This is a genomic window from Micromonospora sp. NPDC000316 (assembly GCF_042898885.1).
In the GTDB taxonomy this organism is placed as follows: Bacteria; Actinomycetota; Actinomycetes; order Mycobacteriales; family Micromonosporaceae; genus Micromonospora.
The window spans coordinates 390,915-446,512 of record NZ_JBIAZG010000001.1 but is presented as its reverse complement, the minus strand read 5'-3'; the positions used below and the strand labels follow the sequence as shown (position 1 = coordinate 446,512).

Annotated in this window: 52 protein-coding genes and 1 tRNA gene (1 of these 53 only partly in view); 27 read left to right on the top strand and 26 right to left on the bottom strand. The window is 69.9% G+C overall.

The features are described from left to right. A protein-coding gene (locus tag ACFY2Q_RS02075) for a glycoside hydrolase family 65 protein (protein WP_387127561.1) crosses the window boundary here: on the top strand, window positions 1–659 show its final stretch. Its footprint begins 1,672 nt before the window's first position; only the last 659 of its 2,331 coding nucleotides appear in the window; the start codon falls outside the window, past its left edge; its stop codon occupies window positions 657–659. 38 nt (window positions 660–697) lie between these two features. Here the strand turns inward: ACFY2Q_RS02075 and ACFY2Q_RS02070 are convergent, their stop codons facing one another. After that, window positions 698–1,162 (bottom strand): hypothetical protein, encoded by a 465-nt coding sequence (locus ACFY2Q_RS02070; RefSeq protein ID WP_387126664.1) that lies wholly within the window; start codon window positions 1,160–1,162, stop codon window positions 698–700. Window positions 1,163–1,304: 142 nt separating this feature from the next. Between ACFY2Q_RS02070 and ACFY2Q_RS02065 the strand changes: the two genes are divergently transcribed. Further along, window positions 1,305–2,102 (top strand): SAM-dependent methyltransferase, encoded by a 798-nt coding sequence (locus tag ACFY2Q_RS02065; protein ID WP_387126661.1) that lies wholly within the window; start codon window positions 1,305–1,307, stop codon window positions 2,100–2,102. A 73-nt stretch (window positions 2,103–2,175) separates the two neighbouring features. Further along, window positions 2,176–3,333 (top strand): low temperature requirement protein A, encoded by a 1,158-nt coding sequence (locus ACFY2Q_RS02060; RefSeq protein ID WP_387126659.1) that lies wholly within the window; start codon window positions 2,176–2,178, stop codon window positions 3,331–3,333. An 18-nt stretch (window positions 3,334–3,351) separates the two neighbouring features. Here the strand turns inward: ACFY2Q_RS02060 and ACFY2Q_RS02055 are convergent, their stop codons facing one another. From ACFY2Q_RS02055 to ACFY2Q_RS02030, 6 genes are all read right to left on the bottom strand, one after another. Further along, complete coding sequence (locus ACFY2Q_RS02055) at window positions 3,352–5,259, bottom strand: ABC transporter permease subunit (protein WP_387126657.1); 1,908 nt, start codon at window positions 5,257–5,259, stop codon at window positions 3,352–3,354. 125 nt (window positions 5,260–5,384) lie between these two features. Beyond that, window positions 5,385–6,815, bottom strand: a complete 1,431-nt coding sequence (locus tag ACFY2Q_RS02050; protein ID WP_387126655.1) for an extracellular solute-binding protein — start codon at window positions 6,813–6,815, stop codon at window positions 5,385–5,387. Between the two features lie 501 nt (window positions 6,816–7,316). Next, the gene (locus ACFY2Q_RS02045) at window positions 7,317–8,087 is read right to left on the bottom strand and encodes an IclR family transcriptional regulator (RefSeq protein WP_387126652.1); all 771 of its coding nucleotides are present in this window, start codon (window positions 8,085–8,087) and stop codon (window positions 7,317–7,319) included. Window positions 8,088–8,331: 244 nt separating this feature from the next. Continuing rightward, window positions 8,332–8,721 (bottom strand): hypothetical protein, encoded by a 390-nt coding sequence (locus tag ACFY2Q_RS02040; RefSeq protein WP_387126650.1) that lies wholly within the window; start codon window positions 8,719–8,721, stop codon window positions 8,332–8,334. After that, window positions 8,718–9,641: a class I SAM-dependent methyltransferase gene (locus ACFY2Q_RS02035; RefSeq protein WP_387126648.1), complete on the bottom strand. Its 924-nt coding sequence runs from the start codon at window positions 9,639–9,641 to the stop codon at window positions 8,718–8,720. Before ACFY2Q_RS02035 ends, ACFY2Q_RS02040 begins: the two co-directional genes overlap by 4 nt. Beyond that, window positions 9,641–9,934, bottom strand: coding sequence for a hypothetical protein (locus ACFY2Q_RS02030; protein WP_387126645.1), 294 nt, complete (start codon window positions 9,932–9,934; stop codon window positions 9,641–9,643). The genes ACFY2Q_RS02035 and ACFY2Q_RS02030 overlap by 1 nt, the downstream gene beginning before the upstream one ends. A gap of 56 nt (window positions 9,935–9,990) precedes the next feature. On the opposite strand from ACFY2Q_RS02030, the gene ACFY2Q_RS02025 reads away from it, so the two are divergent. Continuing rightward, a complete protein-coding gene (locus tag ACFY2Q_RS02025; protein WP_387126643.1) occupies window positions 9,991–10,647 on the top strand; it encodes a TetR/AcrR family transcriptional regulator in 657 nt (218 codons plus the stop codon). A 201-nt stretch (window positions 10,648–10,848) separates the two neighbouring features. Here the strand turns inward: ACFY2Q_RS02025 and ACFY2Q_RS02020 are convergent, their stop codons facing one another. Further along, entirely contained in the window at window positions 10,849–13,707 is a 2,859-nt protein-coding gene (locus ACFY2Q_RS02020; protein ID WP_387126641.1) for a hypothetical protein, read from the bottom strand. A gap of 491 nt (window positions 13,708–14,198) precedes the next feature. Here ACFY2Q_RS02020 and ACFY2Q_RS02015 point away from each other — a divergent pair, with 491 nt between their 5' ends. Then, window positions 14,199–14,693, top strand: a complete 495-nt coding sequence (locus tag ACFY2Q_RS02015; protein ID WP_387126639.1) for a hypothetical protein — start codon at window positions 14,199–14,201, stop codon at window positions 14,691–14,693. Between the two features lie 123 nt (window positions 14,694–14,816). On the opposite strand, the gene ACFY2Q_RS02010 is transcribed toward ACFY2Q_RS02015, so the two are convergent. Both ACFY2Q_RS02010 and ACFY2Q_RS02005 read right to left on the bottom strand, forming a co-directional pair. Continuing rightward, complete coding sequence (locus ACFY2Q_RS02010; RefSeq protein ID WP_332904324.1) at window positions 14,817–14,990, bottom strand: hypothetical protein; 174 nt, start codon at window positions 14,988–14,990, stop codon at window positions 14,817–14,819. Then, a complete protein-coding gene (locus tag ACFY2Q_RS02005) occupies window positions 14,987–15,205 on the bottom strand; it encodes a flavin reductase (RefSeq protein ID WP_387126637.1) in 219 nt (72 codons plus the stop codon). The genes ACFY2Q_RS02010 and ACFY2Q_RS02005 overlap by 4 nt, the downstream gene beginning before the upstream one ends. 373 nt (window positions 15,206–15,578) lie before the next feature. On the opposite strand from ACFY2Q_RS02005, the gene ACFY2Q_RS02000 reads away from it, so the two are divergent. The 3 genes from ACFY2Q_RS02000 (at window position 15,579) to ACFY2Q_RS01990 (ending at window position 19,776) form a co-directional block, all read left to right on the top strand. Then, a complete protein-coding gene (locus tag ACFY2Q_RS02000; RefSeq protein ID WP_387126635.1) occupies window positions 15,579–15,980 on the top strand; it encodes a GntR family transcriptional regulator in 402 nt (133 codons plus the stop codon). A 664-nt stretch (window positions 15,981–16,644) separates the two neighbouring features. Next, on the top strand, window positions 16,645–17,823 hold the full coding sequence (locus ACFY2Q_RS01995; RefSeq protein ID WP_387126633.1) for a Fic family protein: 1,179 nt from the start codon (window positions 16,645–16,647) through the stop codon (window positions 17,821–17,823). A gap of 447 nt (window positions 17,824–18,270) precedes the next feature. After that, on the top strand, window positions 18,271–19,776 hold the full coding sequence (locus tag ACFY2Q_RS01990) for a restriction endonuclease (protein ID WP_387126631.1): 1,506 nt from the start codon (window positions 18,271–18,273) through the stop codon (window positions 19,774–19,776). Between the two features lie 261 nt (window positions 19,777–20,037). Here the strand turns inward: ACFY2Q_RS01990 and ACFY2Q_RS01985 are convergent, their stop codons facing one another. Together ACFY2Q_RS01985 and ACFY2Q_RS01980 are read right to left on the bottom strand one after the other, a co-directional pair. Continuing rightward, window positions 20,038–20,508 (bottom strand): hypothetical protein, encoded by a 471-nt coding sequence (locus tag ACFY2Q_RS01985; protein WP_387126630.1) that lies wholly within the window; start codon window positions 20,506–20,508, stop codon window positions 20,038–20,040. Window positions 20,509–20,686: 178 nt separating this feature from the next. After that, on the bottom strand, window positions 20,687–21,052 hold the full coding sequence (locus ACFY2Q_RS01980; protein WP_387126628.1) for a hypothetical protein: 366 nt from the start codon (window positions 21,050–21,052) through the stop codon (window positions 20,687–20,689). Between the two features lie 1,113 nt (window positions 21,053–22,165). Between ACFY2Q_RS01980 and ACFY2Q_RS01975 the strand changes: the two genes are divergently transcribed. Genes ACFY2Q_RS01975 through ACFY2Q_RS01965 form a run of 3 tightly spaced genes read left to right on the top strand, consistent with a single transcriptional unit; the run spans window position 22,166 to window position 25,148 of the window. Continuing rightward, complete coding sequence (locus tag ACFY2Q_RS01975; RefSeq protein ID WP_387126626.1) at window positions 22,166–23,734, top strand: replication initiator; 1,569 nt, start codon at window positions 22,166–22,168, stop codon at window positions 23,732–23,734. Next, window positions 23,731–23,928 carry an excisionase family DNA-binding protein gene (locus ACFY2Q_RS01970; protein ID WP_350815082.1) on the top strand — a complete coding sequence of 66 codons (198 nt, stop codon included), beginning with the start codon at window positions 23,731–23,733 and terminating at the stop codon, window positions 23,926–23,928. Before ACFY2Q_RS01975 ends, ACFY2Q_RS01970 begins: the two co-directional genes overlap by 4 nt. Continuing rightward, a complete protein-coding gene (locus ACFY2Q_RS01965) occupies window positions 23,928–25,148 on the top strand; it encodes a tyrosine-type recombinase/integrase (protein WP_387126624.1) in 1,221 nt (406 codons plus the stop codon). Before ACFY2Q_RS01970 ends, ACFY2Q_RS01965 begins: the two co-directional genes overlap by 1 nt. 85 nt (window positions 25,149–25,233) lie before the next feature. Here the strand turns inward: ACFY2Q_RS01965 and ACFY2Q_RS01960 are convergent. Beyond that, window positions 25,234–25,305 (bottom strand) — tRNA-Lys (locus ACFY2Q_RS01960). 666 nt (window positions 25,306–25,971) lie between these two features. Here ACFY2Q_RS01960 and ACFY2Q_RS01955 point away from each other — a divergent pair. Next, window positions 25,972–27,054, top strand: a complete 1,083-nt coding sequence (locus ACFY2Q_RS01955) for an NAD-dependent epimerase/dehydratase family protein (RefSeq protein ID WP_387126622.1) — start codon at window positions 25,972–25,974, stop codon at window positions 27,052–27,054. A 43-nt stretch (window positions 27,055–27,097) separates the two neighbouring features. Here ACFY2Q_RS01955 and ACFY2Q_RS01950 read toward each other — a convergent pair whose 3' ends face one another. The 3 genes from ACFY2Q_RS01950 to ACFY2Q_RS01940 all read right to left on the bottom strand — a co-directional run bounded on the left by ACFY2Q_RS01950 (window position 27,098) and on the right by ACFY2Q_RS01940 (window position 30,318). Then, window positions 27,098–28,294: a hypothetical protein gene (locus tag ACFY2Q_RS01950; protein WP_387126620.1), complete on the bottom strand. Its 1,197-nt coding sequence runs from the start codon at window positions 28,292–28,294 to the stop codon at window positions 27,098–27,100. A gap of 62 nt (window positions 28,295–28,356) precedes the next feature. Next, window positions 28,357–29,547 carry an enhanced intracellular survival protein Eis gene (gene eis, locus ACFY2Q_RS01945; protein ID WP_387126618.1) on the bottom strand — a complete coding sequence of 397 codons (1,191 nt, stop codon included), beginning with the start codon at window positions 29,545–29,547 and terminating at the stop codon, window positions 28,357–28,359. A 51-nt stretch (window positions 29,548–29,598) separates the two neighbouring features. Beyond that, window positions 29,599–30,318: a protein phosphatase 2C domain-containing protein gene (locus tag ACFY2Q_RS01940; RefSeq protein WP_357484454.1), complete on the bottom strand. Its 720-nt coding sequence runs from the start codon at window positions 30,316–30,318 to the stop codon at window positions 29,599–29,601. Between the two features lie 63 nt (window positions 30,319–30,381). Between ACFY2Q_RS01940 and ACFY2Q_RS01935 the strand changes: the two genes are divergently transcribed. Beyond that, window positions 30,382–31,458: a LuxR C-terminal-related transcriptional regulator gene (locus ACFY2Q_RS01935; RefSeq protein WP_387126616.1), complete on the top strand. Its 1,077-nt coding sequence runs from the start codon at window positions 30,382–30,384 to the stop codon at window positions 31,456–31,458. A 37-nt stretch (window positions 31,459–31,495) separates the two neighbouring features. Here ACFY2Q_RS01935 and ACFY2Q_RS01930 read toward each other — a convergent pair whose 3' ends face one another. Continuing rightward, the gene (locus ACFY2Q_RS01930) at window positions 31,496–32,056 is read right to left on the bottom strand and encodes a helix-turn-helix domain-containing protein (RefSeq protein WP_387126614.1); all 561 of its coding nucleotides are present in this window, start codon (window positions 32,054–32,056) and stop codon (window positions 31,496–31,498) included. A 52-nt stretch (window positions 32,057–32,108) separates the two neighbouring features. Here ACFY2Q_RS01930 and ACFY2Q_RS01925 point away from each other — a divergent pair, with 52 nt between their 5' ends. After that, a complete protein-coding gene (locus ACFY2Q_RS01925; protein WP_387126612.1) occupies window positions 32,109–33,470 on the top strand; it encodes a benzoate/H(+) symporter BenE family transporter in 1,362 nt (453 codons plus the stop codon). 134 nt (window positions 33,471–33,604) lie between these two features. Here ACFY2Q_RS01925 and ACFY2Q_RS01920 read toward each other — a convergent pair whose 3' ends face one another. The 4 genes from ACFY2Q_RS01920 to ACFY2Q_RS01905 all read right to left on the bottom strand — a co-directional run bounded on the left by ACFY2Q_RS01920 (window position 33,605) and on the right by ACFY2Q_RS01905 (window position 35,650). Beyond that, entirely contained in the window at window positions 33,605–34,012 is a 408-nt protein-coding gene (locus ACFY2Q_RS01920; RefSeq protein WP_387126610.1) for a hypothetical protein, read from the bottom strand. A 70-nt stretch (window positions 34,013–34,082) separates the two neighbouring features. Continuing rightward, complete coding sequence (locus ACFY2Q_RS01915) at window positions 34,083–34,334, bottom strand: hypothetical protein (protein WP_387126608.1); 252 nt, start codon at window positions 34,332–34,334, stop codon at window positions 34,083–34,085. Window positions 34,335–34,445: 111 nt separating this feature from the next. Then, on the bottom strand, window positions 34,446–34,919 hold the full coding sequence (gene mscL / locus ACFY2Q_RS01910; RefSeq protein ID WP_387126606.1) for a large conductance mechanosensitive channel protein MscL: 474 nt from the start codon (window positions 34,917–34,919) through the stop codon (window positions 34,446–34,448). A gap of 38 nt (window positions 34,920–34,957) precedes the next feature. After that, the gene (locus tag ACFY2Q_RS01905) at window positions 34,958–35,650 is read right to left on the bottom strand and encodes a FadR/GntR family transcriptional regulator (protein WP_387126604.1); all 693 of its coding nucleotides are present in this window, start codon (window positions 35,648–35,650) and stop codon (window positions 34,958–34,960) included. Between the two features lie 107 nt (window positions 35,651–35,757). Here ACFY2Q_RS01905 and ACFY2Q_RS01900 point away from each other — a divergent pair, with 107 nt between their 5' ends. Beyond that, window positions 35,758–36,975: a CynX/NimT family MFS transporter gene (locus ACFY2Q_RS01900; RefSeq protein ID WP_387127559.1), complete on the top strand. Its 1,218-nt coding sequence runs from the start codon at window positions 35,758–35,760 to the stop codon at window positions 36,973–36,975. Between the two features lie 13 nt (window positions 36,976–36,988). Here the strand turns inward: ACFY2Q_RS01900 and ACFY2Q_RS01895 are convergent, their stop codons facing one another. After that, on the bottom strand, window positions 36,989–37,345 hold the full coding sequence (locus ACFY2Q_RS01895) for an STAS domain-containing protein (RefSeq protein ID WP_053652127.1): 357 nt from the start codon (window positions 37,343–37,345) through the stop codon (window positions 36,989–36,991). Window positions 37,346–37,511: 166 nt separating this feature from the next. On the opposite strand from ACFY2Q_RS01895, the gene ACFY2Q_RS01890 reads away from it, so the two are divergent. Genes ACFY2Q_RS01890 through ACFY2Q_RS01865 form a run of 6 tightly spaced genes read left to right on the top strand, consistent with a single transcriptional unit; the run spans window position 37,512 to window position 43,107 of the window. Further along, window positions 37,512–38,372, top strand: coding sequence for an STAS domain-containing protein (locus tag ACFY2Q_RS01890; RefSeq protein ID WP_387126602.1), 861 nt, complete (start codon window positions 37,512–37,514; stop codon window positions 38,370–38,372). Further along, window positions 38,372–38,782: an STAS domain-containing protein gene (locus tag ACFY2Q_RS01885; protein WP_387126600.1), complete on the top strand. Its 411-nt coding sequence runs from the start codon at window positions 38,372–38,374 to the stop codon at window positions 38,780–38,782. Before ACFY2Q_RS01890 ends, ACFY2Q_RS01885 begins: the two co-directional genes overlap by 1 nt. Further along, entirely contained in the window at window positions 38,779–39,198 is a 420-nt protein-coding gene (locus ACFY2Q_RS01880; RefSeq protein ID WP_387126598.1) for an ATP-binding protein, read from the top strand. The genes ACFY2Q_RS01885 and ACFY2Q_RS01880 overlap by 4 nt, the downstream gene beginning before the upstream one ends. Beyond that, window positions 39,195–40,208 (top strand): SpoIIE family protein phosphatase, encoded by a 1,014-nt coding sequence (locus ACFY2Q_RS01875; RefSeq protein WP_387126597.1) that lies wholly within the window; start codon window positions 39,195–39,197, stop codon window positions 40,206–40,208. The genes ACFY2Q_RS01880 and ACFY2Q_RS01875 overlap by 4 nt, the downstream gene beginning before the upstream one ends. Continuing rightward, window positions 40,205–41,566 (top strand): sensor histidine kinase, encoded by a 1,362-nt coding sequence (locus ACFY2Q_RS01870; protein ID WP_387126595.1) that lies wholly within the window; start codon window positions 40,205–40,207, stop codon window positions 41,564–41,566. Before ACFY2Q_RS01875 ends, ACFY2Q_RS01870 begins: the two co-directional genes overlap by 4 nt. Window positions 41,567–41,568: 2 nt before the next feature. After that, window positions 41,569–43,107, top strand: coding sequence for a SpoIIE family protein phosphatase (locus ACFY2Q_RS01865; protein WP_387126593.1), 1,539 nt, complete (start codon window positions 41,569–41,571; stop codon window positions 43,105–43,107). 7 nt (window positions 43,108–43,114) lie between these two features. Here ACFY2Q_RS01865 and ACFY2Q_RS01860 read toward each other — a convergent pair whose 3' ends face one another. Continuing rightward, entirely contained in the window at window positions 43,115–43,975 is an 861-nt protein-coding gene (locus ACFY2Q_RS01860) for a DUF6597 domain-containing transcriptional factor (RefSeq protein ID WP_387126591.1), read from the bottom strand. Between the two features lie 31 nt (window positions 43,976–44,006). Here ACFY2Q_RS01860 and ACFY2Q_RS01855 point away from each other — a divergent pair, with 31 nt between their 5' ends. The 4 genes from ACFY2Q_RS01855 (at window position 44,007) to ACFY2Q_RS01840 (ending at window position 47,412) form a co-directional block, all read left to right on the top strand. Further along, the gene (locus ACFY2Q_RS01855) at window positions 44,007–44,585 is read left to right on the top strand and encodes a TIGR03086 family metal-binding protein (protein WP_387126589.1); all 579 of its coding nucleotides are present in this window, start codon (window positions 44,007–44,009) and stop codon (window positions 44,583–44,585) included. Window positions 44,586–44,756: 171 nt separating this feature from the next. Continuing rightward, window positions 44,757–45,293: a PadR family transcriptional regulator gene (locus ACFY2Q_RS01850; RefSeq protein ID WP_387126587.1), complete on the top strand. Its 537-nt coding sequence runs from the start codon at window positions 44,757–44,759 to the stop codon at window positions 45,291–45,293. Further along, window positions 45,290–45,991 (top strand): ABC transporter ATP-binding protein, encoded by a 702-nt coding sequence (locus ACFY2Q_RS01845; protein WP_387126585.1) that lies wholly within the window; start codon window positions 45,290–45,292, stop codon window positions 45,989–45,991. Before ACFY2Q_RS01850 ends, ACFY2Q_RS01845 begins: the two co-directional genes overlap by 4 nt. Further along, a complete protein-coding gene (locus tag ACFY2Q_RS01840; RefSeq protein ID WP_387126583.1) occupies window positions 45,988–47,412 on the top strand; it encodes an FtsX-like permease family protein in 1,425 nt (474 codons plus the stop codon). Before ACFY2Q_RS01845 ends, ACFY2Q_RS01840 begins: the two co-directional genes overlap by 4 nt. Window positions 47,413–47,430: 18 nt before the next feature. Here ACFY2Q_RS01840 and ACFY2Q_RS01835 read toward each other — a convergent pair whose 3' ends face one another. Beyond that, a complete protein-coding gene (locus ACFY2Q_RS01835; protein ID WP_387126581.1) occupies window positions 47,431–47,616 on the bottom strand; it encodes a hypothetical protein in 186 nt (61 codons plus the stop codon). Between the two features lie 123 nt (window positions 47,617–47,739). Further along, window positions 47,740–49,836, bottom strand: a complete 2,097-nt coding sequence (locus tag ACFY2Q_RS01830) for a S9 family peptidase (RefSeq protein WP_387126580.1) — start codon at window positions 49,834–49,836, stop codon at window positions 47,740–47,742. Window positions 49,837–49,932: 96 nt separating this feature from the next. Here ACFY2Q_RS01830 and ACFY2Q_RS01825 point away from each other — a divergent pair, with 96 nt between their 5' ends. Next, window positions 49,933–51,291: an FAD-binding oxidoreductase gene (locus ACFY2Q_RS01825; protein WP_387126578.1), complete on the top strand. Its 1,359-nt coding sequence runs from the start codon at window positions 49,933–49,935 to the stop codon at window positions 51,289–51,291. Between the two features lie 81 nt (window positions 51,292–51,372). Here ACFY2Q_RS01825 and ACFY2Q_RS01820 read toward each other — a convergent pair whose 3' ends face one another. Beyond that, window positions 51,373–53,436: a SpoIIE family protein phosphatase gene (locus ACFY2Q_RS01820; RefSeq protein WP_387126576.1), complete on the bottom strand. Its 2,064-nt coding sequence runs from the start codon at window positions 53,434–53,436 to the stop codon at window positions 51,373–51,375. Between the two features lie 290 nt (window positions 53,437–53,726). On the opposite strand from ACFY2Q_RS01820, the gene ACFY2Q_RS01815 reads away from it, so the two are divergent. Then, a partial coding sequence (locus ACFY2Q_RS01815; RefSeq protein WP_387127557.1) for a HAMP domain-containing protein occupies window positions 53,727–55,598 on the top strand: 1,872 nt, incomplete at its 3' end.

The window sequence follows — 55,598 nt, the reverse complement described above, 5'->3', positions numbered from 1 at the left end:
CCGACGAGGACGACTACCCGCTGCTGCTGCACTTCCCCTACCTGGAGCTGTACCGCAAGCAGGTGGTCAAGCAGGCCGACCTGGTGCTGGCCATGCAGCTCTTCCCGGGCGAGTTCACCGCCGAGGAGAAGGCCCGCAACCTGGCCTACTACGAGGCCCGCACGGTCCGCGACTCGTCCCTGTCGGCAGCCCCGCAGGCGGTGCTCGCCGCCGAGGTCGGGCACCTGGATCTGGCGTACGACCTGTTCGCCGAGTCCGTCACGCAGGACCTTGCGGATCTCGGTGACAAGACCGCCGACGGGCTGCACCTGGCCTCGCTGGCCGGGGCGTGGCTGGCGCTGGTGCAGGGCTTCGGCGGGCTGCGCGACGATCGCGGTGTGCTCTCCTTCGACCCCCGGCTGCCCCGGCGGATCGACCGGCTGGCGTTCAGCCTGCGTTGGCGCGGCGACCGGGTACGGGTCACGCTGACGCCCGCCGAGGCTCGCTACGAACTGCCCGACGCCACCCCCGACGCCACAGTCGAGCTGTGGCACCACGGCGAGCACGTTCGAGTCACCGGCGCCACGCCTGTCACCCGGCCGATGCCGCCGGTGCCCGATCCCGGGCCGGAGCCGCCGTCCCCGCCCGGTCGCCGTCCCACCCGCCGCTCGGCCGACTGACCGTCCAGCCCGCTCAGCCGGCCCGGGCTCGCGCCCGGTCAGGTCGGCAGCGGCCCGCCGGCCATTCGTTCGCGGACGGCCTCCAACGCCTCGAAGGCATACGCCCAGTTGTGGCACTTGAAGCTGCGCAGGCCGTCGATGGCTGTGTGGCAGTCGGAGCAGCGGACGCCGGCGATGGCATCCGGGACCTCGGTGTTCACGTACTTGTGCTCGCCGAGGATGACGGTGGCGATCATGGTTCTGTCGTGCAGGCCGGAGAGCGCCGACGAGACGATGTCGTACCAGGTGATCCGCCTGCCGCACTTCGGGCAGTCCGGCTCGTCGCCGCTGACCCAGAGCGGTGCGCCGATGCTGCGCGCCGGCATGCCGAGCAGCTTCTCCAACCGCCGGACGTCCGACTCGCCGGTGATCCACCGGTGCCGGCCGGGCAGCGCGGCGGGCGAGTCGTACACGGCGCGGAACAGGTCGTGGTCGACCCGTACGGTCTCCCGCTGACTTGTCATAGGCGTTCCTCCCCGGTGCGTCGGTGCCCCCACCGTGGTCGGCAGTGACCAGGGGTGCAGCCGGATCAACGACACGAGGGGTCAGCGGGTCGTCGCCTCGGGTGCTAGACATCGAGATCGGACCGCGTCGAAGGGACCCCTCGTGACCGACAAGCCGGCACCCGACATCACCGACGTCACCGCCCAACCAAACGTCGCCCGGATGTACGACTACTTCCTTGGCGGCAGCCACAACTTCGCCGCCGACCGGGCCGCCGCCGACCGGGTTTTGGAGATCTTTCCGGAGACCGGGGTCGCCGCCCAGACCAATCGACACTTCCTGCGCCGCGCCGTCCGGTACGCCGCCGAGCAGGGCATCCGCCAGTTCCTGGACATCGGTGCCGGGTTACCCACCCAGGGCACGGTGCACGAGGTGGTGCGGACCGTGGCACCCGACGCCCGGGTGGTCTACGTCGACTACGACGAGGTGGCTGTCTCGTACGCCCGGCGGTTGTTGACCGACGTGCCCGGCACGGCGGTCGTGCGGGGCGACCTGCGGCGGCCGGACGACCTGCTCGCCCACCCGGACGTCCGCGGCACGCTGGACCTGGACCGCCCGGTGGCCGTGCTGCTCCTCGCGGTGCTGCACTTCGTGTCGGACGACGACGACCCGTGGGGTGCCATCGCCCGGCTGCGCGACGCCACCGTGCCCGGCAGCCACCTGGCGTTGTCGCACCTGACGCTCGACGGCATCCCGCCCGAGCTGGCCGAGCGTGGAAAGGCGATCTACCGCAACAGCAGCGCCCCGCTTGTGCCCCGCACCCACGCCGAGACGCTGCGCTTCTTCGCCGGGTACGACCTGGTGGAGCCCGGCCTGGTCGAGACCACCCAGTGGCGGCCGGACGGCGAGTCGGACCTCGTGGACTCGCACGGCTACGCAGGGGTCGGCATCCGCCGCTGACCCGCTTTCGCTGCCGCCGGCGGCCCCCGGATGGTACGAACGGACGCAGGGCGTGCCACCGGGAGGAGCGCTGATGGTGAGCAGGCCCGAGCGGCTGCTGCGGAGACGTGAGACGCCGCTCAGCGCCACATTCCTGGAGCTCTTCTTCGACCTCGCGTTCGTCCTCGCCCTCAGCCAGTTGGCCCAGCACCTGCTGCACGACCTCACGCTGGTCGGCGTGCTCCGCACCGCATTGCTGCTGGCCGGAGTGTGGTGGATCTGGGTGACGACCACCTGGTTCGCCGACTGGTACGACCCGGAGTCTCCGGTCGTGCGGGCGGTGCTTGTCGCCGCCACGCTCGGCAGCCTTCTGGCGGGGGTGGCGATCCCGCAGGCGCTGGACGGGCGCGGCGTGCTCTTCGCCGGCGCGTACGTCGCGGTTCACCTCATCCGGGGCACTGTCACAGTCGTCGCCATGCGCGGCCACCCGCGCCAGACCCGGGCGCTGCGGATTCTCTGCTGGTTCAGCGTCTCGGCGGTGCCGTGGCTGGCCGGTGCGTTCCTCCCGGGGTGGCGGGTGCCGCTCTGGGTGCTCGCCCTGGCGATCGACCTCGCTGGGCCTCGAATCGGCTGGCCCACTCCGCGGTTGGGGTCGACCACCTGGCAGGAGCTGCACCTCGCGGGAGAGCACTTCGCCGAGCGGTACCAGCAAATCATGATCATCGCGCTGGGTGAGCTCGTGCTGGTCGCCGGCCTGACGTACGGCGACACCCGCCTCGACCTGCCGCAGACCGCCGCTTTCCTGCTGGTCTTCGTCACGGCGGTGCTGATCGGCCTGCTCTATGCGACACCCGCCGGCCAGCGGCTGGGCCCTGCCATCGAGCACGCCGGCCCGTCCCGGCTCGGCGTCCTCACCGGATACCTGCACCTGGTGATGGTCGCCGGAATCGTGGTCACGGCCGTCGGGTCCGAACTGAGCATCGCCCATCCCACCGAGGTCGGCGACCTGACGGCCGTCGTTGCCATCCTGGGCGGGCCGATGCTCTTCCTGGCCGGGCGGATCCTCTTCTCACTGGCGATCCACCGGCGGCTCTCCTGGCCGCGGGTGGTCGGCCTGTTGGTGCTGGCCGGCGCGGCGGCCGTTCTGCGGCTTCCGCTGCTGGCGGTCAGCGCGGTCGCCGCCGGGGTTCTGCTCGTGGTGACCGTCCTGGACCACGCCGGCATCGTCAGCTACCGGTCGCGGCCCAGGTGAACGGTGGTGCGGATCGGGTCAGCCCTTCACCGCCCCGGCGGTGAGGCCTTCGGTGAGGAAGCGCTGCCCGAGGGCGTACATGATCACCACGGGGATGCTGACGAGCAACGAGGCCGCGGCGAGTTGTCCCTGCGGTACGACGTCTCCGGCGATCATCGACTGCATTCCCACCGGGAGCGTCTTGTACTCGTCCTTCGTGATGAACACGAATGCGAAGAGGAATTCGTTCCAGGCGTTGGTAAGGGTGAAGAGCGCGACCGCCAGCAGACCTGGCTTGGCGAGGGGCAGCACGACCCGGCCGAACGCCTGGATACGGGTGCAGCCGTCGACGAGTGCGGCCTCCTCCAACTCGATGGGGATCGACGAGAAGTACCCCACCAGCAGCCAGGTCGCGAACGGAAGCGTGAAGGTCGGGTACGTCACCACGAGCGACCACAACGAGTCGGTGAGCCGCGCGCCGATGAGCATCTGGTAGAGCGGGATGAACAGCAGCGCGCCCGGCATCACGTAGGTGAGCAGCACCGTGACGGTGAAGCCCTGCGCCCCACGGAACCGCAGCCGTGCCAGCGCGTAGCCGGCCAGGGCGGCGCAGACAAGCGCCACAGCTGTGGACGCCGCGGACACCAGGATGGTGTTGAGGTACCAGCGGCCGAACGGCTGGTTGGCGAACAGGGCACCGAACTGCTCCAAAGTCCACGGCGTCGGCCACAGGTCGTCGGTGCGCATGACGACCTGACCCTCGGACTTGAAGGCCGTGACGGCGATCCAGTACAGCGGGCCCAGCGCGAAGAAGAGCAACCCGGCAAGCGTCACACCGGAGCCGACGCTCGACACCACCGACGACGCCCGGCGCCCGCCCCGGGACTGGAGGGCCGAGACCACCCGGCCGACAGCCACCGCGACCAGCAGAATCACCCCGAGGACCACCGCCGCCTTCCAGAAGATCTGCGGCGACGCCCAGAGCAGAAGGCCGGTGACCGCTGCGGCGACGATCCACGGCAGCGCCTTCCGTACCGACCCGGCCCACCGCCGTGCCCCGAGCCACCACGCTGCCTGGCGTCGCCGGGGCCGTTTGCTGCCGGTGTCCGGGCGCAACAACCGCACGAGCACGAACACCAGCCCGCCGATGATCGGCAACATGACGAGCGTGACAGCCGCGCCGGCGCCGTACTGCAACTGCAAAATCGCCTTCGAGTACGCGACGAGCACGTACGGCGCTGTCACGTCGCCCGGGCCGCCCTGCGTCAGCAACCAGACGAGATCGAAGTTGTTGAACGTCCAGATCGACGACAGGGTCACCGTCACGGTGATCACGTGACGCAGCCCGGGCAGCGTCACGTTGGCGAACCGCTGCCACGACGAGGCGCCGTCGATTGTCGCCGCCTCGTAGAGGTCCGCCGGGATGGCCTTCAACCCCGCCAGGAAACACACGGTGAAGAACGGCACGCCCTTCCAGACGTTGACGAGGATCACCGAGGGCATGGCCAGCGACGGGTCGGACAGCCAGCCGGCGGGCCAACTGTCGACCAGGTGCGCGCTTGCCAGCAGCGGCCCGATCCCGGTAGCGGTGAGCAGCGTGTTGACGCTGCCGAAGATCGGGTCGAGTAGGGCGCGCCAACTGAACGCCGTCACCACCGTCGGCACGACCCACGGCACGAGCAGCAGCCCGGCCAGCACGGCCCGCCCACGACGTCTGTGGTGCAGCAGCAGGGCCGCGGCCAGCCCCAGGACCACCTTGAAGATCTCGGCGTACGCCGTGAAGACGAACGAGTTCACCACGCCCGTGTGGAACTGCTCGTCACCGACCAGGGAGAGGTAGTTGCCCAGGCCGACGAAGACGGTGTCCTGCCCGTGCCGTTCCGTGGTGCTCGTGAATACCGACCTGCCGATCGGCACGAGGACGAGACTGCCGACCAGCACGGCCATGGGCGTCAGGAACAGCGCCGCCAGCCGCCAGTCACGACCCAGTCGTCGCTGGGTCGGCGTGAGTGAGCCAGGCCCCGGCGGCGGGGAGATCCTCGCCGCCGGGACCCGCGCAGGGCGAACTGACCTCACTGCCGCAGCCCCTGCTGGTTGAAGATCTGCACCATCTTCGCGTGGGCGGCCTTCACTGCCTGCGCCGGAGCCGTCCCCTGAACGATCTGCTGCATCATGTCGGTGAGGACGTACGCCGCGGCGACTGCCTGCTGACCCGCGCTTGCCTTCTGCGGGAAGGACAGACCGTTCTTCGTGTTCAGCGGCAGTTTCAGCTCTGTGATCTTGCGCAGCATGGGGAACGCCGGGTCGCCGCTGGTGAAGAACGGGTCGGCGTCCCAGACCTTCTCCCAGGCGGGCATCACCAGGCCGGGCGCCTCCTTCGCCACCCCGAGCAGCGCGGGCGCGCTCACCAGGTACTGCGCCAGGAGCTTGGCGAGGGCGGGGTTCTTGGCGCCCTTGAAGACGACGAAGCCCTGCGACTGGCCGAGCAGCAGCGGATTGTCGGTCGCCGGCCCGATGCAGTCGGAGAACACGTGGGTGTTCGCGTACACCGGGTTCTTCTTGGTCCTGGAGTCCGCGTAGACGCTGAACTGGTTGCGGGTGTAGCCGAGGACCCCCGCGAGCCAGTTCTCGTTGTTGCTGGTGTCGGTCCAGCTCGCGATGCCCGGCGGCAGCATCGGCTTGAACTTGGGATTTGTGTAGATGTCGCCGAGGAAGGTCGCCGCCTGCACCGTCTCGGGCGAGTCGAACGTGACCTTCCGGCCGTCGTTGGAGGCGATCGACCCGCCGTAGGCGTTGATCAGTGCCTCGATCATGCCGTTGCCGTCACCGGAACGGTTCACCGTCATGCCCCAGCCGAACCGGCGTTTGGTCGGATCGGAGATCTCCAGGCACAGATCCCGCAGCTCCTCCCAGCTGTAGATGTCCTTGGGTGTGATGCCCTTGTCCTGCATCCAGTCCTTGCGCAGGAACGACCCGATCCCGATGAAGTGGTACGGGATCGCGAACCACCTGCCGTCGAAGACGCAGAAGTTCTTGGCCTCGGCGCAGGGCTCGCCGTACTTGGCCGTCAGCGCCTGGACGACGTCCGTCACGTCCTCCAGGTCGCCCAGCGCCTGAAACTGCGCGACGAACCGTGAGTCGGTCATGAACGCCAGGTCCCGTGCCACCCCGCCCTTGACCTCGGCGTCGATCTTGGCCACCACGTCACCGGCATCGGCCTGGACCAGGCTGTTCTCGATCTTCGTCCCGGTGGTACTGGCGAACTTCTTGATCGAGCTGTCAAGGGCATCGTTCGCCGCCGTCGAATACAACTTCTGCGACAGCATCCCCATCGCGGAGCCCTTCATCGCCGCAGCGGCGTCGATGAGCTCCTGCGGGACCTCCGGCTGCACTTTGGTGGGTGATTCGGAGGTGTCCCCACACGCTGCCAGACCGGCCGCGCCGAGCACCCCCACCCCCATCCCCAGAAAGCCGCGTCGGGACCACACCGGGTTGTCCTGCATGGATATTCGCCTCCTTCGTCTGCCGGCACCGCTGCACGCCGATGGCGCTCCTGGCGAACACCGCGATGCTCCTGCTCCAGGTGTGTCTCGGTGTGGGTGACCATGGACAGATGACCCGCACCGGTCAGTTCGTTCGCGTGGACCCATCAGGTGCATCACGGCCCTGACCTCGACGAACAGCGTCGGCAGGTCGAGGCCCGGATGTCACGGCGGTGGGTATGCGAACCGCGCGATTGCGCTCGGCGCGCCCCAGGGATTCGAGCGAGCCTCGCGAGGGATCTCCCGTGCCGACTTCCGGGTGGCGCGACGAGCGTGAGCAGTCGGCGATTGTGCTGTGAAAACGGTGCTGACGTACCAGTTCGGTCCGGCCACGGAGGACCACCGCCGTTCGAGATTTCGAACTGAGTTCGAGATACCGTATCGAGTGGACGCGACGCTAGAGCAACCTCGCGAGGAATGTCAATGTTTCGATGGCGTTTCCGGCTGAAAACGCCAAGCCGGCTATCGAGACTGGGCCCGGAACCCCATGCGGGTCGACAGCGCGGCCGCGCCCTCGCGAATCAGCCTGACCCACTCCACGTGTGCCTGCGGGGTCCAGCGGATGATCGGCGCGGACAGGCTCATCGCGGCGATGGTCGCGCCGGAATGGTCGCGGATCGGCGCGGCGACGCAGCGCATGGCGCTGTCGGACTCGCCGACGTCGACAGCGACACTCTCCACCCGCACACGCTCCAGATGCGCGCGTAGGACGTCCGGGTCGGTGATGCTGTCCGGCGTCATGCCGAGCAGGGCGCCCTTCGTCAGGACGGCGTCCAACTCCGCTTGATCGAGGCTCGAGAGCAGGATCTTGCCGACCGCCGTGCAGTGGGCCGGCAGCCGCCGGCCGACCGCGGAAACCATCCGGACGGGGTGCGTGCTGTCGAACTTCACGAGGTAGATGACATCGGCGCCGTCGAGCACGGCCACGTGGACCGCCTCGTCAGACGCGGCGGCCACGTCCCGCACGACGCACTGCGCCTCGCGGACCAGGTCAAGCCGGCCGGCGAACGCCGCGCCGAGCTGGAACAGCGGCATGCCGAGCCGATACTGCACCGGCTGGCCCGGGACAGAGATCAAATACGACCGAGCTTCGAGGGTGACGAGCAGCTCGTGGACCGTGGTGCGGGGCAGGTCGAGCCGCTCCATCACCTGTCGGGCCGACAGTTGGGGGCAGTCCAGGAACAGTTCCAGGACGTCGAGTGCGCGGATGACTGCCGGTACCACACGGGGCATGTCGCTAGTCCCTTCGAAATGCTGGACTCGCGCGCAAGGATCTCCACGCGGCCCAGCACCTGAAGAGGATAGCTGCGGCGGCGCGCAGCGCCAGGCTGGCCGGCGCCTACCTGCGGCCCACCAGTCCTCCTTCTCGTTCGCGGCCCCGACGGATATCCGCTCGGCCGCTCGCGGGTGGCCTCCTGCGGGCAGCTTGGGCAGTCGTCGGATGCCGACATCACAATTGCCTGGCACCGAGGAGCGGCTACAGCCGCTCGAAGCTCTCCATGCCGGCGAGTTTCAGCACCTCGGTCCGGGTTGCCGGGCACTCCTGCCGGGTCTGGTCGTCGATCTGGCGACCGCTCGGCACGGGGCCTTGCTTCTCGTACCAGGAGTAGAGGTTCACGGTGAGGTTGGCCATCACGCCCGTCTCGGACCCGATCCCCTTCAGAGTCGGCAGTTGGCCTTCGAGGTAGGCGCACACCTCCTTCGCCGGCACCGCGGTGCCGGCGGCCGGAGCGGATCCGGCCGCGCTGGGCGCGGTTGCGGTGTCCGGAGCAGCGGTTCCGGAGGCCTCGGGTGCGTCGGCGTCGGTGCACGCGGTCAGGGCGAGCGCAAGGCAGAGGACCGGCGCGAGCATTCGGATCGTTCTCATCGGTGTTCGTCCTGACGTGGTCGTTGGTGGGTAGGGCCTGCTGTGGGTGTGTCGTAAGCGTCGGCGGCGATCGCGGTGACGAGCCAGAGCCCTGCGGGCAGCCGGTAGCCGACGCCAGGTTCACGGAACCGGTCGAGCAGTCGGATCACCCCCGCCCGGGCCGAGGCTTGCCCGGCCGGGGGAGCCGACCGGTAGGCGGCACCGGCCGGACCGATCTCGACAAGCCATTCGGCCACCAGGTCGGCGTCGTCTGGAGCGTCCAGGACGACATCGCACGGCGTGATCGTGACGGCGGTGAAGCCGGCCCTGTCGAGGACCTGGGCGAGCCGCGTCGGGTCGGCGAAGGAGAACGGACCAGGCTCGTCACCCACCGGTAGCGGCGGCAACGGCCCGAGGTGCGGTGCCGCCCCGAGCAGTGTCGCGGACAGCCAGGGGTTGACCCCGCCGTCGCGGAAGACGGTCGCGGCGAGGCGCCCTCCCGGTCGCAGTGATCGTCGGATCGTGGTGCAGCCGGCAACCGGATCCGCCAACAGCATCAGCGTCATTCGCGAGAACGCCGCGTCGAACGGCGCCCCCGGCGCGACGTCGAGGGTCTCGATGTCGGCCAGATGGAACTGGATGCCTGGGTACCGGTCGGTGGGGAACCGTCGCCGAGCGGCGGTCACCATCGCCTCGGCGATGTCGACGCCGACCGCCGTGCCGGCCTCGCCGACCGCCGCGGCGAGTTCGGCTGTGGTGCCGCCGCAGCCGCAGCCCACGTCGAGGATCCGCTCGGCGGGCCGCGCGGCCAGTAGATCCATGGCCGCCGCCCCCAGCGGTCGGCCCACCTCGTCCTGCCGATCGGCCTGTCGGACCCAGCCGGCGGCCGCTGCCGCCCAGAAAGCGGCGTTGCGGGCCCGCAATCCGGCGGTGTCGGCCATCAGAACGGCATCTCTGCGCCGTCGACGATCATCGATCGGAAGTGGGCCGCCTTCGTCGGGTCGAAGCCGTCCTCCTGCGCCGCCAGGCCCGCAGCCCGGACCAGCCGCTCCGACTGGAACCGACGGAATGCCGCCTCGTCCTGCCAGATGTTGATGATCCGCCAACCGTCCTCGGTGGGCCCGGCGACATGGGCGACGAGCCCCGGCGGCCGGTCCGGACCGAGGTGTCGCTCCACCTGCCGGTATTCCGCCTCGCTGACGCCGGGCATCTCCTGCAACACACCGAACGGCATGGATGCTGCCTCTCATTAGAGTGAGTCTCTATCCAATAGAGCACTACACTCGACCGGTGGTTGTCAAGCGACGTTACGACTCCTCCCGTCGACAGGAGCAGGCCAGACAGACCCGGCGAGCAATACTCAAGGCGGCTGGCCGCCTGTTCGTCGACCCCGGCTATGCGGCCACGCCACTGACCGCTGTCGCCGCGGAAGCGGGCGTGGCCGTCCAGACCGTCTACGCGGTTTTCGGCAGCAAGCGGCACCTCCTCTCCCAACTGGTCGACGTCACCCTGGCCGGCGACGACGAACCGGTGGCCCTGCCCGACCGGCCCTTCGTCGCCGAGATCCGCGCACTCGCCGACCCGCGCGCCAAGCTCACCCGCTACGCCCGCCATCTGGCCGAGGTCAATGCCCGGCAGGCCCAGGTGATGCTCGCGCTGGCCGGCGCGGCCACGGCCGATTCCGACGCCGCCGAAATCTGGCGCAAGAACATCGACGATCGCCGCCGTGGCATGACCATGTTCGCCGCCGAACTCGTCGGCACCGGAGCCCTCCGCCCCGACGTGGACGTCGACCAGGTGGCGGACATCCTCTGGTTGGCCCAGGACGTCCGCAACTACGACTGGCTCGTCCGGCAACGCGGCTGGCCGCTGGAGCAGTACCAGCGGTGGTACGTGGACACCGTCAGCGGCGCCATCCTCGCCGGAGCCCAACAGCGGAGTGGTTGAGCCTCGGCTCCAACACCGTGAACGTTCATGGTCACTACAACTAGTGGCCGAGCAACGCGCACAGCTCACCGCCCCGAAACTCGCCGGCCCTCGCCGACGGTCCCGGGGCGGTCCGCCTCCGCGAGCCCTGAGCCACGGCCGGCCCCCTGGCGTCCCGAACACTGACACCAAGGGGCCGGCCGTGGCACATCGCGGTCGTCGTCAGGCGCCGCTTGCCACGTAGATGTAGTAGCGGGTGGCATCGGTCTCCGTGCCGTCCGCCTTGTGGCCGATCACCGACAAGCTGTGCGTCTCGAAGTCGTTCGCCGGCGTGTAGGTGATCGACGCCTTGCCGTTACTGTCGGCCGGCACGTCCGTGGACGGGCCGTCGTCGATCTGCCAGGAGAAGGACACGATTCCCGCAGTGCCGCCGCTGAACTCGAAGGTGCCGGGAACACCGCCACCGCCCGACCAGGCGCTGTCCGGATATTGAGCGCTCACGACGTAGGGAGCGTTGCCGACCGTGAAGTCGAAGTCCGTCACGGGCGAGAGTTCGCCGCCGGCCGTCAGGCTCTGCACGTGCAGCGTATTCGTGCCGTTGCGCTCGAACGGCACCGCGACCGTCGTCGACGTGCCCTCGGTGCTTGCCGGCACCACCTGCTCCGGGCCGTCGTTGACCCGGTAGTGGTACTCGGTCACCTCACCGAACAGCTGGGTGTGGAAGTAGAAGTATCCGGTCCAGCCGATCCCCCTGCGTGACCAGTCGTAGAGGCTGTACACGTTGACCCTGTTGTCCCGGACGTCGAAGGGCTCCATCCGTAGGTCCGATTCGGTGCCGTCCGCGCCAATGCTCGTCACCCGCACCTCGTGGTAACCCCACGAGCCCGGCGTGTACGTGACCGTCGCGGTGCCGTCGGGGCCGGCCGTGATCGTCTCCTCGTCGGCGCCGTTCAACGAGTAGCGATAGGAGGCGACATCCGGCAGCCCTGGGTGGAAGGTGAACGTCGCGGGCCGGCCGACGGTGCCGCTGCCCTCCGGCGTGTGCGTGACCACGGGACCGGACCAGATGCCGAACGTGTAGGTGGTAGCCGGCGATCGCGTACCGTCCGACAACAGCGCCTGCAGGACCACCGCATTGTCGCCGGCGTGCTTCGGCGTGACCGTGATGTAAGCGTACGGATTGCCCTCGTTGGACACCGTCTGCTCGGCGCCGCCGTCGAATCGATAGACGAATCCGGTCAGATTCGGCAGTTGGCTGCCCAACTCGATGCTCAGCGGCACGCCGACCCCGTCCCGGCGCGGCCAACTGGTCAACCCATGGGCGTACGCGGTCGGACGTGGGTCGATGATGCGGAACTGATAGTCCGCCTCCATCGACGTGGAGCCATCCGACCGAACCGACCGTACGGCCATCCAATGCCAGCCCGGCGTCGCCGTCCACGTCAGTACGGCGGTGTCGTCGGCCTCCGCCGGAATGGTCTTCCACTCGCCGTCGAGGTTGTACTCGTAGGCCACCACATCGTTGCTGTGCGGGGTAAACCGGAACGAGCCGGTCTTGCCAGCGACCTGGTCGGTGTCCAGGTTGAACTCCGCCGACTCCACGCCGGGAGCGTCGGTGACCCAGACCTGCAGGGTGTCCTGCCCGATCAGCTTGTTCTTCGCGTAGCTCCGGACGGCCACCTCGACCGAGCCGGCGGCCGTGAACGTGATGGGACCTGTCGCCTTGCCATCGACAGCCGGGAGGCGGACCTCCGCGCCGTCCTTGAGCTGATACCCGAACGAGGTGGTCTCGGGCTTCGACGCGATCAACGTGATCGTGCTGGGCAAGCCGACGCCGTTCACTGTGACATCGGCGTACGGCGCCGTCTCGGCGACCCGGAACTGGTAATCCTTCTCGGGCCCGCGGTTGCCCGCCGCGTCGACGGACGCGACAAAGAGGTAACTGATGTACCGCGGCGTCGGGGTGTACGTCAGGATCGCCGTGCCGCCCGGACGCTTGGCCGGAACCTGCCCGGAATGCCCCATGGAATCACGCCAGACGAACGCCACCACGTCGCGGTCGCCATCCCCGTCGAAGCGGAACTTCCCCTCGATGCCAGTGCCGCCGCCCGGGGTGTCGCCCTCGGGATAGATCCGCGACGACACCTTCGGCGGATTCGCCGGGGCGGTCCGGTCCATGACGATGTAGCAGGTCGCACTCCACGGACCCGGGTCGTAGTAGTCGCTTGCCTGTGCCTGCCAGGCAAGGACCGTGCCGTCGGCGTACTGGCTCAGGTCGGTGCCGCCGTAGTCACGGAACTCGCGACGCTGATCGGGATGGCCCACCGGCCAGATCGCGTACAGCACCGTCGGGTGGTCGCCCTCGTCCGCATCGCGTGCGGTGGACGCGAACACCGCGCTCCGCGCCGCCGGTGACGGCTTGGCCAGGGTGCCGCAGGGCCGGTCCGGGTACGCCAGATGGAGGTTCGTGACGGTGGGCGGATGGTTCGCTGTCGAACTGAGCACCGGCTTGTCGAAGGTACGACCGGTCCGCGCGTCGGCTTCCTGGCTGGCGGTCACCCGATACTCCAGGGTGATGCTCTTCTCCTGCCGGCCCAGCGCCGCGTTGAGCGTGGCCACCATGTCGATGCCCAGGTAGCCCGGGCAGTAGATAGCTCCGGCGCCCCGGTTGCTGGACACCAACTTCTCGAGCTCGGCCGGCGGGCGCAGCCAGGTCGTGTTGGTCTTGACCGGGTCAGTCCGCCACACCTCGACCGTCGCCGGAGCGGAGCAGTCGGTGACCGTGTTCTCGTTCGTCCACAGGTACGAGCTGTGGACGACCGTACCCTTCAACTTGGTCAGGTCGTACGTGAAGTAGGAGCGGTAGGTGTGCGGCCGACCGGCATCGTCGCGGGACGTGCCGACCGGCGGCGCCACCGCCGCATTGACGACCTTCGCGTTCGGCTTCTGCGAGTCGAGATAGGCCCAGCTCGCCAGAGGTAGATTTAACGAATCGGCGGCCGAGGCCGGAGCGCCGGTGGTCAGCATGGCGGCCGTGACGGCGACGACAGTCAACGGAACGACCGCTCTGAGGCGTCTCATATGGATTTTTCCTCCCCGTGGCGGCACTCCGATCGATGCCGGCGGGCGACATCGTATCGAGGCAGTGCCATGCGCAGATGCCGCCTCAACGCCTGCGTCCAGCATTGGCCGTCCCGTCGTCACTCACGCCGAGGGGTAGGGACCGTCGCTGCTGTTGTACTTCGCTGCTGCACGAGCCGCGCTGACAAGGGCGGCGGCCCGACAAAGGGCCGCTGAGCTGGAACGGAGTGGGCCGCCAGGGACTCGAACCCTGAACCCCTCTGGTGGGGCGTCGATCATCCCAGATGGGGCGGATCGGTGCGCTGACCTGGGCGGTGTTTCTCGTTGCCTTACAGTGGTTGATAGCCCTTGCCGTAGTCATTTGCGCCCGCCTTGTGCCCAATGATCTTGCAGAGGGAACTCCCGGCTGTCGCCGCCCAGGGCGCTACCGTGCAGGGCGCCTGGCCATCCTGGTGCCTCCGGGCGTTGCATGCGGTTGCGACCATGACGTCATGACGCCAGGCCAGTCGCCCAGCCAGGCCGAGGATCAGGTATCCGCAGAGGTTCTGATGGCGGCCTACGCCGTGGTCGGCGCCCGCCGCACATCTCTCGACACGATGATGTGGCAAGTTCCCGCCCTGGCTACCGCCGCTCAAGCCTTCCTTCTCACGACCGCACTACAGCAGGGCGGCTCGCCTGCTGCTCAAGCCGTCGCAGCCATCCTCGGCGTAATCCTCGCTGCGCTGTCGGCGCAATTGATGGCCAAGCACCGCCACCTCGAGATGAGCGATAGTCGGCTAGCAGAGCGGATTGAACGGCAGCTAGGCCTTGCGGTACGCCTTGGAGTTCCTCCCCACGCCGCCGGCCGCTTCCGTCTTGGGAACCGTCAACCCTGGTGGATCCGGCTGTCGTCTTACCGCCTCTGGCTACTTGGTGTGGCGTCGTTCGGCGTCGCAGACCTGGTCGTAGCCCTCGACGCGATCGTAGGGCTGGGCGTCTTTCGCTGAGGCTATGGATTGCCGGCGAGCCGGGCTTCTGCGGTGCGATTCGAGGTCAACCGTCCTGCTGTGGTGCTTCACGGCCGGGTTCGGCTGGCACGGTTGCTGTACTTCGCTGCTGTACTGCTGGCGTCAAACGAGGCGCTGGATGCGGACCTTGGGCTGCTCGTTCCGGAGATGGCCTAGCTTGTGCTGGCGGACCTGCTCGTCCCAGACCTCCTGGTCGTAGTCAGGGCCGGGCGGAACCCACCTGTGCGAGCCATCGCTGTAGTGGAACTTCTCGTCGCCGGGTCGAAGGATGCTCATCGGGTCCAGCCGAGGAATCGATGGTGCAGGTGGCCGGCGGGGACGTGGGCCAAGTCTCGGGTGGCGTCGACGAACTGGGCGGCCAGGTAGAGGGCCAGCGATACGGGGGCGCGGTCGTACTCCGCTCCCAGCTCGCGCCGCCGGGTCTGGCAGGGCCAGTCGTCGCCGCAGCCACCGCAGGTCCAGGCGGGCGTGACGGGCAGGTGAGTCGTCATCGCCGCATCTCCTTCGCCGCCGGCTTGGCGGTTGGTCGGGCACCTTGCCGGTCGTCCTCTGCTGGCCAGTGACCTCGATTGATCGGGATCCGATGCGTTGTGCGGCAGGGCAGCTCGCCTCCGCATCGGCAGACCGTCCGCCATCGCTCCCATGACCAGACCGGCCGGTGCCGCCTGGCCAGGGTGAGCGCGACGGCCACCAGGTACTCCTCGTATGAGATGCGAGGCATCGGGCTCCCCCGGCTTCCGGATCAAGGTCGCGGGCATCCCACAGACCGGCTCACGACGCGACGCCGCAGCTCACATCACCGCAACGACGTAGGACTGTAGATACAATAAGATGTAGAGCTGTTGGACACGTAGCGTCACTTTCGTGATCGACCCCAGTGCGGATCGCGCCGTGTTCCGGCAGCTCGCAGACCTCCTGCGAAACCGGATCACGTCTGGCGACCTTGCGCCCGGGGCATCACTGCCTAGCGAGCTGCGGTTGGCTCAGGAGTACGGGCTGAGCCGCACGAGCGTCCGACAAGCGGTAGCACTGCTCCGGTCGGAAGGGCTCGTGATCGTGGAACCGCCGCGCGGCACGTTCGTTCGCGCCGTCGAACCGACCGAGACGGTGACCCTCCTCAAGGGTGACACCGCCACCGCTCGGATGCCTACCCCTGTCGAGCGTCGCGAGCTGGAGATGGGCGAGGGCATCCCTGTCATCGTGATCTTTCGCGCCGACGGCTCCCGCGAGCTGTACGCCGCCGACCGCATCCGCGTAGGCCGCTGACGCAACCTCGGCGAACCCCGGCGGGGGGGGAATGCGGACCGAAGTTGCCGGCTGTTGCCGCCTTCTAGCCGTTCATGCTGGCGAGCAGGTGTGGACCGCTGTCTTTTGACATCCGGCCCCAGTCGGATCGAGGCTTTTGCTGCCTCCTCGCTGCCTCGCTGCTGCCCGACGTCTCGCACGGGATCATCTACTCGTGGGCCTCGTTGCCACCAGCTACAGGGATGGCAGCAAGCAGACGCCGACGAGGGCTGTCACGGTCCCGCTGGTTGCTGTGCTTGATGCTGCCGGGCCGACGCTCTTCAGCTAACCGGGCCGTGCTGAAGGGCGGCACCCGTCGGACCCCTTGCCAGGGCACAGTGTGATACGACGTGCAGCCTCGCTCTCGGGAACTAGTTCCTGCGGCGTGACACCTCGGGCAGGCTGATCTAGCGTTCCGGCCGCGTCGTTGGGGTTCGAAGCCGGACGTTGCTGGGGCCTAGTGCAGGCACAGTCAGCTGGCTACCGGGGCGGCGAACTGCTCCGAGCTGGCGAAGCCCAGCTCGGGGGAGCCTGTCTCCGGGGCACGCATGCAGCCCCGAATGACCAGACATCTCAAGGGACATGGCAGAGGACAAAAAAGGTGCTATAAATCGGAGCACTACCCCCTGAGTCGCGGGAGCCCGCCATGAGCACCACCGCCGCGTCACGGCCCTACCAGCAAACCCACCCCTGGATCTCGTTCAACATCGACCTCAACAAGCTCACCCACAAGACTTGGTTGCTGCTCGGTGAAGCTGAGTCGAAATGTCAGCATGTCGCTGGTGTGCCGCTGCGGCCGGAGGTCGCCAAGGATCTCTACCTCATCTACCTGACCAAGGGCGTCCACGGCACGGCCAGCATCGAGGGGAACACCCTGTCCGAGGACGAGGTGCGCAAGAGGGTCACGGGAGACCTCCCGCTGCCTCCATCACGCGCCTACCTCGGCCAGGAGATCGACAATATCGTTAAGGCGGCCAACTCAATCATCGCTGATGTGCGGCAGCGTCGCCCCATGGAACTCACCCCTGAGCGGATCATGAGCTTCAACCGCCAGGTTCTTGACGGCCTAGAACTCGATGACGACATCGTCCCGGGCGAACTGCGCGAACACCGGGTCGGCGTACTCAACTACCTTGCACCCGCACCCGAAGACTGCGAGTACCTGCTTGAGCGGATGTGCACCTGGCTCAACCAGTTGAACATCGACGACGAAGCGATGACCTTCACGCTCGCCATCCTGAAGGCGATCCTCGCGCACCTCTACATCGCTTGGATTCACCCCTTCGGGGACGGGAACGGACGCACCGCCCGTCTCATCGAGTTCCAGCTGTTAGTCCAGGCGGGGCTTCCTGTTCCGTCGGCGCATCTGCTCTCAGACTTCTACAACAAGACCCGTGCCGCCTACTATCGGGAGTTGGCCCACACGAGTCGCCCGCCGTACCCAGTCGAACGCTTCGTGCACTACGCCGTCCAAGGCTTCGTCGACGAACTACGCGACCAGCTAGCCGTCATTCGAGCTGAGCAGATGCGCGTGACGTGGGAGAACTACGTTCACGAGTCGTTCCGGGACGGGGACAGCCCGGCGAAGCGCCGACAGAAAGCCGTAGTACTGGACCTCACTGGCCAGGAGGGACCGATCCCACCCGGCAAGCTACCTGAGCTGACTCCCCGGCTGGCATTGATGTACGCCGGCAAGGGGGACAAGACCATCAGCCGAGACATCAATGTTCTCGTCCGAATGCGCCTGCTCCGCCGGGTACGGGGCGGCGTAGTCGCCAATATGGACGTCATCAAAGCGTTCCTCCCAGAACGCGCGGAGAACTGACGGCTCGTGAATGCTGCGCTGGCCGAAGCATGACGAGTCAGTGGCCCGGCGCTGGTGCACCGCCTGATCGTCGTGCCGGACACAGTGTCGCGGTTTGCGGTCGTCCGCTCGTGCTCGCCGGTTTGGCTGCTCGCCTGGCTGCCCGGCAGGACCCTGACGCCTCGCTTACAAGTTCTGGGCGCGTCGTCCGGCGGGGTCCCTCCGCGTCCGCGACCTCGGACGGCTGTCTGCGTCCGGCCGTCGGCGGCCGCACTCTTCCCGGCACGTTGCTGTCACCGCTGCTGTCAGCGACCCCTCGGAGAAGCGATCAGATAGAACCGCTTCGAATCGATCTTCACACTGGCCTTCCTGCATCGCAACCACAACTACCGTACGTAGTTCAGTCTTCTCACTGCGTCGCGAGTGCGTTACGGTCATGCCTGTCTATGGAGGACCTTCGGAGGGCGAATGGCGCGACGTAAGGGCCTGATTGCTCAGATGCTCGATGCGCGTAAGCAGGCCAAGAAGCTCCAGGCGCAAGCGGAGGCGCGCTGGCACCGCGAGTTGGTTGCCGAGCAAAAGCGTCAGGAAGCGGAGGCACGCCGCGAGGCTAAGCAAGCCGAGGCTGCGGCAAAGAAGGCCGAGGCAGCGCGCCTGAGGCATGAAGTACAGGCGAAGCGTTTGGCCGACCAAGCGGCGGCGAAGGCAGCGAGAGAGGCCGCCCAACGCGAGCGTGCTGAGGAACGACGTCTAGCTGCCGACGCTCGCGAGAAGGCGCAGGGGGCAGCCGCCACGAAACGCCTGGCGGAGCGGGAGGCACACGCCCATAAGATGGCAGAGGCCGAGTTCCGGACCGAGGCCGTCAGCACGAGGATCGCCGAGTACGCACAGCTGCTAGCCGGGAGGAACAAGCGGGCCGCCGAGTCTGACCTCGAACTTAGGGCGGCTCTGTCGAACGGCGGATCACCCGCGTTTGTTGAGCGTCTACAACACGTCCTCGCTCAGTCGCGATACCCGGAGGGCCTGACAGGCAAGGCCGCCGCTCACTATGACCCTGCCTCCAGGGAGCTGCTCATCGAGTACGAGCTGCCACTACGAGACGTCGTTCCCACCGTGGTCGCTTATCGATACACGACGGCGAAGGGCATGGTTGCTATACCTCGCAAGGAGCCCGAGACTAAGAAGCTGTACGGCGACCTCCTTGCACGGCTGACATTGCGCACCATTGCCGAGACTTTCGAGGCGACATCACCGGACCTCGTCACCAGCATCGTCTTCAACGGCTATGTCTCAACCAAGGACAAGGCGACTGGCCGCGCCATTCGCCCGTTGCTGATGAGCGTGGGTGCGGAGCGAGACAAGTTTGCCGTGGTGCAGCTCGATGAGCCAGAACTGGACCCGGTGCTGTGCCTATGCAGCCATCTGAACGCCATTGTCTCCCCGCACCCGTACGACCTAGAAGGCGTCAGGCCAGTAGTTTCCTTCGACCTTTCAAAGTACAAGTTCGTTGACGAGATGGATGTCGTCGCCGGCTTGGATAGCCGCACAGACCTACTGACACTCTCTCCTGGAGAGTTCGAGCATCTTATCCGCCGTCTCTTCGAGAGCATCGGCATGAAGTCTTGGGTCACGCAAGCCTCCAAGGACGAAGGAGTCGACGGCGTCGCTGTCAATGAGGATCCAATCGTCGGCGGGCTTTGCATTATCCAAGCCAAGCGTTACAGCAAAATCGTCGGCCTTGAAGCCGTCCACGCTCTTGCCGGCGTGATGGATCACAAGCGGGCCGCCAAAGGCGTTCTCGTCACTACGTCGTGGGTGGGCAAAGCGAGCCGCGACTTCGCCGCCGCGAACGGAAGAATAGAAATTATTGAAGGCCGCAATCTCAAACACATGCTGAAAGAGCATCTTGGCCTAGACGTCCTAATCGGCCTGCAAAAGCTTCCGCCGGGCTGGGACAGGGCAGAGTTGGAGTAGGGGCATCCTCATCCGGACCGGATGGTGCCCTCGCTTGAAAGTTCCGAGCCTTTGTCTACCAACGTCTGCCACCTCGGGCGCTCGTCCGTGCGCCGCCGTCGCCAGCTGTCGTCGTGCCGGCTCGTTGCTGTTACCGCCCTCAAGACACACGAGTTAGGAAGGAGTCAGCGGCAGGGTGCGACACAGCGGGTCTACCAGGTGCAACAGGCTGCTTGCCGGCACTTGGAAACTCGATCGTTCCGCGCCGGTTCCGGATCATGCTCAGACACCAAGCGCATGGCGGATAGCGTCCCTGGCAGCGTCTTGCGCTGCGCGGACTTCCTCGTGTTCGATCTCATGCCACGCATACTTGACGGCAGCAGTGAGATAGGAAACGACAGGATCCTCAATTGAGGGGATGAGTAAAATCAAAGCGGTTTCCGCCTGCCTCGCCACCTTAAACGCCTCTCGCATTGCACCGTAGGTCACATCCACGTCTTTTCGAATCTCCTGGCGCTTCTCTTCTTCTTGCACGAACTTCAACTGAGATCTGGTTGAATAATCATTAGTGACTCTCTCCCGATAGTCCTCAACCGCATCCAGATAGCGCAAGGCGGACTTTAGCTTTTCGTCGAAAAGCCGGGAGCGTTGACCAATTTTAGTATCGGCGAGGTATTTTCCGAGAATCCCTATGAGTACGCCAGCCAACCCGCTAGTAGCCGCAATCCATGAATTCAAGATTCCCTCGCTCACCGTTCCGTCAGCGGCAATTGCTCAAAACTCTTAGGTCTATCTTGACTACCGGCCCTTCGGCCGCAATTAGTCGGATAACGAGTAGCGCACGGAAAAGTAGATGACAAGGCCATAAATGATTTGGATTCTGATCAATCTGCGCTGACGGGCATCGCTAGCCCTTTCGGCAGCAGAGGAATCATCTTGCTCGACTAGGCCTACGTAGCGAATCTTTCCCAAGAGCGCCGGGAACGTAAACGCGACCAGCACGCCGACATCTATTGCTGCGGGCAAACCTAGCAGGATCGGATTTTAGGCTCATCCGCCATTTATTAGCGAGCGGATTTAGCTGGAAGTCGTAGTTGCCTACAATAGACAAAGCATATGACTCGACCCCAGCTAAGAAGATTAACCAGAGGAAACCGAATTCGAGTACGTAATAGATGCCCCTGGGGTTTGGATTCACTCCCTTGCTCCAGGGTTTGATGAATGTGAACGCAACACCGATAGCCAACGCCACAACCGGAATGACTTGAGCAATAAGCGCCGCGTATTCCTTGTTCACCCGATCAGGCTATCGAATCGTGGGAGCATACTATTGTCTGATATCTGATTGCAGCTTGCCCGCCATCCCGTCTGCCGTCGACCCGCCCTTCTGGGAGCGGGCCGCCGCCCGGCCCGCCGCGTCAAGCGGACCTTGACACACGTTCGGACGCTGGCGGGTCGGGTGGTGGTCTGCTCGGCTTGCCCGGGTCGTCGGCTGGCGGGATGGCTCGCGCAACCACCCACGGACCGCAACCCGCCGACGGGGTTGCAACCATCTCGGAGCCCGAGCGCCCCCGCCGGAGGCGCAGTAACCGCAGCCCCGCGACCCCGCCAGTTCGCCGACGCGGCCGGCGTGCGCTCCCTATACGGCGCGGGCTCGTGGCCGCGCGGCCCGGCCGGCTGCCGGCCCACCCCTACCCGGTCAACGCCCCTGTCGTTCTGCGGCGGCCCCTTGGGCTTCCCGCTTCCGCGCCAGCCGGCGGGCGTGTTGCGTGGCCGGAGTCGGAGCGCCAGCGGAGCGACGGACGCGCGCCCAGGCGGCGGCGCGTGCGGCCCGTTCAGGGCCGCCTTGATAGACGTACAGAAAGTCTTCCCACACCGGCCGGCAGCCGACCGTCCCACCCCGGCCGCAGGAGTCACGATCGGTTGACGTGTCGGTACCCGGTGCTACGCTGGCGCTCGTCGAGCACGCTAGCGCGGCCTTCCTGCCGGATCGCTGGACTCGACTTCGGAGACCGAGCGGCCTTCCTGCCGCTGATGCGGGCCATGTCCCGTCGGCTCTCGATCGCACCGGCCGTTGTGCCGGCCTCCCGAATCCGCTGAGCGGCCCAGCACGGTTTTCCCCGCCGTCCTCGATGGCCCGGATTCGTACCTCTCCACGGGTGGGGGCAGCCTGCGGCAACCCGCCGGATGCCGGTATCCCAGGCTCCCCACCCGTGCCAGTCCAAGGCTTACTCAGCGCGAAAGGACACGACTCATCGGCGGGAAGTGGCACGACCACGCTTCCGTCCTCCGGCGTCAGCCGCCCTCTCGGCGGTGCCAGGAGACACGACGAACACCACCAGCGGAGAGACGTCCATGGCTGGTGGTGCTTCGTCTCCCGTCCCTGCCACCCCCTGATGAGGAGACAGTCGTGTCCACCACCCCGCTCACCCTCTACCGGCCCGGTCTCGTCGTCGGCCGTGACGCTCAGGTCCTGCACCGCGCCGCCTCGCCGGAGTTCTCCGGCTGGCTGGAGCACACCCGCCCCGCCGGCGGCTGTGCTCGCCCGATCCGCCTCACCGGCACCATCGCCGCCGTCGACCGGGACACCGGCCGCATCACCGGCCAGCTGCACACCGACGAACTGCCCGACCGGACGCTTTACAAGGCATGCGGCAACCGCCGCGAATCGGCGTGCCCGGACTGCGCATGGGTCTACCAGGGCGACGCCTACCAAGTCGTCTGTCGCGGCCTGACCGGCGGCAAGGGCGTCCCGGACTCGGTAGGCCGGCACCCGGTCGTCTTCGCCACCTTCACCGCACCGTCCTTCGGCCTGGTCCACCACCGCCACGTCCCCCGCCACACCTGCCGCAACCGGCAGCGCTGCGCCTGCCGACCCGCACCCTGCCGCGCCCGCAGCAACGCCGGCACCTGCCCGCACGGACAGCCCGCGGCGTGCTTCGCCCGCCACGACGCCGACGATTCGCGGCTCGGGCAGCCGTTGTGCCTGGACTGCTACGACCACGCCCACCAGGTCGTATGGAACTACTTCTCCGGCGAGCTGTGGCGGCGCACCAAGCAGGCGATCGAACGCCACCTCGCCGTCCTCTGCCGAAAGCTCGGGATCCCCTTCGTCCCAGTCGTCACGGCCTCGGGCAAGGTCCGCTGGATGCCGCCCGTGCGGGTATCCCACGGCAAGGTCGCGGAGATGCAGCGCCGGGGAGCCGTGCACTTCCATGTCCTCCTGCGCCTCGATGGCATCGACCCCGACGACTTGGACGCGCTCGTGCCGCCGGACGGCATCACCGTCGACGACTTGGAGGAGGCGGTCCACACCGCCGCTTCGCGAATCACCGTCACCACGCCCGCGCATCCGGACCGGCCGCAGGGCTGGTTGGTCGGCTGGGGTGAGCAGGTCGACGTCCGGCGGATCAACACCGCTGGCGACGAGTTGACCGACGGCAAGGTGGCCGCTTACCTGGCGAAGTACGCCACCAAGGCCACGGAAGCCACCGGGCACTCATTGACTCGGGTCACCCCGGCCACGATCGATGACCACGCCGATCCGGAAGGCGACCACGTCGCCCGCCTCATCGACGCGTGCTGGCACCTCGGCCGCCCCACCCACACCGACACGAGCAGTGGCGCCGCAACAGCAGGCGACCGTCAAGACGGCCTTGACGCCAAACCGAACGTCTACGGCGGGCTGCGCCGCTGGGCGCACATGCTCGGCTTCGGCGGCCACTTCCTCACCAAGGCCCGCCGCTACTCCGTCACCTTCGGCCTGCTCCGGGATACCCGCGCCACCTACCGCCGCACCGAGGACGACGAGCCCGCCGAAACGATCACCGTCGGCGCTCTCACCTACGTCGGGTCGGGCTGGCTCAGCGAAGGTGACGCGCTGCTCGCCAATACCGCCGCGAGGCAGCGACGGGAGAGCAGCCGGGTCGGCCGGGAAGAACTCGCTCACGAAGCCTGGCTTCTCGGAGCCGCCGCATGAGCCAGAACCTCACCCCGCGTTGGTACTCGCCCGCCGAGGTCGCCGTGCTGCTCGGCTTCGGCATCTCCAAGGTCAAGATGAAGATCGCCACTGGCGAGCTGCGCTCCATCAAGGATGGCAAGTACCGCCGCATCCTCCCCGAATGGGTCGACGACTACATCCGCGAACAGGTCGAGCGCCAGGAGGCCGCCTGATGCCCGGACGTGCCCGAGCCAACGGTGAAGGGTCGATCTTCCCGTACCGGAACGGCTTCGCCGCGTACGTCTGGGTCGAGAAGCCCGACGGCAAGCGGGGCCGGAAGTGGGTCTACGGCAAGACCCGCGAGGAGGTCCACGACAAGTGGATCAAGCTGCACGGCCAGGCCAAGGCCGGCCCGGTGGCGACTCGCTCCCCGACCGTAGGGGAGTACGCCGGCTACTGGCTGCGCGAGATCGTCAAGCCGAACCTCGCCCCCGGCAGCTACGTCACCTACGAGGTGGTGGTCCGGCTCTACCTCGCGCCGGGGCTGGGTCGGAAGCGGCTCGACAAGCTCCGGGTCAGCGACGTCCAGACCTGGATCAACGAGGTGGGGCGGACCTGCCAGTGCTGTGCCCAGGGCAAGGACGAGCGGCGCAAGCCGATCCGGCGTCGCTGCTGTGCCCTCGGCCGCTGTTGCCGGGATCTGCCCTCCGCAACCAGCGTCACGCACCTGCGGACCGTGTTCCGGACGCTGCTGTCCCAGGCGATCACCGAAGGGCTGATCTCCCGCAACGTGGCGTCCCTGGTGAAGCTGCCCCCGGTGCGGAAGCGCAAGCGGAAGGCGTGGACGAGCGATGAGGCGCGGTGCTTCCTGGAGTCGGCCCGCGCCGATGATGACCCGCTCTATGCCGCGTACGTCCTGGTCCTGGTGCTCGGTCTGCGCAAGGGCGAGATGTTGGGGCTCACCTGGGCGGACGTCGACCTGGACGTGGGGGAGTTGACCATCGATCGTCAGCTTCAGCGAGTCGGTGCCGAGCTGCTGCACCGGGAGACGAAGACGGCCGCCTCGGACGCCACCCTGCCGCTGCCGGACATCTGCACCGTGGCGCTCGGCCGCCGCCGCACCGCGCAGACTGCCGCCCGGGATGCCGCTGGCCCGGCCTGGCAGCCGTCGGATCTCGTCTTCACCACCCGCTACGGGCGGCCGGTCGAGCCGCGCAACTTCAACCGCTTCTGGGATCGGCGCTGCGACGCCGCAGGCGTCCGGCGGATCACGGTGCGGGACGCTCGGCGGACCTGCGCCTCGCTCCTGGCGGACCTTGACGTGCACCCCCGGGTGGCGATGCAGATCCTGAGGCACGCCCAGTTCGCCATCACGATGGAGATCTACACGGTGGTGTCCTCGGCGGCCACCCGCGACGCCCTCAAGCGGCTCGGCAGCGCATTGGACCGGTGAGGCGGCTACTGCTGTACTTCGCTGCTGTACGAGCCGTGCTGACAAAGACAGCGACCCCACAAAGGGCCGCTGACCTGCGTAAGAGTGGGCCGCCAGGGACTCGAACCCTGAACCTATGGATTAAAAGTCCACAGCTCTGCCATTGAGCTAGCGGCCCGCGCGCTCAGGTTACCCGACAGTCCCCGCCAGCGACTCTCGGCTTCCCGCCGGCCGTCGATGCCTGACCGTACCCCCTCGGGCCACGCCTGATCATCACCAGTTCGGCGACCTGGCGGTGTCTGGGGCGCCGGATACCGCAACGTCGGGGACGTGGAGTGGATCATGCGATATCGCCCTGTCGCTGTGCATGGCTGGGGGCGGCTGGGGAACCGGTTGGAGCATGGGAGTGAGCGGCAGCCCGGCCGTGGCGGCGTCCGGGGAGGAGATCGGGCCGGACGGCGTACGACAGCCGGGTGGGGAGGTGCACGCCTGGCTGCCGGCCAGAACCAGACCGTTTGCGGCCTGGCCCTCAGCCGGACCCGGTTGCGCCGCTTCCCGCATGTGCGTTTCGAATACTCGGGCACGGACGTGCTCACCGAGGCCGACGCGGTGGGCTGGATCTGCCCGCGCTGCCTGGCGGCCACGGCTGGCCGGCGTGGCAAGGAGAAGCACGGCTGGGTCCGGAACTCCCCTCGACCTTGATCGACTCGGCTTCCTGGAAGGCGGGGTATCCGAGTGGCCGGGATGCCCCGGTTCCCAGGAAACCGAGTCGATCAAGACGGCAGCGCGCCGGGCTGGGGCTGGGTGGCGGTTGAGCTGCTGCTGGGCGGGTACGGGGTCGGACATGCGGATCGTGGTGGTGGGGGCGAGCGGCAACGTCGGTACGGCGGTGCTGCGTCGGCTGCGCCGGGAACGGGGCGTGGAGTTGGCAGGGGTGGCCCGGCGGTTGCCCGGCCCCGATGCCGGCACGCCGTACGACCAGGTGGAGTGGCACTCGTGCGACATCGGCGCGCCGGGTGCGGTGGGGCAGTTGACCGAGGTGTTCGCCGGCGCGGACGCGGTGGTGCACCTGGCGTGGCAGATCCAACCCAGTCACGACCAGCGGGTGCTGCGCCGGACGAACGTCGACGGCAGTCGGGCCGTGATCGATGCGGTGGTCCGGGCGGGTGTGCCGGCTCTGGTGTACGCCTCGTCGGTCGGCACCTACGCGCCCGGCCCGAAGGACCACCCGATCAGCGAGCGCTGGCCGGCCACAGGGGTGCCCGGGTCGTCGTACAGCGAGCACAAGGCGGAGGTCGAGGCGCTGCTGGACGGGGTCGAGCGGGAGCACCCGACGCTGCGGGTGGTCCGGCTGCGACCCGGGTTGATCTTCCAGAGGGACGCCGGTACGGAGATCACCCGCTACTTTCTCGGCCCGTTGGCACCTGTGCGGCTGTTGCGCTTCGGCCGGATCCCGCTGGTGCCCACCAACCGGCGGCTGCGGATGCAGGCGGTGCATGCCGACGATGTGGCTGACGCGTACACCAGGGCGGTTATGGGTGATGCGCGCGGAGCTTTCAATGTCGCAGCGGACCCGGTGCTGACTCCGGAGCTGGTGGCCCGGCACTTCCACGGCTGGACGGTGCCGGTCGCGGCGCCGGTGCTGCGGGTGGCGGCGGCGCTGACGTGGCGGGCGCGGCTGCAACCTGTCGACGCCGGCTGGGTGGAGTTGGGCCTGAACGCGCCGCTGATGTCCAGCGAGCGCGCGGAGACCGAGCTGGGCTGGCAGCCCAGGGTCGATGCGCTCACGGCGCTCAAGGAACTGCTCCTGGGGATGGCCGGAGGCGACCACACGGGCAGCCCGCCGCTGTCCGCAGCACCCACCCTGCCGGGCCGCCCCGCAGGCCTCCTGCACGCCCGCCCCGCAGGCCAAGGAAACCCCTACTGACCCGCCCGCCCCGCCCCGAGGTGGGTCCGGTGTGCGGGGGCCGTTAGGTCAGTTTTGCGTTCGTTACCGTGGGGTTGCGGGCGCCCAGGAAGAAGATGCCGGGGTAGCCGCGGGTCTCGAACTTGCCGCTGGGGTTGCGGCGCAGGGTCGATTTTTCGATCTTCATCGTGCCGGTGCGGTCGTTGCTGACGAAGAAGACCGCGCCGCCGCCCTCGTTGGCCCTGTTGTTCTCGATGATGGTGCCGGCGATCCGGACTGTGAACTCGTTGCCGTCGCAGTAGATCGCGCCGCCGCTGCCGCCACCCGGCGTGCCGGACTTGGCCGGGTTGGCGCCGTTGCCGATGGCCTCGTTGTCTCTGAGCAGGCTGTTGAGTACCACCCACGACACGCCGATGCTGCTCAGCGCGCCTCCGTTCGAGCAGGAGCCGCCGTCGAAGGTGCTGCCCACCACGTACACCGGCTTGCTGTCGTATTGGCTGAGCACCCGGACGGCCGCGCCACCCAGGTCGGGGCCGGTGCGGTCGCAGCGGTTGTCGACGAAGCGCGAGTTGACGACCTTCAACCGCCCGCCGCGTACGAAGATGGCACCGCCACCGCCACCCTCGGCTTTGTCGCCCGTGGAGTTGCCGTCGGCGAACGTCAGGTTCTGCACGGTGAGCTGCGGGTGGTCCTGGTTCTGGCAGTGCGAGGTGGTCCAGCCCTGGGCGCTGTCGCAGGTGTTCATGTAGAGGATGCGCCGCTTCCCCTGACCGCTCAGGGTGACCCTGCCGCCGCCGTCGAGCACGACCTTCGGCCCATTGGCGTTGCGGACCTTCGCGGTGGCGGCCATCTTGATCGTCACCGGGGCAGGCCCACAGTCGAACGTGATGACGCCGCCCGCCGCCACGGCCTTCACCACCGCCGCGGAGGTGCAGCTCGTCGGGGTGCCCGTGCCGATGGTCCGGGTCGGCTTCGAGGTGTCCACCGCGCGTGCCTCCGCCGGCACTGTGGCGTTGCCGTTCGGGTTGCCGGCCGCGAGCGCCTTAGCCGCAGGCTTCGGGCTCGGGCTGGGGCTCGCGCTGGCCCCAGGGCCGCCGAGACCGTCGCGGCCGGCCGGTGCGACGCCCTGGTCGCCGGTCACCAGACCCTCCGGCGCGTCGGACGGCGCGGCGACCGGTGCCGGCGTGTCGGGCGCGCAGGCGGGCAGGGTCGCGGTGGCGACACCGAGGACGAGCAGGGCGGCAAGCGACGACAGGCGCACCCCGTGATGCTAGGAGCCGCGACGGCCTCCGGACGAATCCGCCATGCCGTCTTAACCAGCTGCTAAAAGTCGGCGAAGAGGTACGGCACCCGGCGCGGGAAGATGCCGCGCAGCTCGGCGGCGGCATCGACAGGTACGTCGCCCAGCCCGCGCAACGGCAGCTCGGCGGGGTCCAGCACCCCGTACGCCAGGGCGGAGAGCCCGGCCGCGGTGAGCGTGGCCGTGGGGGCCCGGCCGCCGGTGTCGCTGACCAGCTCCAGCGCGCCGGTCGTGCCGTCCAGCAGGTGGGTGCCGGCCAGCCACCGGTCCCCGGTCAGCTCGACCCGCACCCGACCTGGCCCGACGGACAGACCGTTGAGCGCGTCCAGCGACAACAGTCGCGCCATCGGGGCGGATGCGCCCGGCCGGCCCGCCCGCGCCTCGATGTGCACGTCCAGGTCGGTGAGCCACAGCTCCGGCAACTCGTCCGGCGGGACCTGGACGCTGACCCGGTCGACCTGATCGACGTGCCGGGCGAGGAACTGCAACAGCAGCGCCCGCGCGAGCGGATCGGTGACCAGCAGCTCGTTGCCGTGCAGCGTGCCGCCGTGGCCGTCGATCCGGTAGGTGAGCGCGCCTGTGACCTCGCCGTCCACCCGTGCCGTGAGCAGCCAGTACTCGTCCCGGTCGCGCAGGCCGACGTCCCGATAGTCCGGGAAGATCGAGAAGCCGTGCCGTTCCTTTAGGCAGCGCTCGGTGAACGCGCGCCACGCGGGATAACCGGCGCGGATCCGCTCCCAGCCCACCTCGCCGGGCAACTCGGCGCGAACCAGCGACCCCAGATCCGCCGGGGTGAACGTGACAGTGCGTGGCTTGGGCAGCCCGGTGTAGCCGAACCGGGCGTAGAAGCTGGGCCGAAACGGGTAGAGCGCGCTGAGCAGGTGCCCCTCGTCGCGCATCTCGTCGAGGAGTTGGTGCAGCAGCCCTCGGACGTGCCCCTGCCGGCGGGCCAGCGGATGGGTGGCCACGCCGGCGACGCCGGCCATCGACAGCACCGACCCGCGCAGGTTCTGCCGCATCGGGATGGCCGAGGCGGCAGCCAGCGTCTCGCCGCCCTCCTCGACCACGAGCGTCGTGTTGCCCTGGTGATAGGGCAGGTAGTCGCGGAACTCCTCGACCCGGGCGGCACCCATCGGCGACGCCTCGAAGGCGTACGCGGCCAGCGGGAAGCTGGTGGTGAGACGTTCGTCGGCGGTCACCCGTCGGATGGTCATCCGCCCATCCCAACCGGTGCCGGCATCCGCCGCAACCGGATTGCGCCCAGGTCAGCGGGTCGTGACGTCGGAGACCACGACTGTGACGTTGTCCGGCGCGCCAGCGTGGTGGGCGAGCTTCACCAACTGCTCACCGCACTGCTGGCGGTCGACGTACATGCCCAGCGTCGCCGCGATCGCCTCGTCCTCGACGTAGTCGGAGAGCCCGTCGCTGCACAGCAGCAGCCGGTCGCCGGGAACCACGGTGAGCACACCGACCGCCGGCGGCGTGTCGGCGCCCTGCACGGCCCGGGTCACCAGGGACCGCTGCGGGTGGTGCCGGGCCTGCTCGGGGGAGAGCGTGCCTTGGTCGACAAGCGCCTGGACGAATGTGTCGTCCCGGGTGAGCTGGGTCAGCTCCCCGTCGCGCAGCAGGTAACAGCGGGAGTCGCCGACCTGGGCCAGCACCAGCGTGTCGCCCGCCAGCAGCGCCGCGGTGAGCGTGGTGCCCATCCCCTCCCGGGCCGGGTCGACGGTGATGGCGGCGTGGATGCGTTGGTTGGCGGTGCTGACCACGGCACGCAGGGCGTCGGCGGCCCCGTCGGGGTCAGTGGGCGGAGCCAGCTCGTCCAGGATCCGGATCACGATCTCGCTCGCCACCTCACCCGCGGGCAGCCCGCCCATGCCGTCGGCGACGGCGATCAGGCGGTCACCGGCGAGGGCGGAGTCCTCGTTGTTGGTGCGAACCAGACCGATGTCGTTGAGGATGACCGAGCGGAGGATCAGCGTCATGGGGTCAAGCTTGCCAAGAACACCCCGCCTTCGTCTCTACGCACTACTGCGTAGGGTGAAGAAATGATGCCGGTGTCCATGGTTGGGCGTGCCGGCGAGCTCGCCGAGCTCGACCGGGCCTGGCCCGCCGTGGCGTCGCTGCGCCGCTCGACACCGACCGTCGCGGTGCTCACCGGCGTGGCGGGGGTGGGCAAGAGTTTGCTGGTCGCAGCCGCCGTGGACGCCTTCACCCCACGTCCCGCGCTGATCCTCTCCGGCGCTGCCCGGGTGCACGGCCCCGCGCCGTACGACTGGTTGGCGGCGGTGCTCACCGGTCGGGACACCAGCCGGCTCGGCCTGCCGTCGGACGCGCTGGCCTGGTTGGCTCAGCAGCCCACCGCACCCCGCGAGCGGTACGCGCCGGGCACCCTGCTGCGCCTCGCCGTGCGGACCGTCCAGTTGCTGGTCGGCGCCGGCCCGGCCGTGCTGGTCGTGGACGACCTCCACGCGCTCGACCCGGCCAGCGTCAACCTGGTCGGTGAGCTGGCCACCGTGGCCGACCTGCCGGCTCTGCTGGTGGTGGCGAGCCGACCGCCGGCCGACGCGGTGGCACCGGAGCTCACCCGCCGCGCGCTGGCCCGGCTCAGCGGCGTCCGCGGCGCCGTCCGCCAGCACCTCGGCCCGCTTCGCCCGGCCGAGGTCGCCGAGGTCCTGACCCAGGTGTACGCGGACAGCAACCCTTCGCGTCGGCTGGTCGCCTCGGTGTGGCGGTGCACCGGCGGCAACCCCTACGCGCTGACCGAGCTGCTGGCCGCGCACGCGGGGGAAGGGCCGGAAGCGCTGCTCCGGCGGCTGCCCGGCCCGCGCCAGGCGGCGGCACCGGTCGATCCCGCGTCGGCGCTCGCCCCGCTCGCGGCGGTCGACGTGCCGTCCGACGTGCCGCTCGACCCGGAGTTGACCGCCCGGGAGGTCGAGGTGCTGGGCTGCCTGGTCGCCGGCATGTCCAACAAGCAGGTCGCGAAGGCGCTCGGCATCTCGGTACGCACGGTCACCGTGCACGTGTCCAACCTGCTGCGCAAGACCGGCTCGGTGTCGCGTACCGAGGTGGCGCTCTGGGCGGTCCGGCGCCGGCTGCCGGTGCCGACCCCGGTCGACGGCTGAGCCACCCTCGGCCGGTCTCGCGTCGAGCGGCCCTTGCTCAGCGGCGCGGGTAGCGCAGCAGCAGGCTCGCGGCGACCTCCTCGTCGCCGACGGCCGTGTAGCTGTGTGGCACGTCGGAGACCCAGCGGAGGTGCCCGCCGGCCGGCACGGTCAGCGGCGCGTCGGCCGGGCCGGCGCGCAGCACGCCGGCGAAGACTGTGACGTGTTCGGTGACCCCCGGCTGGTGCGCGGGGGAGAGCTGCCCCGGGCCGGGCGCGACGCGCATCCGGTACAGCTCGTAGGTGGCGTCGGTGTCGGTGAACACCTCCAGCAGGGTGGCGGTGACCGCGGTGCCGTGCACGGTGGCTGCGGCGGCCGGCTCGGCCAGCACGGCGGTCAGTGGCACCCCGAGCTGTGCGGTGACCGCCCAGAGCGTCTCCAGGGTCGGGTTGCGGGTGCCGTGCTCCAGGCCGGAGAGGGTGGCCTTTCCGATGCCGGCCAGGCGGGCCAGTGTGGACAGCGAGATGCCCCGCTCCTCGCGCAGGGCACGGACCCGCCGGCCGACGATGGCGGGATCCACGTCGAGGCCCGGACGGCGGGCTGGTGGTGGGTGCGGCATCCGGCTATCGTGCTACACGCTGTCGTTCCGTAAACGGAACAGGAGGGGTGGGATGGCCGGTCGGGCTCAACCGTTGCTGGCCGGCGGGGTGGCCGCGCTGGTCGGCTTCGCCAGCTCGTTCACCGTCGTGCTGGCCGGGTTCCGCGCGGTGGGCGCGTCGGACGCGCAGGCGGCCTCCGGTCTGCTGGCCCTCTGCGTGGCGTGCGGGCTCGCTGCCGCCTGGCTGGGCTGGCGGCACCGGATACCGATGAGCGTGGCGTGGTCGACCCCGGGTGCGGCGCTGCTGGTGGCGACGGGGCCGCCGCCGGGCGGGTGGCCGGTCGCGGTGGGCGCGTTCCTCGTCGCCGGCCTGCTGATCGTCGCGGCCGGGTTGTTTCCGCCCCTCGGCCGGGCGGTTGCCGCCATCCCCAAGCCGGTGGCCGGCGCGATGCTCGCCGGTGTGCTGCTGCCGCTCTGCACCGCTCCGTTCCGCGCGCTTGTCGAACTGCCCACGGTGGCCGGCCCGGTGGTGGTCGGCTGGCTGCTGCTGCACCGGTTCGCCCGCCGCTGGGCGGTGCCGGGCGCGCTGCTGGTGGCGGTGGCGGCGATCGCGCTGACCGCACCGCCGGCCGGTCTGACCGGGGTCACGCTCATCCCGTCGGTAACCCTCACCGCGCCGGCCTGGAACGCGTCCGCGCTGGTCGGGCTCGCCCTCCCGCTGTTCCTGGTCACCATGGCCGCGCAGAACGTACCCGGCATGGCGGTGCTGGTCGGCTACGGCTACCGACCGCCGTTCGGCGCCGCGCTGCGGGCCACCGGGCTGGCCAGCCTGCTGGCCGCACCGGCCGGCGGGCACGGCGTGAACCTCGCGGCGATCACGGCCGCGCTCGCCGCCAGCCCCGACGCGCATCCGGACCCCGAGCGCCGGTGGATCGCCTCGGTCACCGCCGGCATCGGGTTGGCCCTGCTCGGGCTGGGCGCCGGCGTGGCCACCGCGCTGGTCGCGGTCGCCCCGCCGATCCTCATCGAGGCGGTCGCCGGGCTGGCCCTGCTCGGCGCGCTCGGCACCGCGCTCGCCTCGGCGGTGGCCGAGCCAGCGACGCGGGAGGCCGCCGTGGTCACCTTCGTGGTGACCGCCTCCGGGGTGACGCTGATCGGCGTGGGCGGCGCGTTCTGGGGCCTGGTCGCCGGCTGCCTGATGCTGCTGCTCTTCCACCGCCGCCGCCCCGCCGAGCCCGCCTCGCCCACTGCGCCCGAGTCCGCCGCGCCCGCCGCGCCCAGCGAGCCTGCCGAGTCTGCCGCGCCCACCGAGTCTGCCGCGCCCACCGAACCTGCCGCGCCCGCTGAGCCTGCCGCGACTGCGGCCCCGGAGAGACCCACACGAGATCGGCGAAGTGGGGCTGTCCCCGTCGACCGGACACCCCAACACCATTGATCCACTCCAGGTCGCCGACATGGCGGTATCCAAGCTCCGAGACACCCCCACATCGCCGACATGGAGTCGATCACCGGCCCGGCCCGGCCCGGCCCGGCCCGGCGGGGGTGGCGTCGCCCTGCGGCGGTGGTGGGCTACTCCTCGCGCGGGAGGTCGGCCACGCCGACGGTGAGGCGTACCCTGCCGTCCGCGACGGTGGCGATCCGGTCGGCTGGGACGTACACGGCGTCGACCTGGGTCGACTCGGTGGAAACCTTCAGGTAGCCGGTGTGCAGCAGACGTGCCGCCAGGTCAGCCGGAACGTCCGGCTCTTCCACGGCGGTCGCCTCGATCAACTCGTTCAGGCTGCTGCCCGGGTCGGCCGAACCCGGCCCGGCGGACGTGCCGTGATGGTCGGTGGTCGGCGACTGCACGGTCACCGCGTTCGGGTCACCCCGCTGGACGAGGTCCACGGTGCCGACCTCGGTGCCCGCGACGTCGATCACCGGCATTCCGGTGGTGATCCGCGAGATGGTCGCCTGCTGCTCGTCCTGCTGGTCCATCTCTTCGCGGTTCCCAGCGTGATACGCCGCTAAACGCCGCCGCCAACCCGCCCGGTGGCGGTAGCGGCAGTCAGCTGTTCGGGAGGGCCCAGCCACCCGGTGGACGTGGGGACAGCTCCCGCCAGGTGTCCGGGCCGTCGAGCAGCGCCCGGATGGTCTCCTCGGCCTCGTCCGCGCTGCCGTACTCGTAGAACTTGGAGATGCCCTCGGCGCCGCCGGCCCGCTGCTCGACGTGCCACCGGTCGGCGTCCACCCGCAGGAAGATGTCCCGCCGGGCGAGCCGTCCCCATTTCCCGTTCCACAAGTGCTTGCGCTGCTCCATGGCCGGACTCTATCGAACACACGTACGAGAAAGTGCGGCCCCTGCGGGAATCCCGCAGGGGCCGATGTGCATCCGACGGCGCCTACCGCAACGCAGCAGCGCAGGTCGCGGTCAGCGCGGCGCTGGCGGCTCGGTGCGGCGACCCAGCACGTCGTCAAGTGCCCCGCGCTGCTGGCCCGGCGTGGTGTGGCCGGCGGAGACCAGCGCGTCCCGGATTTCGGTGAGCAGCTTGACCTCCTCGCTCGGCGCGGAGGGCGGCGGCTCCTCGCCGCGCTTGCGCCGCTCGGCCAGCCGGTTCATCGGGTAGACGACCAGGAAGTAGAGCGCCAGCGCGGTCAGCAGGAAGGTGATGGCCGCGTTGACGAACGCCACCCAGTCGAACTGGATGCCACGGAACTCGGGGGTCGAGCCGCTGAGGCCGTCCTTGCTCCCGGTGATCAACACGATGATCACGCGGACAAGTGGTTCGAGGAACGACTTGGTGAGCTGGGTGACCACGCCCGTGAACGCGGCACCGATGACGACACCGACCGCCAGGTCGACGACGTTGCCGCGCATGATGAAGTCTTTGAAGCCCTTGAACATCCATACTCCTGAGGTGGCCCGTTTCCGTCGGGGACAACCTATGCCCCCGCGACGGGCTCCAGAAAAGCGCCGGCTTCGATGGCTGCCAACGCCGGGTCGCCGGCCCGGATCGCCTCGACGAGCCGGGTGTGGTCGACGTAGCGCTCGGGGGTGAGCGCGTCTCCCATCGCCTGGGCGACGGTGCTGCGCAGGGCGGTGCCGAACGAGGCGTACAGCTCGGCGAGCATGGCGTTGTGCGCGGCGACGACCACCACCGTGTGCAGGGCCGCGTCGGCCTCGACGAAAGCGTCGACCTGGCCGCCGTGCCAGGCCGCCTCACGCTCGGCGAGCGCGCCGTCGAGCGCCGCCAGGTCCTCCGGTGTACGCCTCAGCGCGGCGAGCCGTGCGGCTTCCACCTCGAAGGCGCGCCGCACCTCGATGACCTCGGTCATGCGGTCGTCGCCGAGTTGGCGGGCCACCACCGGCGCCAGTTCGTCGGTGGACACCACGTACGTGCCGGAGCCCTGCCGGCATTCCAGCACGCCGGCGTGCTGAAGTGCGCGGACGGCCTCGCGGACCGTGTTGCGCCCGACGCCCAGCGCGGCGACCAACTGCGGCTCGGTGGGGATGCGGCCGCCGATCGGCCACTCGCCGCCCAGGATCCGGGACCGGAGCTGCTCGATGGTCTGTCGGACCCGGTGCCCACGAGGCGGCACCGGTGGCGCTGCGGGGGAATCGACTGAGGGTGGCACTGGTTACATCACCGGTCCCGAATTCATCCCATGATTGTAGGTTAGAGGTCATGACCCCGCCACCTACCGCCGCTCCGGCGGCGCCCGCCCCCGTCTCCGTCCCCAGGATGGGCGACACCCGCGCGGGCCGCCGGGTCCACCCGGCGACCGGAGGCGCGCTCGTACTTGTCGGAATGCTGCTGGTGGCGCTCAACCTGCGCGCCGCCGTCACCAGCCTCGGCGCGCTGCTCGACGAGATCCGCGACGGGCTGGGGCTGTCCGGGGTCACCGCCGGCCTGGTCACCACCCTGCCGACCATCGCGTTCGCCGGCCTGGGTGCGCTCACCCCGTGGCTGGTCCGCCGGGTGGCGCCGGCCCGGGTGCTCGTGGTCGCCATGTTCGCCCTGGCCGCCGGTCAGGTGCTGCGGGTCCTCACCGACTCGACATGGGTCTTCGTCCTCACCAGCGCGCTGGCGCTGGCCGGCATCGCGGTGGCGAACATCCTGCTGCCGATGCTTGTCAAGCAGCACTTCCCGCACCGCACCGGCCTGGTCACCGGGGCGTACACGATGGCGCTGACCGTGGGCACGACGGTGGCAGCGGCGACAGCCGTGCCGATCGCGCACGCCTTCGGGTCGTGGCGGGCCGGGCTGGGCATCTGGGCCGCGCTCGCCGCTGTGGCCGTACTCCCGTGGGTGCCGCTGGCGCTGCGGACCCGGGCCCGCGTGCGGCGGGCGAACCCGACGCCGGCCCCCGCCGCGCGGGTCCGGATCCGGCCGGAACGGACCCGACTGGGCTGGGCGATGGCCGTCTACTTCGGGGCACAGTCACTGAGTGGGTACGCGATCATGGGCTGGCTGGCCCAGCTGTTCCGGGACGCCGGCTACCAGCCGGAGTCGGCCGGGCTGCTGCTCGCCGGGGTGACAGCGCTCGGCGTGCCGATCGCGCTGCTGATGCCGACCCTGGCCGGCCGGCTGGCCACCCTGCGTCCGCTGGTGCTCGGGCTGACCGCCGCGTCGGCGCTGGGCTACCTCGGGTTGGCGATCGCCCCACACGGCGCGGCGCTGCTCTGGGTGGCACTGCTGGCGATCGGCCAGGGGGCGTTCCCGATGATCCTGACCGCCATCGGCCTGCGTTCCCGCACGGCCGAGGGGACGGTTGCGCTCTCCGCGTTCGCGCAGAGCACCGGGTATGTGATCGCCGCCCTCGGCCCGCTGATGGTCGGCATCCTCTACGAGGTCACCGGCGGCTGGACGGCGCCGATCGGGTTCCTGCTGGCCGCGCTCGCCGTACAGACGACCGCGGGCATGGCGATCGCTCGTCCCCGTTACGTCGAGGACGAGTGAACAGCGGCAGCGGTCAGGAGGAGGCGGGCGTCGGTTCGCCGGCGACTGCCTCGTCGACCGTCGGGTAGGTGTGCAGCACCTCGACCAGCCCGCTCACCTCGAGGATGCGCAGCACACCCCGCTGGGGTGCGGCCAGGCGCACCACGCCGCCGGCCTCGTCGCAGCTGTTCTTGGCGCGAACGAACACCGACAGACCTGTCGAGTCGCAGAACGAGACCTCGGCCAGGTCGAACACCAACCGGCTACGGCCCTTGTCGAGCAGGTCGGTGATCTGGTCCTGCAACTGTGGTGCGGTTGCCATGTCCAGTTCGCCCGCGACCGACACGACGACCACGTCGCCGCGTTGTTCCGTGTGCACCGTCAAGGACATAAGCCAGACCTCCTGTTATCGGGGGAACGGTATCCCACGACGAGTGTCGTACGCAGATCGGGAGCCATGATCCGGTGGCCGTCGTCATTCCGTTGCTACGGAGCAACTAGCTCTACAGCCCCCGGTGATAGAGTCCGGCCGGTCCAGGTCGAGGGGGGTTTTCGCAATGGCGTTGAACGCCGAGGAAAGTGGTCGGCTCGCCGCGCTGCTCGGCGGGCACGCCGAGCAGGTCACGCAGCGGTGGACCGAGATCATCGCCGGTTCGCTGCGCGGGCGGCTGAGTCAGGCCGAGCTGCGCCGGCAGGTGCAGGACCTGCACCACGCCATCGTCACCACAGGTGAGCAGGGCGCCATCGACCTGTCCGCCGACAGTGCGGCCGAACTGCGCGCGGCGCTGTCCGAGCTGTCCCGGGGCAGGGCCCGGCAGGGGTTCTCCGCCACCGAGACCGCGATCAGCATCTTCGCGCTGAAGGACGTGCTGGTTCCGCTCGTCGAGGAGGCCGGCGGCGACCGCGCGCTGCGCGACTACGTCGCCTTCTCCGGGCTTGTCGACGAGATGGGCCTGTTCACCTTCGAGAGCTTCGTCCGCACCCGGGAGAGCCTGATCGCCGATCAGGCCGAGCAGTTGCTCGAACTCTCCACGCCTGTGGTCAAGCTCTGGGAGGGCGTGGTCGCCGTCCCGCTTGTCGGCACCCTGGACTCCGCCCGCGCCCAGGTGGTGATGGAGCGCCTGCTGCAGACCCTTGTCGACACGGGCTCCCCGTACGCGATCATCGACATCACAGGCGTCCCGGCGGTGGACACCCAGGTCGCCCAGCACATCCTGAAGACCGTGGTGGCGGCACGCCTGATGGGCGCCGACTGCATCATCTCCGGCATCCGCCCGCAGATCGCGCAGACGATCGTCGCCCTCGGCATCGAGTTCGGCGACATCGCCACCAAGGCGAGCCTCGCCGACGCGCTGCGTCACGTGCTGCGGCTCAACGGGGTGGAGAGCGCTCGCCGTCAGTCACGTAGGGACGCCTGATGGAACGCGTGCCGATCCTCAAGATCGGCGACATCCTCCTCGTCTCCATCCAGCTCGACATGTCCGACCAGACGGCGGTCCAGCTCCAGGAGGACCTCGCCGAGCGGATCGTCGCCACCGGCTGCCACGGCGTCATCATCGACATCACCGCGCTGGACATCGTCGATTCCTTCGTCGGGCGGATGCTCTCCACGATCGCGTCGATCTCCAAGGTGCTCGACGCGGAGACGGTGGTGGTCGGGATGCGCCCAGCCGTCGCCATCACCCTGGTCGAGTTGGGGCTGTCGCTGAACGGCATCCGTACCGCCCTCAACGTCGAGCGGGGCATGGAACTGATCGCCGCGGCTCGCGCCGACGAGCTGGACGACCAGTTCGATGACGACCCGGACGCCGAGACGGCCACGCTGTGACCGCGGGCATCGACGTGGGCCACCCGCAGGCGCAGTCGATCCGCAGCGATGAGGACGTGGTCCGCGTTCGACAGTTGGTCCGTGTCGTGGCGGTGGCGGTCAAGCTGTCACTTGTCGACCAGACCAAGGTGGTCACCGCGGCCAGCGAACTGGCCCGCAACACCCTTGTGTACGGCGGTGGTGGCAGGGCCGAGGTGACGACAGTGGACAACGGGCGGCGCCGGGGCGTGCGGATCGTCTTCGCCGACTCCGGGCCCGGCATCGCCGATCTCGACCTGGCCTTCACCGACGGCTACACCACAGGCGGTGGCCTCGGCCTGGGGCTCAGCGGGGCCCGGCGACTTGTCGATGAGTTCCAGATCGAGACGTCGGCGGAATCGGGTACGCAGATCACGGTCACCAAGTGGTCCCGGTGAACGGGGACCTGATCACCGACAGTGGCCTCTGGTTCCGGGTGGAGGCCAGCAGCACCGCCAGCGCCGTACGCCGTGCCGCCGAACGCCTCGGCGCGCAACTGGAGATGACTCCGGCGCGCATCGCCGACCTGGCCATCGTCGCGGCCGAGCTGACAAGCAACCTCGTCAAGCACGCCGACGAGGGCGTCCTGCTGCTCCGGCCGGTCCGCCGCGCCGGTGAGGCAGGCGTGGAGTTGGTGTCCATCGACTCCGGCCCCGGCATGGCCGACCTGACCGTCTCGTCCCAGGACGGGCACTCCACCACCGGCACGCTCGGCATCGGCCTCGGCGCCATCGTCCGGCAGTCCAGTTGGTTCGACGGATACTCCCTGCCGGGCCGGGGCACCGTCCTCGCCGTGCAGGTCTGGCAGGCGGCGCCCGCCCGGCCGTCCTGGGCTGGCGCTCTCACCCGGCCACTGACCGGCGAAACGGTGAGCGGCGACGGTTACGCCGTCCGGGTCGCCGACGGGCGGCATCAGGTGCTGGTCTGCGACGGCCTCGGGCACGGGCCCCTGGCCGCCGCCGCGACCGAGGCGGCGCTCGCCGCTTTCCGTGACGCGCCGGCCAGCCCACCCGCGGCGGTGGTCAGCCACCTGCACCGGTCCATGTCGTACACCCGGGGCGCGGCGCTTGCCGTGGCCGAGTTGGTGCCCGAGGAGGGCGTGCTGCACTACGCCGGCCTGGGCAACATCTCCGGAATGGTCGTCGAGGGCGGCGGTCACCGTCGTGGGCTGGTGTCGCTGCCCGGCATCGCCGGGCACCAACGGCCAACCATCAGGGGGTACGACTACCCGTTCGGTCCCGGCGCGCTGCTGGTCATGCACAGCGACGGCGTGGTGGACCGCTGGCGGTTGACCGACTACCCGGACATCGCCGGCCGCTCCCCGCTCGTGGTGGCGGCGACCCTGCTGCGCGACGCCGGCACACGCCGCGACGACGCCTGCGTACTGGCCGCGAGGTCCTGGACATGACCGGCGAGCCGGGCGCGCTGCCACTACTGCAGATGACGTTGCGGGTCGAGCAGGACATCTTCGTGATCCGTCAGCGGGGCCGCGAGGTGGCCGCTGTGGTGGGCCTGGAACACCAGGACCAGGTCCGCATCGCCACCGCGCTCAGCGAGGTCGCCCGGGACCTGCTCCGCCTGTGCGGTGGCGCGGACGTGTCCTTCCACATCGACGCCGGCCCCGACGGCAGGTTCCACCTGGGCGCCGACCTCGCCCCGGTGACCCCCCTGCCCGGCGGTCGGTACGAGCCGCAGTCCGGTGCGGTGTCCCGACTGGTCGACAGACTGAGCGCGGCGACCGTCGAAGGCGTTACGGTCGTGAGGATGTCCCGACGAGTCCCGGCCAACGCGCCGACGCCGACTCCGGAGCGCCTCGCCGAGTTCCGTGCCGAGCTCGGTTTGAGCGCTCCGTCCAGCGCGTTGGACGAGTTGACGGTGCAGAACGGGCAGCTGATCGCGGCTCTCGACGAGGTGCGCAGCCAACGCGACGAGTTGGCAGTGCTGAACGAGGAGTTGGCCGAAACCAACCGTGGCGTGCTGGCGCTCTACAACCAGCTCACCGAGGAGTTGGAGGAGACCAACCGGGGAGTCGTCGCGCTCTATGCCGAGCTGGACGAGAAGTCGGCCCAGTTGCGCGCGGCGAGCGAGTCCAAGAGCCGGTTCCTGGCGAACGTGAGCCACGAGCTGCGCGCCCCGGTCACCGCGATCATCGGGTTGGGGCGGCTGCTCTCCGACTCCGCCTCCGACCCGCTCACCGCCGAACAGGCACGCCAGGTCGGTCTGATCCGATCCTCGGCGGCCGACCTGCTCGGGCTGGTCAACGAGCTGCTGGATCTGGCCAAGGCGGAGTCCGGCCGGATCGAGCCCGACTGGGCGGACATCGATCTGCGCCCGGTCTTCGGCCAACTGCGCGGTACGCTGCGCGCGCTGGCTACCAGGCCGGAGGTGGAGTTGGTGGTGGAGGAGCCGGTTGCGCCCGCCGTCCTGCGCACCGACGAGGTGCTGCTCGGTCAGGTGCTGCGTAACCTGCTGCACAACGGGTTGAAGTTCACCCAGCGCGGCGAGGTGCGGTTGCGAGCCCAGCGGCGTGACGACCGGTGGATTTTCGAGGTCAGTGACACCGGCCCGGGGATCGCCCCCGCGCAGCACGAGCGGATCTTCGAGGAGTTCTACCAGGTGCCGGGCGCCACCCGGGTCGGCGGCACGGGCCTCGGCCTGCCGTACGCCCGGCGGTTGGTGACCCTGCTCGGTGGGACGCTTGAGCTGACCAGCGAGCCGGGCCGGGGCAGCACCTTCACAGTTTCCCTCCCCGCAGGCGGAGCGTGACGGTGGAGGGCGGGGCGGCGACCGTCCTGGTGGTCGATGACAGCCGTACCAAGCGGTACCTGCTCGTCAGTTGGCTGACCCGGGCCGGCTTCGCGGTGCTGGAGGCGGAGAACGGCGCGGAGGCGTTGGCCCGGGTCGACACGGACCGGATCGACCTCGTGGTGCTCGACGTCCGGCTGCCCGACCTGAGCGGCTACGAGGTGTGCGAGCGGATCAAGGCGTCCCATCCGGCGGTGCCCGTGATCCACGTGTCCGCGCACGCGGTGGACGTCGCGGACCGCGCCCAGGGGTTGACCCGGGGCGCGGACGCCTACCTGACCGAGCCGATCGAGCCTGAGGAACTGATCGCCACCACCCGGGCGGTGCTGCGCTACTACCAGGCACGGCAGCGCGCCGAACTGCTCGCCGAACGGCTGCTCGGGCTCGCCGACACGACGGTGGCGGTGCACGCCGCCTCGACCTTCGTACGGCTGCTCGAGGTCGCCGCCGCAGGTGCCGCGGAGATCTTCAAGAGCCCGGCGGCGGTGATCGCCGAGACGTTCGACGGTGACTGCCTCGCCGGGATCTGTGCCGGCCCGGGGGCCGAGCCCGCCATCGTGCCGTGGGTCGTCGACGACACCGGGGTGCCGACCGGAGCGACGGTCCGGGTGGAGCCTCCGGCGAACTGGGCGCTGCTCGACTGGCCGGCGGACGACTCGGTGACGGTGGCCGCCGCCCGGCTGCGGGAGGATCGCGCGCCGCTGTACGTGGTGGTCCCGACCGCCACCCAGACAGCCCGTACGCCGGTGCTCGTGCAGCTCGCGCAGGCGGTGGCGGCGGCGGTGGAGGCCCAGCGCTCGTTCGACGAGGAGCACCGCATCGCCGTCACTCTGCAACGCAGCCTGCTTCCGCGCCGGCTGCCCGAGGTGGCCGGGCTGGATTTCGCCGTGCGCTACGAGCCGGCCAGCGCGCAGACCGAGGTGGGTGGCGACTTCTACGAGCTGGTGATGCTCGACGGGCATCTCCTCCTGGCGATCGGCGACGTGGCCGGCCACTCGCTGCACGCGGCGACGGTGATGGCCGAGCTTCGGCACGCGGTGCGGGCGTACGCGGTCGAGGGGCACCAGCCCGGCGAGATCCTGCACCGGGTCAACGAGCTGATGCGGACCCTGCTGCCGAACGAGCTGGCCACGCTCTGCGTCCTGCTGCTGCACCCGCCGAGCGGGCGGGTCCGGCTGGCCAGCGCGGGCCACCTGCCGCCGGTGCTCACCATGGACGGCAAGATCGAGTTTGTGCAGCACTCGGCGCCGCTGCTCGGCGTCCGCGCGCCCCGCCCAGCCGACCTGGAGTTCGTGCTGCCCGCCGGGGCGACGCTCGTGTTCTACACCGACGGGTTGATCGAGCGCCGGGACGCCACGATCGACGAAGGGCTGGCCGCGCTCGCCGCGGTGGCAGTCACCGTGGACGAGGACCTCAACCGGTTCTGTGACCGGCTGCTGTCGGAGCTGGCCCCGCCGAAGATCCACGACGACGTTGCCGTGGTCGTGGTGCGCCGTCGCTGAGTCGACGTCAGTGCACCGAGCGGGCGTACGCGGCAGGTGACACACCGGCGACGGCGGTGAAGTCACGGACCAGGTGCGCCTGGTCGCTGTACCCGAGGTCGGCGGCGAGATCCGCCCAGTTCAGCGGGCCGCCGGCCGCCTGCTCGACGGCCTCCTGAAGCCGGTAGCGGCGGATCACCCACTTGGGACCCACGCCCACGTGATCGAGGAACAGCCGTTGAAGCCGGCGGACCGGGACGTCGTACCGGCCGGCGAACTCGTTGACCCGCAGCACCGTGCGGTCCGTCCGGATCGCCTCGGCCAGCCGGATGGCCTCCTCGGTCGCAGGGTCCGGCTCGGGTGCCCAGGCGGTGAGGGTCGCGTCAAGCGCGCGGCGGCGTTCGTCGTCGGTGCCCGCGCAGACTTCGAAGCCGGGCCGTGCCAGTCGGCCGGTGGGCAGCGGCAGCCGGCGACCGGTCAACTCGGCGATCGACCGACGCCAGAACGGGTGGAAGCCGCCGGGGCGGAACTGGACCCCGCAGACCCGGCCGGTGCCGGTCAGCGTGATCCGGAACAGGTCGCGGCCGACCCCGGCCACCTCCCCGATCTCGGGTACGCGGCCGTCGCCCGTGCTGGGGTCGTGCGCGCTGGGGTCGTGCGCGCTGGGGTCGTGCGCGCCGGGATCGTTGCGTTGGAACACCACGTTGACCGCCGGGTGCGGCACCAGTCGCTGCTGAAACGGTGCGCCCAACGCCCAGTCGATCAGCCAGTAGTGCTCGACCCACTCGCGCAGCGGCTCGGCCGGCAGGTAGCGGCGGAAGCGGACCTCGCGCAGCAAACGAGCCGGGTCGAGAATGCCCCGGCTGTCGTCGCGCGGTCGTTGTCGCATTTCTTCAAGACCACCCTCATACGCTGGCCCTATGGCCACTCATACTAGTGATCTGCTGGCGGCTGCCGCGCCGCGAACAGTCGGCGTGGTGCGCGGCATCGCCGACGACCAACTCGACCTGCCCACGCCGTGCCACGAATATCTGGTGCGTGATCTGCTCAACCACCTGTTCGAGGTGGTGGTGAACTTCCAGGAGTTGGCCGCCAAACGGCCTGTGGAGTGGGCCGAGAAACCCGAACACCTCGGCGTCGGCTGGCGGGACAGGTTCGCCGTGGAGGTCGACCGGCTGATCGCCGCCTGGTCGGAGCCGTCCACCCTGGAGGGCGTGTCGCCGGGGATGGGCATGCCACAAGCTGTCGTGGGTGGCATGGCGCTGCTGGACCTCACCGTGCACGGCTGGGACCTCGCCGTGGCGACCGGGAAGCCGTACCAGCCAGCCTCGGAGGCGGTTGCCGAACTGCACGGGCTGGTCGAGCAGCTGGGCCCGACAGCCCGCAAGATGGGCGTCTTCGCCGACCCACCACCAACCGCCACCACCCCGACCCCACCCGACCTGGACCACCTCCTGGCCCAAACCGGCCGCACCCCCACCTGGCCCACCACCACCTGACCGCCCAACCCCCGCCCCGCCCCGGCCGGCCCCGCCCGCCCGGTGACCATGAAGTTGTTGTCAGCCGGATCGGCGTGGCGTGGCAATAACTTCATGATCACCGGGCCGAGCCGAGGGTGGGCGGAGTGGGTGGTTGTTGACAGGGGTATTCGCTGAGTGAATAGCTGGGCCGTGTCGATTTCGCACGTCCTTCTGGGGCTGCTTGCCGGGGGCAGTCGGCACGGATATGAGCTCAAGCGGGCGCACGACGAGCGGCTGCCCAGGGCTCGGCCGTTGGCCTTCGGGCAGGTCTACGCGACCCTCGGCCGACTCGAACGGGACGGCCTGGTCGCCGCCGCCGGCCAGGACCGGGCATCCGGTCCGGATCGCACGGCGTACGCGTTGACAGGTGAGGGCCGTTCCGCTCTGGACGAATGGCTGTCCGCTGTGGAGACACCGATGCCGTACGTGGCCAGCACGCTCTTCACGAAGGTCGTTGTGGCGCTGCTGGTAGCCGATATCGACCGGGCCCGGTCGTACCTGATCGCCCAGCGCGCCGTGCACACCGCGCGGCTGCGTGAGCTGACCTCGGTCAAGACCGACCCGGCCGCCTCCGTCAGCGACGTGATCGCGGCCGATTTCGCGATCGCCCACCTCGATGCGGACCTGCGGTGGCTGCACACCACCCTGGACCGGGTCGCCGACTGGCACCGGGAGGTGCATCCGTGACGCAACTCCAAGCTCGCGGCGTGGTTCGGGCGTACGGCCCGACACCCGCCGTGCGGGGAGTGACGCTCGACGTGGCCGAGGGCGAGATCGTCGCCGTCACAGGTCCGAGCGGCTGCGGCAAGTCGACCCTGTTGCACTGTCTGGCCGGCATCCTCCGGCCGGACGCGGGCGAGGTCACCTGGCGTGGGCACCGCATCGACACCTGGTCGGAGGCGGCCCGGTCCCGGCTGCGGCGCACCGAGTTCGGGGTGCTGTTCCAGTTCGGTCAACTCGTCGCCGAACTGACCGCGGCCGAGAACGTCGCGCTGCCGCTGCTCCTCGCCGGCACGGGGCGGCGAGAGGCACGGACGGCTGCGCTGACCTGGCTGGATCGGTTCGGGGTGGCCGAGTTGGCCGACGTCCGGCCGGGTGAGATGTCCGGTGGTCAGCAGCAGCGCTGCGCGACGGCGCGGGCGCTTGTCACCGAGCCGCGGGTGCTCTTCGCCGACGAGCCGACAGGCGCGCTGGACACGCTTACCGGTGAGCAGGTCCTCACCCAACTGGTCCGGCTCGCCCGTGAGCAACGTACCGCCGTCGTCCTGGTCACTCACGAGCCGCGAATCGCCGCGTACGCCGATCGGGAGATCGTGTTGCGTGATGGCCTTGTCGACCACACCGGCCTGGGGCTCGACGTGCCGGTGGCCGGCGGCAATCGGTGAGGCCGGCGACGCTGGTCCGGCTGGCGCTGGCCGGCAACCGCACCGACACCGCGCGGGTGGTGCTCACGGCGCTCAGTGCCCTGTTGGCGACCCTGGCCGGGCTGGCGGCGCTCACCGTGCTTGCCATCGAGAAACCCGCCGGAGACGCCTACATGCAGTCCGAGCAGTACCGCAACGCGTTGTTGCGGGAGCCGGGGTTGCGCGGGGGGACAGCGTTCGCGCTGCTCATGCTGACCATTCCGGTGTTGGCGTTGGCGGGCCAGTGCGCCCGGCTCGGCGCGCCGGCCCGGGACCGGCGGCTGGCCGCGCTCCGACTCGCTGGCGCCACCCCCGGCCAGGTGACGCGCCTGGCGGTGTTGGAGACCGGCCTGGCGAGCATGCTCGGCACCCTCGGCGGGTTGGGTGTCTATCTCGGCGGCCGGGAGGTGCTGCACCGGCCGGACGCGCAGGGTCGGTTGGCGCTGCCCACCGATGTGCTGCCGTCGACGGGCGCGCTGGTGGCGGTGGTGCTCGGCCTGCCGATGATCGCGGCACTGGTGACAGCCCTGATGCTGCGCGCGGTCACCACAAGCCCGCTGGGGCTGAGTCACAGGGTCCCCCGGGAGCGGGGCCCGCGCCTGTGGGCAGGGCCGCTGATCGGGCTGGGGCTGCTCTGCTTCGTGGCGGTCCGTCCGGCGACGTACCGCCTCAATGACGACGAGGCGCTTGTGAGCTGGTTGGTGCCGCTGCTGTTCACGGCGGGCGGTCTGGCCGCGATGGTCGGGGTGGTGATGGGCACCGGATGGATCTCGTACACCTGCGGGCGCCTGCTGCGCCGGCACGCCCGCCGCGCACCGGCGCTGCTCGCGGCGGGCCGGCTGATGGCCGACCCCTGGGCCGGCAGCCGTACGTTCGCGGCGCTGCTGGCCGCTGTGATCTTCGGGGCCGGCGCGGCGGCACTGCGCGCCCACTTCGTCGCCCGGGACACGTTCGAACGCGAGCAGAACAGGCTCGCCGGCGTGGACGCCGGATCCGACCCGTTCTACCTGGCGACAATGGACCTGGTCGACGCCGCGGTGGGGGTGGCCGTGCTGCTCGCGGCCTGCGGGTTGATGGTCGCGCTTGTCGAGGGCATCGTCGCCCGTCGACGGGCGTACGCGGCGCTTGTCGCCACCGGGGTGCCTCGCGGCGTGCTGAGTCGCTCCGTGGCCTGGCAGGCCCTCGCGCCAGCGGTGCCGGCGATCCTGCTCGCGCTCACCGTGGGAGCGGTGGTCGGCCGTGGGTACTTTCCGGCCGTAGGCGCCGAGCGCGCTGCCGGCGTACCCGTGGAGCACCTGGCCTGGCTCGGTGCCGGCGCGTTTGCGGCCGTGCTGGTGACGGTCGGCGTGGGCCTGCTCTTCCTGCGCGCGAGCATCGCGGTGGAGGAGCTGCGCACGACGTGAGCCGGGCGACCCGGACGGTCAGGCCGAGACCAGGCCGGCCGAGAGCGCGACAAGAGTGCCGACGACGGCCGAGCAGCAGCAGACCAGGAGGCCGGCGACAACCGCGAGGATCACCCACACCCGGCGGTCGCGGGCCACTGCCGTGATTGTCGGCCTGCGAACTTCCTCGGCCGGCCCGTCGTCGCCCTGCGTAACCCCGGTCACCCTGGCAGTCTAGGCCCGACCTGCCGGCGTGATCGCGCTCGAACGTGGATGTGGTGCGCCCCTCGGGCCGCCGAGGGGACCACCTACACGATCGAGCGCGATCATCGTCTGGCGCGGGACTGGTCAGGCGCGGCCGACGCGGTCCAGGATCCAGGCGCTGACGAAGGCCTCCTCACGCCAGGAGTCGTAACGGCCACTCGGGCCACCGTGCCCGGCGCCCATCTCGGTCTTGAGCAGGTAGTCGCCGGCCGGGGCGGTCGCCCGCAGCCGCGCGATCCACTTCGCCGGCTCGGAGTAGAGCACCCGCGTGTCGTTGAGGCTTGTCACCGCGAGGATCGCCGGATAGTCCACGGCGGCAACGTTCTCGTACGGCGTGTAGGACTTCATGTACGCGTACACCTCGGGGTCGTCGAGGGGGTTTCCCCACTCCTCCCACTCGGTGACGGTAAGCGGCAGCGACGGGTCGAGGATCGAGGTGAGCGCGTCCACGAACGGCACCTGCGCGACGATCCCGGTGAACGCGTCCGGGGCGAGGTTGGCGACCGCGCCCATCAGCAGACCGCCGGCCGAGGCGCCCCGGGCGACCAGCCTGTCACTTGCCGTCCAGCCGGCCTTCACCAGGTGCCGGGCGCACGCCACGAAGTCGGTGAAGGTGTTCTTCTTGGCCAGCAGCTTGCCCTGGTCGTACCAGCGTCGGCCCAGCTCGCCGCCGCCCCGGGTGTGCGCCACCGCGAAGATGACGCCCCGGTTGAGCATGGACAGCCGGGACACCGAGAACCACGGGTCCATGCTCGCCTCGTACGAGCCGTAGCCGTACAGCTGGCAGGGTGCCGAACCGTCCCGGGGCGTACCGACCCGGCAGACAAGCGAGATCGGCACCCGTGTGCCGTCGTCGGCAAGCGCCCAGTCGCGGTGCTGCTCGTACTCGGCCGGGTCGAACGGCCGACCGTCCGGGCCGGGCAGCACGGGCTTCTGCTTGCGCAGCACCATCTGCCGGGTCACCAGGTCGTAGTCGTAGATCGAGTCGGGGGTGACAAGCGAGGCGTAGCGCAGGCGGACCTGCCCGGTGCGGTACTCCGGGTTGGCGTCCAGCCCGACGCTGTAGAGCGGCTCGGGAAAGTCGATGTCGTACGCGTCGTCGCTGCCCACCGGCAGCACCCGCAGCCCGGTGAGCCCTTCGGTGCGCAGGGACACCACCAGGTGGTTGGCGAACGCGTCCACCGCCTCTAACCGGGTGCCCGGGGTGTGCTCGATGAGCGGCACCCAGTCACCGGGCACGTCGGCCGAGGTGAACGCCAGCGCGAAGTCCTCCGCGCCGTCGTTGTGCAGGATCAGGAAGCGGTGGCCGTGGTGCTCCACCGTGTATTCGACACCCTGGCGGCGGGGCGCGATCACGGCGGGTGCGCCGGTCGGGTTGCCGGCCGGGATCACCAGCACCTCACTTGTGGTCTTGCTGTGGATGTCGATGAGGATGAACTTCTCCGACCGGGTCAGCTCCACGCCCACCCAGAACCGCTCGTCGTCCTCCTGGTGGACCACCACGTCGTCGGCGGAGGCGGCGCCGATTGTGTGCCGCCAGACGCGGTTGGGCCGCCAGGCGTCGTCCACAGTCACGTAGAACAGCGCTGACGCGTCGGCCGACCAGGCGGTGCCGTAGAACGTGTCCGGAACCTCGTCCGGCAACAGTTCGCCGGTGCTCAGGTCCTTGACCCGCAGGGTGAACCGCTCGTCGCCGGAGAAGTCGGTCGAGTAGGCGAGCCAGCGGCCGTCCGGGCTCACGTCGAACGCGCCGAGCGAGAAGAAGTCGTGCCCCTCGGCCAGCAGGTTGCCGTCGAGCAGCACCTCCTCGCCGTCGAGCGGAACACCGTCGGCACTTTCCGGCGGGTCGGTCTCGCCGTCGCGGACCGCGCGCCGGCAGTGCACCTCGTACTGCTGGCCCTCGATCGTCCGGGTGTAATACCAGTACCCGCCCTTGCAGGTCGGCACCGACAGGTCGGATTCCTGGGTGCGCTGGCGGGTCTCCTCGAACAGTTCCGCGCGGAGGGCGGCCAGGTGCGCGGTGCGCTCCTCGGTGTACGCGTTCTCGGCGGTCAGGTAGGCGATCGTCTCCGGGTCGTCCTTGGCGGCGAGCCAGGCGTACTCGTCGATGACGGTGTCGCCGTGGTGGGTGCGCTCGGCGGGCACCCGCTTCGCCACGGGCGGGGCAGTCTCGGTGGTCACGGCGGCCACGTTACCGGCCGGCCCGCTCCGCGCGCCGGACCAGCGGCATCTCGATTGTCGTCACCACGTCGTTCGAACAGATGTACGATAGCCGCCATGGCGGCAGCAGCGAGTTTCCTCGGCCGGTCCGGCGCTATCGAGATCACCCGGCGATTGACGGCGATCTGCGGCCCGCCGTTCGCCCGGCTCGCCGGGCCTGCCGACGAGGTGGCCGGGCGGCCGGCTCGCTGGGTGGCCGTGCCGGGTGGTCCGCACGCCGCGGCCGAGGTGCTGCGGCTGGCCGCCGCCCACGACTTCACTGTGGTGCCCCGCGGTGCCGGCACGAAGATCGACTGGGGTGCCACCCCCACGCATGTCGACATCCTGCTCGACACCGGCCGGCTGGCGGGCATCGGTCACGAGCCGGTGGGCGCGCCGGTGGCCGAGGTGGGCGCCGGCACCCCGCTGCGGGCCGTTCAGGCCACTCTGGAACGCACCGGGCAGCGGCTCGCGATGGACGCTCCGTCGCCGGGCGCGACCCTCGGCGGGGTGCTCGCAGCCGGGGAGGCCGGGCCGCTCCGGCACCGCCACGGCAGCCCGTGCGACCAGCTCATCGGGGTCCGCTATCTGGGTGCCGACGGTGAGTTGGTAAGCGCCGGTGGCGGCGCGCCCGGGCTCGACCTGGCCCGGCTGCTCTGCGGCTCGCAGGGCGCGCTCGGCGTGCTGGTCTCGGCGAGCCTGCGGGTGCAGCCGGTGCCAGCCAGCCGGCTCTGGGTGTCCCGGCCGGTGTGGACCCCGCTGGAGGTCCACGACCTGGTCCGGATGGTCCTCGCCGCCCGGCTGGAGCCGGCGGCCATCGAGCTGGATCTGCCCGCCGGGGCACCCCGGCCGCGCAGCCCGTACCCGCCCGGCCACCCGGCCGCGACCGCTCGCGAGCGTCACCCGTCGATGTCCGGGCGGTCCGGCGCCCCGTCCCGGGCGGGCAGCCTTGTGGTGCTGCTGGAGGGCGGCCCGGCCGAGGTCACCGAGCGCGCCGAACGACTTGTCGGCCTGCTGCACGGAGAGGCGACTGTCACCCACTCCGCGCCGCCGTGGTGGCGCCGCTATCCGTTCGCGCCCGGCGACACGGCGCTGCGCCTGGAGGTGCCGATCACCGACCTGCACGCCGCCGTCTACGCGCTGCGCGACGCGGCCGGCTCTCCCGTGCCGGTGCGGGGCTCCGCCGGGCTGGGCGTGGTGCACGCGGCGCTGCCCGGCACGCTGGCCCCTGACCGGGTGGCGTCCATCCTGGCCGCCGTCCGTGGAGTGCTGCTGGCCCGACAGGGCCGCTGCGTGGTGGTCTCCGCTCCCGCCGCGGTCCGGCAGGCCGTCGACCTGTGGGGTGAGCTGGCCGGCCTGGCCCGCCTGCACGCCGCCAAGGAACACCTCGACCCGGAGCACCGCCTCGCCCCCGGCCGCCTCCCCGGCGGCGGGTGATCCTCCGGCCCGGGTCGAGCGGGGTGACGTCCGGCCCGCCAGCGCCACCATGACGAGCGCCAGCGGCTCGACGCCGCCCGGTCAGACCGCGTCGTTGCGGAGCACCAGCACGGCGATGTCGTCCCGGGGTGGCTCGACCGAGAAGTTGATCGCGGCGGCGCGCAGTCGGGCGGCCACCACGTCGGCCGAGTATCCGGCAAGTGGCGCCGCGGCATCGCGCAGCCGGTCGGTGCCGAACAGCTCCCGGCCACGCCGTCGCTCGGTGACCCCATCGGTATAGAAGATCAGCGAATCGCCCGGGGCAAGCGTGATCTCCGCCGTCGGTGAGATGATCGTGTCGAGCAGGCCCAGCGCCGTGCCCCCGGTGCCGACGAACCGGGCGCCGCCCGCGCCGGCCAGCAGCACCGGCCGGTCGTGCCCGGCCAGGTGCAACGAGACCTCCAACTGGCCACCGTCGCCCACCCCGACCGCCGCGAGGGCCAGCGTGCAGTACCGGCCGCCGCCCCGCTCGACAAGTGTCTCGTTGAGCCGGGCCAGCGCCTCCGGCAGTGGCTTGCCGTCGCCGACAAGCACGCGGATCACGTCCCGGACCAGGCCGGTGACTGCCGCCGCCTGCACCCCCTTGCCCGAGACGTCCCCGATGACCACGAGCCAGCGTCCGTCGGGCAGCGGCACCACGTCGTAGAAGTCGCCGCCCACCTCCGCGTCGTCGCCCGTCGGGACGTACTCGGCGGCGAAGCCGATCCCGTCCACCACCGGCAGCACGGGCGGCAGCAGGGACTGCTGGAGCGTCTGCGCGACCCGCCGGCGCTCGGCGTGGATCCGGGCGTTCTCGATGGCAAGCGCGGCGCGGCGGGCCACATCCTCCAGCACTGCCACCTGGTCCGGGTCGTGCCGGTGCCGTTGGTGCCGGCCCACCGCCAGGGTGCCGAGCCGTTGGCCGCGCACGATCAGCGGCACCGCGAAGCCCTCCATCGGCGCGCCCAACGGGATCTGCGCCGCACCGCGAGACGCCCCGCGCAACCGGGCCTGGATGGAATCCGGGCCGGTCTCCTCCAGCACCTTGTGCAACTGCGGCAGCGCCGACTCGTCGGCGTGACTGGCCGCCGCCAGCCGGAGCCGACCCCACTCGTCTGTGGTGTGCACCGCGCACCACTGGCCGAGCCGGGGCACCACGAGCTGCGGGATCAGCGCCATCGTCAGCTCCACGTCCAACGACTGCGCAAGCAACTCGCTCGCCTCGGCCAGGAACGTCAACCACGCCTGCCGGCGTACGTCGGCCCGGCGCAGCCTGTCGTTCTCCAGGTGCAGCGACAGCCGCTCGGCGGTGAGCACCGCCAGCGGCTGGGCGTACGCCGACGGCGCCGCGTCCAGCTCCAGCTCACCGGCGTACGGGCGCTGCACGGTCAACGGCACCCGGAGCAGTTCGCTGCCGGGGCGGGGCTGTCGGCCGAAGCGGGCGAGCAGTTGCGTGCCCTGCCCGTCGCCCCGGTCCAGGCGTATCGTGCCGCCTGCCGCGCCCACCATCTCGGCGACCCGGCTGAGCAGGTTGGCGGCGAAGTCGGGCAGCGGATCGTCGGCGTACACGTCGGGAGCGGTCTGCATGAGTTCGCTCATGGCGCCGGCGCTCGGAGCGGAGTTGTCGGCGGCGTCGGTAGTCGTCGACGTACCGCCGGAGTTGGCCTCGGCCGGCGCGTCGGCCCCGGGCCGGTCCAGCCGGAACCAGACGCCCTTGCCTGTGGGCAGGTACGTGGTGCCCCAGCGGCTGGCGAAGTGGTCGACGAGCAGCAACCCTCGACCTCGCTCCGAAACCTCGTTGATCTCCGTTGCGTCGTTGCGGCTGCCGACGGTGAGCGCGTCGTCGCCAGAGCCGGGCGCGAAGTCGGAGACGGTCACGGAAAGCCCGACTTCGTCGGCGATGACCTCGATGTCCAGTTCGGTGCGCGCGTGCTCGACGGCGTTGGTGGTCAGCTCGGTGGTGAGCAGCAGCGCCTCGTTGGCGAGTTCGTCCAGGTGTGCCTCGGTGAGCACCGAGCGGACGACCGCACGGGCGGCGGCGGGTGTGCGGCGGTCAGCGGGCAGGCGGACACGCCGGACCGCCCCGTTCCGGGCCTCGGCTGTCGCAGGCCCTGCCTCGGCTGACACCCTCGTATCCTCTACCGTCCCCCCACCGAGTGCCAAGCCGATCAACGATCGTCGACCTGACGGCCCGGTCCGCCGCTGCGACGGCGGGGCGGATCGGCGTCGGTACGACAGATGTGGTGTCCGGGCGAGGTCTGGGCTCGGCCGTGTCGGTCTGGGCCCCCACGGGTGGATTGGAGTGCCCGCGGAGGCCGCTCGGCGGGTCGCGCACCCTGGCACCACGGCGAACGCGGGCACAATATGGGATGCCGGTGTGTCCGCAGGGCCGGTGCCCCCGAGTGGAGCGAGGAATGATGACCACGGCGAAGCAGTCGGTGGCGGATCCGTCCGCGCCCGACCACGAGGCGCTCCTCGGTGAGTTGACCGAGGCGCTGCGACGGGTCCGTCGCGGCGACCTGAAGGTCCGGCTTCCGCGCCGCGCCGGCAAGGCCGGTGAGGTGGCGGACGCCTTCAACGAGGCGGTCTCGCTCCAGGAGCGGCAGTATCTGGACCTGCGGCGGATCAGTCGGATCGTCGGCCGCGACGGCCGGCTCACCGAACGGCTCGACGACGAGGGGCTGGACGGCTCCTGGGCGGAGGGGCAGCGGGCGGTCAACTCGCTCATCGACGACCTGGGCCGGCCGACGACCGAGATCGCCCGGGTCATCGTGGCGGTCGCGGACGGCGACCTGTCCCAGCACATGGCCCTGGAGATCGACGGCCGGCCGCTGCGCGGCGAATACCTGCGGATCGGCCGCACTGTCAACACGATGGTGGACCAGCTCTCGTCGTTCTCCAACGAGGTGACGCGTGTGGCCCGCGAGGTGGGCACCGAGGGCAAGCTGGGCGGCCAGGCCGATGTGCGTGGCGTCGCCGGCACCTGGAAGGACCTCACCGACTCGGTGAACACCATGGCGTCGAACCTGACCGGCCAGGTGCGGTCGATCTCGCAGGTGGCGACGGCTGTGGCAAAGGGCGACCTGTCGCAGAAGATCACGGTCGGTGCGCGTGGCGAGGTCGCCGAGCTGGCCGACACGATGAACTACCTCACCGACACCCTGCGGCTCTTCGCCGAGCAGGTGACACGGGTAGCCCGCGAGGTGGGCACCGAGGGCAAGCTCGGTGGTCAGGCCGAGGTGCCGAACGTGGCAGGCACCTGGAAGGACCTGACCGACAGCGTCAACTCGATGGCGTCGAACCTGACCGCCCAGGTGCGCAACATCGCCCAGGTGTCGACGGCTGTGGCGCGGGGTGACCTGTCGCAGAAGATCACGGTGGCGGCGCAGGGCGAGATCCTGGAGTTGAAGGACACTGTCAACACGATGGTGGACCAGTTGTCGTCGTTCGCCGACGAGGTGACGCGTGTTGCCCGCGAGGTCGGCATCGAGGGCAAGCTTGGCGGTCAGGCCCAGGTGCGCGGGGTCTCCGGCACCTGGCGCGACCTCACCGAGAACGTCAACCAGTTGGCCGGCAACCTGACCAGCCAGGTCCGCAACATCTCGCAGGTGTCGACGGCTGTGGCGCGGGGTGACCTGAGCCAGAAGATCACGGTGGACGCGCAGGGCGAGATCCTGGAGCTCAAGAACACCGTCAACACGATGGTGGACCAGTTGTCGTCGTTCGCCGACGAGGTGACGCGTGTCGCCCGCGAGGTCGGCACCGAGGGCAACCTCGGTGGTCAGGCGCAGGTCAAGGGCGTCAGCGGCACGTGGCGGGACCTGACCGACAACGTGAACTCGATGGCGTCGAACCTGACCAGTCAGGTCCGCAACATCGCCTCGGTGACCACTGCGGTGGCGAAGGGCGACCTGTCGCAGAAGATCACGGTGGACGCGCGGGGCGAGATCCTGGAGTTGAAGTCCACTGTCAACACGATGGTGGACCAGTTGTCGTCGTTCGCCGACGAGGTGACGCGAGTCGCGCGTGAGGTGGGCACCGAGGGCAAGTTGGGTGGTCAGGCGCAGGTGCGCGGGGTGGCCGGCACCTGGCGGGACCTGACCGACAACGTGAACTCGATGGCGTCGAACCTGACCGCCCAGGTCCGCAACATCGCGCAGGTGTCGACGGCTGTGGCGAAGGGCGACCTGAGCCAGAAGATCACGGTGGACGCGCGGGGCGAGATCCTGGAGTTGAAGTCCACTGTCAACACGATGGTGGACCAGTTGTCGTCGTTCGCCGACGAGGTG

What these genes read in the sequence shown, in the direction of transcription:
- ACFY2Q_RS02070 (WP_387126664.1), bottom strand. Translation starts at nt 1,162, where the DNA reads ATGACAAGTCAGCGGGAGACCGTACGGGTCGACCACGACCTGTTCCGC.
- ACFY2Q_RS02060 (WP_387126659.1), top strand. Translation starts at nt 2,176, where the DNA reads ATGGTGAGCAGGCCCGAGCGGCTGCTGCGGAGACGTGAGACGCCGCTC.
- ACFY2Q_RS02055 (WP_387126657.1), bottom strand. Translation starts at nt 5,259, where the DNA reads ATGGCCGTGCTGGTCGGCAGTCTCGTCCTCGTGCCGATCGGCAGGTCG.
- ACFY2Q_RS02050 (WP_387126655.1), bottom strand. Translation starts at nt 6,815, where the DNA reads ATGCAGGACAACCCGGTGTGGTCCCGACGCGGCTTTCTGGGGATGGGG.
- ACFY2Q_RS02045 (WP_387126652.1), bottom strand. Translation starts at nt 8,087, where the DNA reads ATGCCCCGTGTGGTACCGGCAGTCATCCGCGCACTCGACGTCCTGGAA.
- ACFY2Q_RS02040 (WP_387126650.1), bottom strand. Translation starts at nt 8,721, where the DNA reads ATGAGAACGATCCGAATGCTCGCGCCGGTCCTCTGCCTTGCGCTCGCC.
- ACFY2Q_RS02035 (WP_387126648.1), bottom strand. Translation starts at nt 9,641, where the DNA reads ATGGCCGACACCGCCGGATTGCGGGCCCGCAACGCCGCTTTCTGGGCG.
- ACFY2Q_RS02030 (WP_387126645.1), bottom strand. Translation starts at nt 9,934, where the DNA reads ATGCCGTTCGGTGTGTTGCAGGAGATGCCCGGCGTCAGCGAGGCGGAA.
- ACFY2Q_RS02020 (WP_387126641.1), bottom strand. Translation starts at nt 13,707, where the DNA reads ATGAGACGCCTCAGAGCGGTCGTTCCGTTGACTGTCGTCGCCGTCACG.
- ACFY2Q_RS02015 (WP_387126639.1), top strand. Translation starts at nt 14,199, where the DNA reads ATGACGCCAGGCCAGTCGCCCAGCCAGGCCGAGGATCAGGTATCCGCA.
- ACFY2Q_RS02010 (WP_332904324.1), bottom strand. Translation starts at nt 14,990, where the DNA reads ATGAGCATCCTTCGACCCGGCGACGAGAAGTTCCACTACAGCGATGGC.
- ACFY2Q_RS02005 (WP_387126637.1), bottom strand. Translation starts at nt 15,205, where the DNA reads ATGACGACTCACCTGCCCGTCACGCCCGCCTGGACCTGCGGTGGCTGC.
- ACFY2Q_RS01995 (WP_387126633.1), top strand. Translation starts at nt 16,645, where the DNA reads ATGAGCACCACCGCCGCGTCACGGCCCTACCAGCAAACCCACCCCTGG.
- ACFY2Q_RS01990 (WP_387126631.1), top strand. Translation starts at nt 18,271, where the DNA reads ATGGCGCGACGTAAGGGCCTGATTGCTCAGATGCTCGATGCGCGTAAG.
- ACFY2Q_RS01970 (WP_350815082.1), top strand. Translation starts at nt 23,731, where the DNA reads ATGAGCCAGAACCTCACCCCGCGTTGGTACTCGCCCGCCGAGGTCGCC.
- ACFY2Q_RS01965 (WP_387126624.1), top strand. Translation starts at nt 23,928, where the DNA reads ATGCCCGGACGTGCCCGAGCCAACGGTGAAGGGTCGATCTTCCCGTAC.
- ACFY2Q_RS01955 (WP_387126622.1), top strand. Translation starts at nt 25,972, where the DNA reads ATGCGGATCGTGGTGGTGGGGGCGAGCGGCAACGTCGGTACGGCGGTG.
- eis (WP_387126618.1), bottom strand. Translation starts at nt 29,547, where the DNA reads ATGACCATCCGACGGGTGACCGCCGACGAACGTCTCACCACCAGCTTC.
- ACFY2Q_RS01940 (WP_357484454.1), bottom strand. Translation starts at nt 30,318, where the DNA reads ATGACGCTGATCCTCCGCTCGGTCATCCTCAACGACATCGGTCTGGTT.
- ACFY2Q_RS01935 (WP_387126616.1), top strand. Translation starts at nt 30,382, where the DNA reads ATGATGCCGGTGTCCATGGTTGGGCGTGCCGGCGAGCTCGCCGAGCTC.
- ACFY2Q_RS01930 (WP_387126614.1), bottom strand. Translation starts at nt 32,056, where the DNA reads ATGCCGCACCCACCACCAGCCCGCCGTCCGGGCCTCGACGTGGATCCC.
- ACFY2Q_RS01925 (WP_387126612.1), top strand. Translation starts at nt 32,109, where the DNA reads ATGGCCGGTCGGGCTCAACCGTTGCTGGCCGGCGGGGTGGCCGCGCTG.
- ACFY2Q_RS01920 (WP_387126610.1), bottom strand. Translation starts at nt 34,012, where the DNA reads ATGGACCAGCAGGACGAGCAGCAGGCGACCATCTCGCGGATCACCACC.
- ACFY2Q_RS01915 (WP_387126608.1), bottom strand. Translation starts at nt 34,334, where the DNA reads ATGGAGCAGCGCAAGCACTTGTGGAACGGGAAATGGGGACGGCTCGCC.
- mscL (WP_387126606.1), bottom strand. Translation starts at nt 34,919, where the DNA reads ATGTTCAAGGGCTTCAAAGACTTCATCATGCGCGGCAACGTCGTCGAC.
- ACFY2Q_RS01900 (WP_387127559.1), top strand. Translation starts at nt 35,758, where the DNA reads ATGGGCGACACCCGCGCGGGCCGCCGGGTCCACCCGGCGACCGGAGGC.
- ACFY2Q_RS01895 (WP_053652127.1), bottom strand. Translation starts at nt 37,345, where the DNA reads ATGTCCTTGACGGTGCACACGGAACAACGCGGCGACGTGGTCGTCGTG.
- ACFY2Q_RS01890 (WP_387126602.1), top strand. Translation starts at nt 37,512, where the DNA reads ATGGCGTTGAACGCCGAGGAAAGTGGTCGGCTCGCCGCGCTGCTCGGC.
- ACFY2Q_RS01885 (WP_387126600.1), top strand. Translation starts at nt 38,372, where the DNA reads ATGGAACGCGTGCCGATCCTCAAGATCGGCGACATCCTCCTCGTCTCC.
- ACFY2Q_RS01870 (WP_387126595.1), top strand. Translation starts at nt 40,205, where the DNA reads ATGACCGGCGAGCCGGGCGCGCTGCCACTACTGCAGATGACGTTGCGG.
- ACFY2Q_RS01860 (WP_387126591.1), bottom strand. Translation starts at nt 43,975, where the DNA reads ATGCGACAACGACCGCGCGACGACAGCCGGGGCATTCTCGACCCGGCT.
- ACFY2Q_RS01855 (WP_387126589.1), top strand. Translation starts at nt 44,007, where the DNA reads ATGGCCACTCATACTAGTGATCTGCTGGCGGCTGCCGCGCCGCGAACA.
- ACFY2Q_RS01825 (WP_387126578.1), top strand. Translation starts at nt 49,933, where the DNA reads ATGGCGGCAGCAGCGAGTTTCCTCGGCCGGTCCGGCGCTATCGAGATC.